Genomic DNA, 56819 nt, shown 5'->3' with positions numbered 1-56819 from the left:
CAGGTGGCCGGTCCGGAAGACCGGCGGCAGCGCAAGCTCTATCCGACGAAAACGGGGCGCGAGCTGGCGCTTGCCCTTGCGGAGCCGCAATCGCGCCGCATTGAACGGGCATTCGATGGTGCTTCTGCGGAGGCGCGAGAGGGCGTAAAGGCTTTCCTCAGAGGCATGCGGGACAGACAGAAGGCGGATTGAATGGCGGTCAAGACAGGTATTTCCGACGATGCGGCGCATCTGCTGGTGGTCGACGACGACTCCCGCATCCGCGCCCTGCTCAATCGTTATCTCGCCGAGAACGGCTTCCGCGTCACTGTCGCCGCCGATGGCGCCGAGGCGCAGCGCAAGCTTGCGGGCCTCGATTTCGACCTCATCATCATGGATGTGATGATGCCCGGCGAATCCGGCATCGAGGTCACGCGCGGGCTTCGCGCCATCAAGAACGTGCCGATCATCATGCTGACGGCGCTGGCGGAATCGGGCAACCGGATCGAGGGCCTCGAGGCGGGCGCCGACGACTACCTTTCCAAGCCCTTCGACCCGCGCGAGCTGGTGCTGCGCATCAACAACATTCTGCGCCGCAATGCCGGCGGCGAGGGGCCGAAGATCGAGCAGGTCATGTTCGGCCCCTACACCTTCTCGCTCACCCGCAAGGAGCTGAAGAGGGCGAGCGAGGTAATCCGGCTGACCGACCGCGAGCAGGAGATCATGCTGCTCTTTGCGCGCCGCGCCGGCGATACGATCCCCCGTCACGAGCTGATCGGCGACGACGCCGAGGTCGGCGAGCGGACGATCGACGTGCAGATCAACCGGCTGAGGCGCAAGATCGAAGACGATCCGGCCAATCCGGTCTGGCTGCAGACGGTGCGCGGCATCGGATACAGGCTGAGCATCGACTAGAGATATGGACGCGGCGTGACACAGAGAGATTGCGGCCAGGACCGGCGCTGATGGTGACAGTGGACAGCTTGCGGCGGGAAGACCGCGCTCCGGTGCCGGGCTGGCGCTCGATCGTCCGCTGGCTGCGCCGCCGGCTGCCGACCGGGCTTTATGCGCGCTCGCTGCTGATTATCATCATTCCGATGGTGCTCTTGCAATCCGTCGTCGCCGCCGTCTTCATGGAGCGCCATTGGCAGATGGTGACGGAGCGGCTGTCGCTTGCCGTGACCCGCGATATCGCCGCGATCATCGAGATCATCGAGACCTATCCGCAGAATTCGGACTATAGCGAGATCATCCGCATCGCCCGCGACCAACTCAACCTGCAGATCTCGATCGAGCCGGACGGCGACCTGCCGCCGCCGCGCGACAAGCCGTTCTTCTCGATCCTTGACGGCATCCTCAGCGACGAGATCACCGATGAGATCCGCCGGCCTTTCTGGATCGATACGGTCGGCAATTCGAACCTCGTCGAGATCCGCATCAAGCTCGAAAACAAGATCCTCAGGGTGCTGGCCAAGCGCAGCCAGACCTATGCCTCGAACACCCATATCTTCATCGTCTGGATGGTCGGCACCTCGCTGGTGCTGATCGGCATCTCCATCCTCTTCCTGCGCGGGCAGATCCGGCCGATCCTGATGCTGGCGCGGGCGGCCGAGAGCTTCGGCAAGGGGCAGAAGCCCGACAATTTCTATCCGCGCGGCGCCGACGAGGTCAGGCGCGCCGGCCTTGCCTTCATCCTGATGCGCGAGCGTATCGAGCGGCAGATCGAGCAGCGCACGGCGATGCTCTCAGGCGTCAGCCACGATCTGCGCACCATCCTCACCCGCTTCAAGCTGCAATTGGCGCTGGCCGGCGACAATCCCGACCTGCACGGCCTGAACGACGACGTCAACGACATGCAGACGATGTTGGAAGCCTACATGGCCTTCGCGCGCGGCGAGGTCGAAGAGGATGTCGGCGAGCTGAAACTGAGCGAGATCTTCGCCAAGCTGGAATCCGACTTCGCCCTGCACGGCAAGCGGTTCAACTATTCGATCGAAGGCGATGACGACATATCGGTCAGGCCGAACGCCTTCATGCGTCTCGTCACAAATCTTGCTTCGAACGCCCGGCGCTATGCCGACAGGCTGGATATCGAGGCCAAGCACAATGCCAAATGGCTGACCGTCATTTTCGACGATGACGGACCGGGCATTCCGGAAAAGAATCGTGAGGATGTGTTCAAGCCGTTCTTCCGGCTGGATACGGCGCGCAATCTCGATGCGTCGGGCACCGGGCTCGGCCTTGCGATCGCCCGCGACATCGCCCGCAGCCATGGCGGCAACGTCACGCTCAGTGACAGCCCGCTCGGAGGCTTGAGGGCGACGATCCGCATTCCGGCTTAAATTCGGGCGGCGAGCTTCACCGCTTTGCGCGCATCGAAATCATCCAGGCGCCCGACGATCCAGCGCCAGAGGGCTGCGACCTGCATGAGGAGGTCGTGGCCGAGCGGGGTCAATTCATATTCGACCCGCGGAGGCACTTCGGGATAGAGCGTGCGGATGATGAGGCCGTCGCTTTCCAGCGTGCGCAGCGTCTGCGTCAGCACTTTCTGGCTGATGCCTTCGACCCGTTCCAACAGGCGCGAGAAGCGCAAGGGGGCGCCGGCATCCAGCAGCACATGCAGGATGCGCAGCGGCCATTTCGCCGCCGCCCGTTCGATCAGGGCGCGGGCGCGGGCATCCTGTTCATCCGTCATATTGCTGCAGAAATCGAAAATGTCGCCGGCCACGTCAGTTACCTCAAGGTGGGTATGGATCATCCCGGTACCTTCTTTCGATTGGAAAGAATAGGACATACATGGTGTGGGAACCCATAAAGGAGAGGTTTCCAATGCAAAAGGTATGGTTGATCACAGGCAGCTCGCGCGGCATTGGCCGGGCGCTGGCGGAAGCGGTTCTGGCCTCCGGCGACAATCTGGTGGCGACGGCGCGCAATCCCGGCCAGCTTTCCGATCTTTCCGAGCGCTATGGCGGCCAGGTGCTGACGCTGGCGCTCGACGTGACCGACGAGACAGCGGCCGCAGCCGCGGTCGAGGCTGGCGTCAAGAGGTTCGGCCGTATCGACGTACTCGTCAACAATGCCGGCTACGGCAATGTCGGCTCGATCGAGGATACCAGCCTTGCCGACTTCCGCGCCCAGATCGAAACCAATCTGTTCGGCACCGTTATCATGAGCAAGGCGGTGATCGCCCTGATGCGCGGGCAGGGGGCAGGACATATCATTCAGTTCTCCTCCGTCGGCGGGCGGATCGGACCTGCCGGACGCGGCGCCTATTCGGCGGCGAAATTCGGCGTCGAAGGTTTTTCCGAGGTGCTGGCGAAAGAGGTCGCGCCCTTCGGCATCAAGGTGACGGTGATCGAGCCGGGCGGCTTCCGAACGGACTTCGCCGGCGCCTCGACGGTGCTTGCCGAGGGGCGGGCGGAATATGCGGAGACGGTCGGCGCTACCGTGCGCTTCCAGCGCGAGTATGACGGCCGTCAGCCCGGCGATCCTGCCAAAGCGGCTGCGGTCATCATCCATATCGCCGGTCTGGACGAACCGCCGTTGCGGCTGCTGCTCGGCAGCGATGCGGTGCGCAATGTCGAGAGGGCGGATGCGGCGCGCATTGTGGCCGACCGGGAATGGCGCACCGTCAGCGTCTCGACCGATTTCGAGCCGGATGCCGAGGTGGTACCGATGCCGTGGGAAAAGAAGGTCGGGTAAAGGGCCTCAAAAAGCAGAAGCGCCGCTGAGGAGCGGCGCTTCTTGTCAGGGATCGTCGAACGATCAGCCGGCGGTGCAGAAGTGGCTGCGGCCGTCATAGCCGATATAGGTGCCGCTGCGCGGATCGAAGGAGCGGTAGCGGTAGGAGCAGTAGCGCTCCCACTGCGGCGTCCAGGGCTCGACGGCCGTGCGAACGGGGGCGTAGTAGCGCGGCTCTTCGACATAGACGCGGCGTGCCGGTGCGCGGTAGACCGGAGCGGGCTCGTAATAATCCGGCTCGTAGGCGGGATCGATGTAGCGGCGCTCTTCGTAAACAGGACCGTTATTGGCATTGGCGATAGCAGACCCGACGATCAGGCCGGTGGCGAGGCCGACGGCGCCGCCGACGAGGGCGTCATTGTTGTTATGATGGCGCCAGTGGCGATCGCGGGCCGATGCCTCGCCGATAGCAGAAAGGGTAAGCGCGGCAGCCGTTGCCGTCAGCAGAAGAGTCTTGGCGAGCCTGTTCATAAGCATAAGATCCTAATCACGGGAACCGAAACGCCGGTCCCTTTCTCGATGGTGTCAGTGGTATAGATTGCCAGCTGAACGAAGGCTGAACGACAAAACCCGGCATTGCTGCCGGGCTTCAACTCGAATTCGACAGCCTTGTTAAGGGCTCAGCCGGCAATCTGCAGATTGACTGCCTTGGGGCCCTTGCCGCGGCGATCCGGCTCCGTGTCGAAGCTTACCTTCTGGTTTTCCGTCAGACCGGCCAGGCCGGAAGCCTGAACGGCAGAAATGTGAACGAAGATATCGGCGCCGCCCCGGTCCGGCTTGATGAAGCCGAAGCCTTTGTCGGTATTGAAGAATTTTACAGTGCCAGTCTCGGCCATGCGTCAGGTCCTTTTCTCTCTGCCCGCCATCCACACGGGCAGCATCATAGCATTGCCTCCTTGCGGGAGGTGTTGGCAGGCAATTCTTGAAATGTGAGAAAAAGGTCCCCTCTACCTCGGCCTGCCCCGGACAGGACTATCGCCCGCCTTTTTCGGAACCGGCTGACCGGAATATTAGCGTTTCCGGCGCGCAAATACTTAAGGACTTCCCATGCTCGCAAAATGCCCGAACGGGGCGAGAGTGCGGCGTTTCCGGGATTTTGGCAAGCAAAAGTTTTTTAACGTGTCGCTCAGAGCACACTCCCGCCAACGGCCAATTTGCGCAAAAACGCAAAATTTCCTTCGCGAAAAGGGAATGATTAACGTTTTATATCGTCTGCAATGTAAGTTCCGGGCAGATTTTGCCAAAAATGCAACGTAAGCGGGCTTTCCGGATCCATTAAAATTTTTTTCGAATTCGGCATCCACCCATATTTGGACGCGTGTTCAGGCGGCCGGCAGGCGGCGGCGGGTCAATCCCGGCACGAGCTCGACCACAAGCATAGCGGTAAACATTAGCGCACAACCTGTATATCCCGTCGCCGGCATCGACTCACCGAGCAGCAGGGCTGCGAGCGAAGCGCCGAAGAGCGCTTCGGACGAGAGGAAGATCGCCGCCTGGGAGGGCGTCGTGTAGCGCTGGGCGATCACCTGCAGCACGAAGGCCAGGCCTGACGAGAAGATGCCGACATAGAGGATCTCAGGTCCGGCAGCCCATATGGCCGAAAGGCTGATCGGTTCGATGGCTGCGGCAATGACGAACGCGCAGACCGCGGTGACGGCGAATTGCGTGGCCGACAGCGCGAGCGGCCTGCCGGTCTTGGAAACCGTCGTGCCGGCGAGGGTGATCTGGATAGACCAGAAGACGGCGCAGACGACGGTCAGCAGATCGCCCGTTGTCAGCGCCGAGAGATGGCCGCCGGACAGGAGATAGATGCCGGCGAGAGCCATCAGCGCGCCCGGCCAGATGATCCAATGCGGGGCACGGCGCAGGAAGAAGACGGCAATGAGCGGCACGAAGACGACATAGAGGCCGGTGATGAAGCTGGAATTCGTCACCGTCGTCGTCTGCAGCCCGACCTGCTGCGTGGCCGCGCCCAGGAAGAGGGCAAGGCCGGTGAGCACGTAGAGTTTCGCGTGGCGTGCGTTCGTCTTCACCGTCGCCTTGCGCGCTTCCAAGAGGACGAAGGGCAGCACCGCCAATGTGGCGACGGCGAAACGCAGGGCGATGAACCAGAAGGGGCCGATCGCCTTCATCGCCGTCGACTGGGCGACGAAGCCGCCGCCCCAGATGGCGGCTGCAAGCAACAGGAGGAGGTTCGCCTGAACGCGCGTCATATCGTCCTCGAAGGGGTAGGGGATGTGCCTCAGCGGTTAGCAGTTGCGTTTCCGTTCGGCAAGGGTGAAGACTTCAGCCCTGACGGCGGAGGTGAGGGCATGCCACGTAAAGAACGGCCAGCGAATGGTGCGGCGGGCTATTCCGGCACGCCGCTCGTCAGGAAGCTCGGCCTTGCGAACGGGCAGGCGGCCGTTCTTCTCGATGTTCCCGAGGCAATCGAAGACATCCATGGTTTCGATGGTTTCGCCTCGGTGGTCCGCACGCTTCCCGAAGTGCGTCGGCGGGCGTTCGACTATGTGCATCTGTTTGTGACCGAACGGGCGGCGCTCGAGGCTGCCGCGTCTGCGCTTTTCCATGTTCTGAGGCCGGACGGGATGATCTGGATCTCCTGGCCGAAGAAGAGTTCACGCGTGGCGACTGACATCACCGAGGATGTGCTGCGCGAGATCCTGCTTCCGACCGGCCTGGTCGACGTCAAGGTGTGCGCCGTCGATGAGATCTGGTCAGGGCTGAAATTCGTCATCCGCAAGGAGTTGCGCGGCTCGTTATGACATTCAACCGTTGTTGGCCTCGGCGCGCGAGACCCTGAGCAGCGCGCCGTCGTCCTCATCCGTCACCATCAACAATGCGCCGTCGGGCGCGACGACGACGTCGCGGATGCGGCCGTAGTCGCCTTCGAACAGGCGTTCCTCGGCAACGAATGCGCCGCTCTCATCCCGCTGCATTCTTGAAAGCAGCTGGAATTTCAAGGCCGCGACGAGGAAATCGCCGTCCCATTCCGGGAACATGACGCCGCGATAGACGGCGAGCGCGCCGGGCGCGATGGACGGATCCCAATAATGCAGCGGCTGTTCCAGCCCTTCCTTGGCCGCGCCTTCGCCGATCTCGGCGCCGGAATAGTCGCGGCCGTAGGTGATGATCGGCCAGCCGTAATTCTTGCCTGCTTCGGGCTGGTTGATCTCGTCGCCACCGCGCGCGCCGTGCTCGACCGTATAGAGCTTGCCGTCCTTGGCGTCGAAGGTGATTCCCTGCGGGTTGCGGTGGCCCTTCGACCAGATCTCCGCCAGCGCCTTGCCGCCGTCCTTGAAGGGATTGTCGGCGGGAATGCTGCCGTCGCCATTGATATGGATGATCGCGCCGGCATTGTCCTGCCAATCCTGGGAACGGTCGCGGTCGCCGCGGTCCCCGACGCTGATGAACAGTGTGCCATCACGGGCAATCGCGATCCGCGAGCCATAGTGCATATTGGTGGATGTGAAGCGCCGCATGCCGAACAGACGCGTTACAGCCTCGAGCTTCTTCTCGTCGGCAGAAAGCTTCGCGCTGAAGGCTTCGGTGCCGGAGCCCTGGTCGTTCGCCATGGCGGCGGTGAAATAGAGCTTTCTGCTCGTGGCAAAATCCGGGGCGAGCGCCAGGTCCAGAAGGCCGCCCTGGCCACGGGCACTGACCTTGGGCACGTTGCCGATCGGATCGGACAGTTTGCCGTCACGAATGATGCGCATGCGGCCCGGCCGCTCGGTAACGATATAGCCGCCGTCGGGCAGTGCCTCGACCGCCCAAGGATGGTCGAGGCCATCGGCGAGTTTTTCCACACGAACAGCGGGACCCTGTGTATTGATGGTATCGGCCGCCTCGGCCGATACGGCGCCCGCGAACACAAGCGCTGCAGCGAAATGGAAGGCGGATATTCTCTTCATCTTGCTCCCCGTCGTCTCTTCATGCTGAACGTGGAGCGGGCAGGGGACGGCTTCAACCCTCATTCGGCCTGCAATAACGGCTTTGTGTTTACCGGTTGAACGGAGCCGGTCGCCTCGCCGTCCACCAGTTCCGCTTCGATAATGTAGCGCAGCGACCCCGGTTCTGTCGCATCGAAGGGCCAGCAGGTCGTCAGCGCCAGGCGGCGGCCGTCGGAGGCGGGATCGATGCCGCTCGCGTCCCATGGGGCGATGCGGCCTTCGCCGGCCTTGAAGGTCAACAGCTTGCCGTCGCGGCGGGTGATCTCGATCGTGTCGCCCGGCCTTATATATTGCAGCCAGCGGAAATGCGTGTCGCGATGGGCGGCGATGACGGAGGTGCCTTGCTCGCCGGGCTGCGGCGTGTTTGCGAGCCAGGCGGGGCCGAAGGCGAGGGCCTCGCCGGAGGCGCCGGAGAGCACGATCGCCTCCTTGCCGAGGCGCGGTGCGCGCACCTTGGCTTCCGTGGTAAAATCGGCCCAGGGCCAGGGCTTCGTCTCTTCGCCGCGCAGTTCGGCGGCGAAAGCGCGTTTCAGCAGGACCTGCGAGAGCTCCGCCTTCCCCTTCAGCAGGACACCGTCGCCGATCAGCGCCAGGCCATAAAGGGCAAGCGCTGAAATGGCGAAAGCGATCGTCTTTTCGATCGGCGAAAGACGCCAGAGGAAGAAACCTTTCTTCCTCCGCGCCCTCGGCATGTCATGCGCCGTGGCGGCGGCCATGGCGAGTTCCAGATAGGTCGGAAGCGGCTCGAATTCGGCTGCTTCCTCATGGCTGCTAACGGCCATCGCGCATGGCTCCGATCGTGACGAGGCCCTTGATGCGGCGGCGCCAGATGGCAAGCCCGCTTGCCGCCGCCAGCGCCAGCAGCAGCATGGTGAGGCCGCGCATGATCTGCTCGTCGGCCCGCGTTGCCGTCTGCGGCAGGTTCACGGTCGCGTTCTTCTGGGCGATCAGCGTGGCGGCTTTCGCCGTCGGCGCCGCGGCCATCATGGTGGCGATCTCAGGCGAGGCGACGGCTGCGACTTGCTCCGGTGCCGCGTTTGCTGCCGGCTCCACCGAGGCCCGGCGTATCGCGCCGTCGGTTTCGCCGAAGACCTTTCCGAAGTCCCAGCCCTCGGGCAGGTTGAGCGGCAGCTTCGCCGAGCCGAGCGGCTCGTCGGCCGGCCGCGACGGGGTGACGTCGACGGCGACAAGGCTGGTGACGCGGGAGACGAGGTGGTGGGCGAGCGCCACCGTCTCGATATCCTTGTCGAGTGCTGCGGGATCCCGGCGCTCATAGGCGCGGGCTTCGAAATCGTCGATCTTGCGCCGCGCCCAGAGCTTGGAGATGCCGTTGCCGTCGGCGGCATTGGCGATATCCATCTCGACGCGCCAGGGCTGGTCGCCCGTCTTGCCGATGATCTGCAGCTTGCCGGCCGGCTTATCCTCCGGCAGTTCCGCCGTCAGCACGACCGGCTCGCCGCTATAGAGGTCGGGCATCGGGTTCGGCGTGATGTCCTCGGCCGCGATGCCTTCGAAATTCGCGGCGATATCGGTCATGGCGGGGTTCTGCAGCTTGGCGAAGAGCTCACCCATGCGGCTTGCCACCTGGTCGGCGGAGCCGATCTGGGTGAAGGTGCCGCGGCCGATTTCAGCGGCCTTGGTCATGAAATAGGTGTTGGGCGCCGAGCCGATGCCGACGGTGAAGACGCGGGCATCGCCGCGGTTTACGGTGATTTCCTGGAAGAGCTGCTGCTCGTTGCCGATCGCGCCGTCGGTCAGGAACACGATCTGGCGCAGCGCTCCGCTTGCGACCGGGCCCTGGTTGCGCAGCGCGGCCTCGAGGGCGGGCAGCATTTCGGTGCCGCCGTCGGCGGTCAGGCCTCTGACATAGGCGATGGCCTTTTCGCGATTGTCTGGCGTGGCGGCGACGAGGCCGTTGAAATAATCGGTCATCGTGTCGTCGAAGCGGATGACGTTGAAGCGGTCGTCCGGGTTCAGCTTGGAAATGGCGAGCGCCAGGCTCTGCCTTGCCTGCTCGATCGACTGGCCGGACATGGAGCCGGAATTGTCGATGACGAAGACCACCTCGCGCTTGGCCGGCGCTGCCGCATCCGGCGCCGTCGGCGGCGTGACGAAGGCGAGCAGATAGGTCTTGCCGTTCATGACCTCACGAAAGAGGCCGGCGCTCGGTGTCTTGCCGGGCGTGGCCTTCCAGGTGAGCTCGAAATCCTTGTCGGCGGGAACGGAATCCCCCTTGAGGCTGATCGCTCTCGCCTGGTCGCCATCCTGCCGGATATCGACCTCGTGGAAGGAGGATTTGACGTCGCCGAGCGGGAAGCCGGCCTTGAGGTCGACGGTCAGCGAGACCGGATTGATCCTGGCGTTTTCGCGCGGATCGAGCACGGGGGCTTCGATCCTGTCGCGGTTTTCCACCGGGTCGCTCGGCGTGGCGAAACCGGCGCCGTTGTTGAACTCGACGGTCTGGACGATTGGCGTCGGATTGTAGCGCGGCGCGACGACCATCGGGAAGCGCAGCGAGAACTCGCCGCCGGACTGGCGGACCGTCTGCTGGTATTCGATCTGCACGACGATTTCTTCGCCGGGGCCGATATTGGCGACCTGGTTGGTGAAGATGTTCGGCCGCTGCTGTTCGAGCAATGCCGTCTTCTTGCCCTCGGCCTTGGCCTGTTCATAGATCTCGCGGGCCTCCTGGCGGGGCTTGATCCGGCCTTCGATGAAGCGTTCGCCGATCTGCATCTTCAATGCGTCGACGGCGGAATTCTCCGGCAAGGGGAAGACGTAGGTGCCCTCGACCCAGCCCTGGCTCGGGTTCTGGAAGCGCTGCGTCACCTTCACCCTGGCGATCGGTCCGGAGACGTCGATTGCGACGTCGGTCTTCAGCCGCGGCGCTTCGACATAGAAGCCCGGCTCCTTCGACGGAAAGAGCAGCGAGCCGCTGTTGACGTCGTTCGGCCGGACAAGTGCCGCGAGTTGTCCGGATGCCTGCTGCGCCTCGGCGCGGGCGGCGGAGGCCAGCCCCAGCATGGCGGCGACGCAGGCGACAAAGGCGGTGGCGGCGACAAGAAATGAAATGGAAATCCGGCGCATGCGTATGCGCCCGATGGCGAGCTCGTCTTCCAGAAACATTGGCGTACCCTCAATAACCAATTTTGGATGACGCAATGATGCGGCTTCGATCTCGGCGCGCTCGCGACCGAATTGCGGCGGCGTGCGGCATTTGTTGCGGCTTATTCGTGGCGATGACGAAATCCGGCGATCTGTCTGATTTCAAAAGACATAGGTCAGGGGCGAGTAATCCTGTAGACCAGCAATTCGTCCGTATCCGTAAGCTTGGTTGCGGTCCTGTCCAGGTAGTCGACGACCCCGTCATGATGCTCGACGAACAGCCGGCGCTCGTTGTCGGCGGCGTTCTTGGCCACGCCGAACAGATCCGCGCCCTGCGCGCGCAGTTCCTCCAGCTGCGCGATCGCGGTGGCGTCATCGGCGACGAATTTCGACCATTCGGAATCGCCTCCGCCGGGCGGGAACACCCAGCCGCGCGCCCTGCTGTAGTACACCGCGACGGGATCGCCGACCTCGGGCGCGATGGCGACGACGAGGTCGCCCGGCTGCGCCAGTCGCGCCAGTTCCTCGCCAAGCAGCTTGCCGTTCATGGCGATCGGCTTCTTCATCGTCCTGACGAGCGGAAGGGTCGACCAGCCCACAGCGACGATCACGATACAGATCGCGCGGAGCACGACCGCCGGGGTTAGAAAGGTTTTCGATGAGAGCTTCGCCAGAAGAAGCGCGCCGTGGCCGCAGAATATCGCCGCCGGCACATGGAAGATGTGGAGGTTCCACACATTGCTGGTGATCTCGCCCGCCGCGGCGAGATAAAGGATCAAAGCCGCGGCCAGCCAGACATAGGGAATGGCCGAAAGGGTGCGTTGCTTTGGATCTTCGGCGCGGCTGGGCGGCATCCACAAGCCGACCGCGAACAAGACCATGAACGGGTAGCCATAGAACCACAAGACGGAGGTGTTCCATGCGGATTGGAAGTAGAACCTGTCCTTGACGTATGACCAGACGCCGTAATCCCAGATATAGCCGCCGCTGCCGGCGAAATGGAACGGCGGATAGCTGCGGGCGAGATAGATCGCCCAGCTGAAATAAGCACCGATGATGGCCAGGCTTAAAAGCCCGAACAGGAAGACCAAGCCCGCCTGCTTCCACTTCTTCTCCTGAATCCAGCAGACCATCAGGTAAAAGATGACGGCGCCGGCAGCGATGCCCGGGGGTTTCGACAGCGCGCCGAGCGAGAAGCTGACGGTGGCGAGCGGCAGGAGCCAGCCGCTGCCGCCCGCCCAGTATTTGGCGAACAGCCAGACGCCGAGCGTGACCAAGGCCAGCATGGCGGGATCGGGAAGAAACGAGCTGTCGATCTGGATTGCCGCCGGCATCAGCGCGTAGGCCAGTGCGGCCGCATGGGCGTGCATCTCGCCCCAGCACAGCGCCGTCAGCCTGTGCAGCGAAACCACCGTCACCAGACCGAAGAAGGCCGCAACCACGCGGCCGAACCAGTCGTGCCAGCCGAAGAGCTGGTAGAGCAGGGCGGTGAGATAGCTGACGATCTGGAACTCGCGGCCCTGATAGCTTGGCCCGGGCCCGGTCCAGCTGACCTCCGGGAAGAAGATGTTCCAGCTGCGATGCTGGAAATTATCGGCCATCATTGCGGTGCTTATTTCGCGCCAGCTGAAGCCGTCGACCAGCGGCAAGGTGATCTTGTGGAACCTGAAGACGATCGCAATGAAAAGAATGCCCAGCAGGATCGCCATATCGAGGTTTAGATAGTTACGGGCAGCCATGGCCCGGCCGGCCGTCTGCTGCTGGTATTGCCGATCTTCGGCCGGAGCCAATTGCAGATCGTCCGGCGCGATGCGCAGTGGCGTGGAAGGTTTTCGAGGCGGCTTTGTCATGCCGGCAGTTCATCAGCAAAGTCTTAAAAAGCAATTCACCCAGATTGAGTATTAACGTCATTTTTCGTGTAGAGATGGCAAGAAACTCGGCATTTCTCAAGAATTGATTGAAGTGTTGCATGGAATGCTTCAGCCGCGCGCCGCAAAGCTTGCCGACAAGGACGGCGGCCGGCTTGCCGGTGCGGCGAAATGATCAATAAGAATCATTGCCCCCATCACGCCTTTGCGCTTGAAATGCCGTCATACATTGGACATAGAGCTAACCGCAGAACTCCGGTCCCGGCTTTCTGCCCGTTTCAACCAATAGGACCGATATCATGGCCTTCCTTGCCGATGCTCTTTCCCGTGTGAAGCCTTCAGCCACCATCGCCGTCTCCCAGAAAGCGCGCGAGCTGAAAGCGAAAGGACGCGACGTCATTGGCCTCGGCGCAGGCGAGCCGGATTTCGATACGCCCGAGAATATCAAGAAGGCCGCCATCGACGCGATCAACCGCGGCGAGACGAAGTACACACCGGTTTCCGGCATTCCCGAACTGCGCAAGGCGATCGCCGCCAAGTTCAAGCGCGAGAATGGCCTGGAATATTCCTGGGAGCAGACGATCGTCGGCACCGGCGGCAAGCAGATCCTGTTCAACGCCTTCATGGCGACGTTGAACCCCGGCGACGAAGTCGTCGTCCCAGCGCCTTACTGGGTTTCCTATCCCGAGATGGTGGCGCTCTGCGGCGGCACGCCGGTTTTCGTTTCCGCGACCCAGGAGCATAATTTCAAGCTCCAGGCCGCCGATCTCGAAAAGGCGATCACGCCGAAGACCAAGTGGTTCATCTTCAACTCGCCGTCCAACCCGACGGGTGCGGCCTATACGCATGCCGAGCTGAAGGCGCTGACCGACGTGCTGATGAAGCATCCGCATGTCTGGGTGCTGACCGACGACATGTACGAGCACCTGACCTATGGCGACTTCAAGTTCGTGACGCCTGTCGAAGTCGAGCCCAAGCTCTACGACCGCACGCTGACGATGAACGGCGTCTCCAAGGCCTATGCGATGACCGGCTGGCGTATCGGTTACGCCGCAGGCCCGATCCAGCTCATCAAGGCGATGGACATGATCCAGGGCCAGCAGACTTCTGGCGCCACCTCGATCGCCCAGTGGGCGGCCGTCGAAGCGCTGAACGGCACGCAAGACTTCATTCCCGAAAACAAGAAGATCTTCGAAGGCCGCCGCGATCTCGTCGTGTCGATGCTGAACCAGGCCAAGGGCATCGTCTGCCCGGTTCCGGAAGGCGCCTTCTACGTCTACCCATCCTGCGCCGGCCTGATCGGCAAGACGGCGCCATCAGGCAAGGTCATCGAGACTGACGAGGATTTCGTGTCCGAGCTTCTGGAAGCGGAAGGCGTGGCCGTCGTTCACGGTTCCGCCTTCGGCCTCGGCCCGAACTTCCGCATCTCCTACGCAACCTCGGAAGATCTGCTCGAGGAAGCCTGCCGCCGCATCCAGCGCTTCTGCGCCGCCTGCAAGTAAGCGGACTGCGATACAACAGATCGAAGGCCTGCCGGTGACGGCGGGCCTTTTTGTTGCGGCGTTGACGATGTGGCTGCATGTAGCTACATTTGTGGCATGAAGACCGTTACGATCCGCGACGCAAAGAACCGCCTGACCGAGCTTGCCCGCGAGGTCGAGGAAGGCGAGACCATTGTCGTGACGCGCAATGGCCGGCCGGTCTTCGATCTCGTGCCGCATCAGAAGCGTGGCGGTTTGAATCTCGAGGCCGGCGAGGCCTATCTCCGTTCTAAGGGCATCACGAGGACGGAGATGTATATTGCCGACGACTTCGACGATCCTCTGCCGGAAGATTTCCTTTTGAAACCGCTGCCGTGACCATGCGGGTCCTGCTTGATACGCACATGGTGATCGCGATTGCGCAGAAGCAGCTGACGGAACGTTTTCCGCGCGTCAAGCAGCTGCTTTCGGACCATGCCGCCAGCGGCTTTGTCAGCGTTGCCAGTCTCTGGGAAATTGCCATCAAGACGAGGCTTGGGAAATTACAGCCGGGATTGCCACTGGAGACCATTCCCATCTATCTTCGGGAGACCGGGCTGAGGATCCTTCCCGTCGACGTCCCGCACGTCATCACTGCTGCCGATCCCGAGCCGGAGACGCGCGATCCCTTCGACCGCTTGCTGCTGGCACAATGCAAGGTCGAGGGCTTGCAGCTCGCGACGGTCGACCGTTTGCTCGTCGGCCATCCGCTGGCGCTGCGGCTGTAGGCTCACATCTCGATTCAAGGCCTTGCGGCATCGATTCCGCTTCGCCTCGCAAGTCGTTGAATTCCGATTCAAATCGTGACGGGGGCACCAGTGGTGCGGGTGATCTCAGGTTGCAGGCGGCCGCCAAACCAACTAGATATCCGGCATCAAGTTCAAGTTGCCGCTTTGGGAGGCCGGATTTTGCAGCTGAGTGCCGTCATCGTCTGTTCCGACGTCAACATGCTGCCGGCTGCCTGCTGCACGCTGCTTTCCGTCAAGCGCAATCTGGCGAGCGCCGGTGTGGAGTTCCTGCTTCTCGGCATCGACCTCAAGCCGAACGAGGTCGCCGAGGTCGAGAGTTTCGCGCGTCTGCATGGTATGACGATCAGGGTGCTGCCTTATGCGACGCCGGAGACGGGACTGCAGGCGCGTGGTCGCTGGTCGAGGGCTACGCTGGCGCGGCTCTATATGGATCTGCAAATCCCCGGGAATATCGAGCGCCTGCTCTACCTCGACGCCGACGTGCTGGCGGTCGCTCCCGTCGACGAACTCTTCACCAGGGACCTCCAGGGCAAGGCGCTTGCCGCCGTCGATGACTATGTCATGGCCTTTCCCGAGAAATCGGGCGCGCGGCAGCGCAAGATCGGCATGGGCGAGGGCGGACGCTACTTCAATGCCGGCGTCTTGCTGTTCGACTGGTCGGTCTGCCGGGAGAGGGGTCTTTTCGCCAGGACCCGGGAAATCTTCGAGGAGCGGTCGCATCTGTTCGAGAACAACGACCAGGATGCGCTGAACGTCACCTTCGACGGCAACTGGCTGGTGCTCGATCCGCGCTGGAACACACAGACGGGGCTTTTGCCTTTCGTCGAGCGGCCGGCCATCTTTCATTTCACCGGCCGCAAGAAACCGTGGCAGGCGAGCGTTCCCTGGGTGCATCGCCGGATGGCCAAGCGCTATGCCGAGGATCTCCGCAATACGCCCTGGGCGTCCTTCTGCAGGCAGCCGTCGGCGGCGGGCCGGGTTGCCGGTTTCTTCTCGCATGTGGGAAAGCAGATCGGCGGGCTGACGCGGCTTGCAAGGATGCGCGCCTATTTCAGCAACAGCTAGCGAGGCGGGCCGAGCGGATCGTCCAAGGAAAGTGCATGTGAGCCGATGGAATCAATGCCGAGCGATATCAGGACCGTGGCCGCCGGAGATGGCGGGGTGAATCTCTTGACACCGGAAGCGTGGAAAACGCTGCTGTCGCGCTATTCCCATGTCGTGCTGGTGGCAAACAGCGAAGCTGTCGATTTCGAACGGCTCAGAAGCGAGCTGCCGGAGACGGCGCTCTACGTGTTCTTCAACAATGTCTACAAGGTGCTCGACGAACCGTTTGCCGGTCATGCGGTGCTGGTCGCCCGTAGCGGTGTGATGGGCGCCAATATCGTCCACCGCCGTGAGGTTGGGGACGTTCTGCGCTTCTTTGCCGGCGACGACTTCCTGGGCGTCATCAATATTCGCGTCTCCCCGGAGGAAAACTTCAGCGAGGAGAGCCGCTTCAATGGCGCCAAAGCCCGCCACCTCGACCTGACGCAGATGCTCGCCGATCTCTACCCGCAGGGCAAGATCGCCACGAGCGGCTTTGCGATGGCGCTCTGGCTCGCCGACCTGAAGCTGCCGGGCAAGATCCTGCTGGCCGGCTTTTCGGCGAAGAGAAGCGAGAAGTGGAAGGTCTTCGACGTACATGACTGGACCTTCGAGCAGATCTTCCTGCGCCTCTTTGCCAGGATGGGCTCGATCTCGATGATGGGCGGCGTCGATGCCAGCCCCTATTCGGCGCTCGCCAAGCGCTTTCCCGACGTGCCGCCGATCGAGATCGCCATGACGGCGGCCGAAGTCCTGTCCGAGCGGCTTCACAATGCCAACAGCCAGATCGACCGGCTGATGTCCGTCACCAAATCCATCCGCGCCATCGAAAATTTCTTCCGGCGCTTCAAGCCGAAAACCCGCAAAGAGCGTTTCCTCGAAAAGTCCAAGGGATGAGTTTCGCCGCGGTGCTCTGACTTCAAAGGCTGAGCGCCGTCAGCATGATGAAGGTGGCGAAGAGGATGAAATGCGTCATGCCCTCGATGGCGTTGGTCTCGCCGTCGTTGAGGTTGATCGCCGCGGCAATCAGCGTGATCGTCACCATCACCGTCTGCACCGGCGTCATCGCCATGATGAAGGGCTGGCCGGTGTAGAGCGCGATCGCCTCCATCACAGGTACGGTGAGGATCACCGTCGACAACGAGGCGCCCATGGCGATGTTGACCGTCGCCTGCATGCGATTCCTGAGGGCTGCCCGCAAAGCCGTAAGGATCTCGGGGGCGGCCGATATTGCCGCGACGACGACGGCGGTGATGGCGATCGGCGCGCCGCTGTCGCGCAGACCTTCGCTCATGAAGGCCGACATGAACTCCGCCAGCAGGCCGATAATGACGACTCCGACGAGAATAGTGGCGATCGAGACCGCGGCCGACTCCTCGGAGCCGTCTTCGCCGTGACCTTCCTTCTTCCGCTCGGAGCGCGGATAGCTGTAGCTGAAGAAATAGCTGTGCTGGCCGACCTGCATGCGCAGGAAGAGGCCGTAGAGAGCGATCATCGCGACGATGGTGAAGGCGGAGTAATAATGCCATTTATCCCTCGGCACGAATTCCGGCACGATCATCGAGATGCCCATGGCGGTGAGGATCATCACGCCATAGGTCTTGCCGGAATTGTCGTTGTAGGGCTGCTCGCCGTGCTTGAGGCCGCCGAGCAGGGCGGCAAGGCCGAGAATGCCGTTGATATCGAGCATCAGGGCCGAATAGATCGTATCGCGCACGAGCGTCGGAGAGCTTTCGCCGGTCATCATGATGGCGAGAATGATGACTTCGACGGCGACAGCCGAAAGCGTCAGGATCATCGTGCCGTAGGGATCGCCGACCTTGACGGCGAGCAGTTCGGCATGATGGGCGACACGGATCGAAGCGAGCACGATGGTGGCGACCAGTGCCGCGGCGGCGATGAGCGCCAGGCCGCGCCCCATCTCCATGACCGTATGCTCCAGAAGATAGGCGGTCACCGCGGCGGCGAGCGCAATGACCAGAAACCTTTCCTCTTTCAGGCGCGACGCGATCTCCAAATCCCGGCTCCCGTTCCGTTTCATGCCTTTTAACTAAGTCACTGATTTCGGATGGGAAGCGTGCTCCGGGACTCTGCTATTTGCAGTCTTCGGCGTTTAATGGAATACTGAACGCCATCGGGGCCGGAAAGCAGATCGCGGCGTCCTCGAATTCTCGTCACGCGGCCGCGATGATCCGGACCCTGTCCGGAAGCATGCGCATGCGCAACAGGAAGATGAGGAGACGGATGCATGATCAAGGTGGTCTATGAAGTCGTGCCGCATGACGGCGGCTGGGCCTACAGGCTGGGAGGCGTCTATTCCGAGGCATTCCCGAGCCATGCCGAGGCGCTCGAGGCTGCGCGCATCGTCGCGGCCGAACAGCAGGTCGGCGGCGATTCCGCCGAGATCAGCTGGCAGGACGAAAACGGCAAATGGCATGAGGAATATGCCGAGGGCGGCGACCGGCCGGAAACAGAGGTGGTCGACGGCTTCTGGCAGGAACGCACGACTGGCGCCTCGCAGAGCGCCGGACGCTAATCGTCGCCTCTCAAAGCTCGCGTGACGATCGTATCGACGAATTCGCGTTTCTCCGCGGTGTAGCGATCGCCATCCATCCTGAATTCGGCTGCCAGCCTCAATTTGAGCGCGGCATAATCGGCCGCCGCCTCGGGATGCGCGATGAGATAATCCCGGAAAGCCAGCCTGTTTTTATGCGTGCGGTTGCCGACCGGACAAAGGTAGACGCGCTCCGCCGGCGCCAAACCTGTCGATAGAAATGCCCACATCTCGTCGTCATGACGGTTGCCGCGCGGCTCGTAATTTTCCGAGAGAAGCGCGCGGGTCGCATCCTCGATATGTTCGAGACCGGGAAGAACGATGTCGATATCGATGAGCGGTTTGGCGGCCATGTCGGGGATGGCGGTGCTGCCGACGTGATCGATGGCGAGCGCCTGCGGCAGCAGGGCCAGGAGCTTGCCCCGGATGCGCTGGAAGGCCTCCGGCCATTGCTTGTCATAGCTTACCAGTTCGACCGGCTTGTGCATCTTCATCTCCCGCGATTGCCCGGAGATTTACCCATGATTCTTGCCCGAAATCGATTGCGATTTGGGTTCACTCGCTGGTGGAATAGCGATGGTAGTCCTGGAGACCCTTGACCAGCGCGTCGAAAGTGGCGCGGCAGCGCGGCGAGGTTTTCAGGCTCTCATGCATGACCACCCAGGTGCCGAGCGGTATGCCGAAAGCATCGGGCAGGACATGAACGAGATCGGGGTTCTCGCGGGCCAGTCCGATCTGGCAGATGCCGATGCCGACGCCGGCGCGGATCGCGGACAGCTGGGCGAGATTGCTGTCGGTCCGGTAGGAGAATTTGATGCCTTCCGGCGCCGGATAGCGTTTCATCACCAGACGGACATAGGCCGTCTGCCGGTCGAAGCCGATGAGCCGGTGGTTGGCGAGATCCGCCATGGTTTCGGGGATGCCGTGCCGCTCGAGATAGCGGCGATGGGCGTGGAAGCCGAGCGGAATATCGCCGATGCGGCGCACGATGAGCGCATCCTGCTGCGGCTCGGCCATGCGCACGGCGATATCGGCTTCGCGGTTCACCAGATCCTCGATCACATCGGATGCCGAGAGCTCGATCTGGAGTTCCGGATAGGTCTCCTGCAGGTTCCCAAGTATTTTCGGCAGCACCTCGACGGCGACGACCTCGCTGGCGCTGACTCTCACCGTTCCGGCAACGCGCTCACGCTCGCCGGAGGCGGTGCGCAGGAGCGCGGCTGTGGTTGCGGCCAGCGTCTCCGCATAGGGTTTCAACGCCTGTGCGGCGTCGGTCGGCAGCAGGCCGTTCGGCGAGCGGATGAAAAGCTCGGCGCCGATCGCTTTTTCCAGCGCATCGACATGGCGGCCGATCGTCGGCTGGGTCAGCCCGAGTTCACGCGCGGCGGCCGAAAGCGAGCCCTGCTGAAGCACGGTCAGGAAACTGCGGTAGAAATCCCAGCTCGGTTCGATATCCATATATTTTCGTATATCAGATGCACTTATTTCGTCAATTTTGTTTATCGTTTTCCAGGCGCATACTCCCTCTCATGCAGTCGAAGGAGATGATTGTCATGAGTGGAGATATGAAGACGGCCCTCGTGCTCGGCGCGACCGGCGGTATCGGCGGCGCGGTGGCGCGCAAGCTCTCGGCGCGTGGCTGGCGCATCCGGGCGCTCAACCGCGATGCGGCCAGGGCAGCGAAGAAGGAGCCGGTATTCGAGTGGGTGCAGGGCGATGCGATGAAGGCCGGCGACGTGCTGAGGGCGGCCGAAGGCGTTCGCCTGATCGTCCATGCCGTCAATCCGCCGGGCTATCGCGACTGGGAAAGCCTGGTGCTGCCGATGCTCGACAACAGCATCGCCGCTGCCTCAGCCGTCGGCGCCCGCATCGTGCTGCCGGGCAACGTCTATAATTTCGGCCCCGATGCCCTGCCGGCGCCGACGGAAGAAAGCCCGCAGCATCCGCTGACGACGAAAGGGGCGATCCGCGTCAAGATGGAGAAGCGGCTGGAGGCGGCGTCGCAATCCGGCGCCGGCGCCATCATCGTCAGGGCGGGAGATTTCTTCGGCCCGGGCACGACCGCAAACAGCTGGTTCTCATCGGGTCTGGTGACGCCGGGCAAGCCGGTCGGCAAGATCAGGAATCCCGGGCGGCGCGGCGTCGGCCATCAATGGGCCTATCTGCCCGACATGGCCGAAACCGTCGTCCAGCTTGTCGAGCGGGCCGACCGACTGCCGCCTTTCGCCGCCTATCAGATGGAGGGTTTCTGGGACGCGGACGGCCTGCAGATGGCGGAAGCGATCAAGCGCGTTGCCGGCGGCAGAGCGAGGATCGGACGGTTTCCCTGGTGGATCGTGCCGCTCGCCGCGCCCTTCGTTCCGATCATGCGCGAGATCAAGGAGATGCGTTATCTCTGGAAGGTGCCGCTCAGGATGAGCAACGCCAAGCTTGTCGCCGAACTCGGCAAGGAGCCGCAGACGCCGATCGACGAGGCGGTGCGGGCGTCGCTCGTGGCGCTTGGCTGCCTCCCCGAACCGCATCATGACGCGGCGACGGCCTTCATCGGCCATTCGCTGCAGAAGGCGCGCTAAGCCGCAAGTTCTGAAAGCGCGATGCGGGCGACGGTCAAGGCTGTCTCGGCCTGTTCAACGTTCGGATCGCCGAGGAACCAGGCGGCGGAAAGGCCGGAATAGGCGGCGATCCATTGCAGCAGCCGTTTCGGTTCCAGCCGGGCCTCCGCGGAGACGACGGCGAGCTGGCGGCGGAAACGGGCTGGATCGGTAATGGTTGGCAGTTCTTCATTGGCGAAGATATTGGCGAAATCGAAGCCGCGCTCGCCATGGAGCCGCTTGGGATCGATCGCCAGCCAGCCGCGCGCCCCGAAATCGAGAATGTTCTGGTGATGGATATCGCCGTGGAGGACAGCGGGTTCGCGCGGATCGGCAAGGAGGGCATTGGCGATTGCCGAACAGTCGGCAAGCGTGCCGCCATGTTTGCCGGCGGCCGGTTCGAGATCGCGGAACCAGCGGGTGAGGGGAATGGGATCGGGAAGCGGCTTTTCGCGCGGTGCATGCAGCCGCGCGGCGGTCCGGCAGAGGATGCGGCTCGCTTCGTCGTCCTCGCCATCCATCGCCATGGAAAGCAGCGAGCGTTTTCCCATTGCCCTTTCCAGGAGCACGGCATCGTCCTCATGGGCATAGACGTGAGCCGCGCCGTCGCCGTCCCACCATTGCATCAGCCGTGCGCCGTATCGTTCGTCGATATCGGTTGCCACTTTCAGCATGGCGGGCCTGTCCCGCCAGAGGACCGGCAGCAGGCGGCTCGAATGGGTGATGATGGGCTCGCCGTCTGAGATCAGCGACCAGCGTTCGAGATAGGAAGCGAACATGGCGACACCCTACAAAGATGCGTTGCAAATGAAAATCCCGCCTTTCGGCGGGATTTCGCAGTTCGCATCCTGAAGGCTCAGGCGACCTTTTCGAGCGTGGGATAGTCGACATAGCCCTTGGCAGTGCCGCCGTAGAAGGTCGACTGGTCGGGTGTGTTGAGCGGCAGCTTCTTTGCCAGCCGTTCGACCAGATCGGGATTGGCGATGAAGGGCTTGCCGAAGGCGACGAGATCGGCGCGGCCGCTTTCGGCGGCGTCGATCGCCAGGTCGCGGTCATAGCCGTTGTTGACCATCCAGCTCGCCTTGCCGCCGGCCTTTTCATAAGCCTGGCGCAGCGCCTTGTAATCGAAGGAAGGGTTGTCGCCCTGACGATAGTCGCGATCGCCGCCGGTCTGGCCTTCGATGACATGGATATAGGCAAGGCCGTATCTCGCCAGGCCCTCGACGACATGGGTGAAGGTCGCCTGCGGATTGGAATCGTAGCTTTCGCCCGATGGCGTCACCGGCGAGATGCGGATTGCGGTGCGGCCTGCGCCGATTTCCTTGACGATCGCGTCGACGACCTCGAAAGCCAGGCGGGTGCGGTTTTCGATCGGGCCGCCAAACTGGTCGGTGCGGTCGTTGACGCCGTCGCGGATGAATTGATCGAGCAGGTAGCCATTGGCGCCATGGATTTCGACACCGTCGAAGCCGGCGTCGACGGCGGCACGGGCGGCCTTGCGGTAATCCTCGATGATCCCGGGGATTTCGGAGGTTTCCAGCGCGCGCGGCTCGGAGGTATCGGCGAAGCTGCCGCCGCCGTCGGCATTGACCAGATAGGTTTTAGCCTTAGCGACGCGATTGGTCGAGGAGACCGGCTTGCCGCCGTTCGGCTGCAGCGTCGTGTGCGAGATGCGGCCGACATGCCACATCTGGACGACGATCTTGCCGCCGGCTGCGTGGACGGCGTCGGTCACACGCTTCCAGCCATCGAGCGCTTCCTTGCTGTAGAGGCCGGGCACGTCGGCATAACCTTGGCCCTGATGGGTGATCGCCGTCGCTTCGGTGATGATCAGGCCGGCCGTGGCGCGCTGGCGGTAATATTCGACGTTGAGGTCGTTGGGGATCGCGCCCGGGGAGCGGTTGCGGGTGAGCGGCGCCATGACGATGCGGTTCTTGACGGAGATGTCGCCGACCTTGGCGGGTTCGAAAAGCTTGGCCATGATGGTCCTTTCTTTTGCGGGGGAGGATCACTTCGCAGGGATGAGGGCGGTCCGGCCCCTGGCGGAGGGATTGGTGAGAGCCGGCGGTCCGAGGCCTATGAGGATCAGCTAAAGATCTTCCGTCAGCTGCTTGAGGAATGCCGCGATCGTTTCTTCGTCGCGCTTGTAGAAGATCCACTGGCCGACGCGCTTGGTGGTGACGAGGCCGGCGCGATGCAGCGTGCCGAGATGGGCAGAGACCGTGGACTGCGACAGACCGCAGCGCTCGAACTGGCTGGCGCAGACGCCCATTTCGAAAGGATGCTCCTGCGAGGGGAAATGTTCCCCCGGGTTTTTCAGCCAGCTCAGAATGTCCATCCGGGTGGGATGGGCAAGCGCCTTCATGATCTCGTCTTTATCCATCGTCGTTTGCCGAACTATAAATCGTGTTTGATCGATATATTGATCGGCTCAAGGCGATATGCAAATCACAGAGGCGTGAGAGCGCAGCTTTTGGCGATTGAGCAAATTTTGGGCAAAAAAAAGAGGGCCACCGGAAAACCAGGGCCCTTTGAATTGTGAAGGTCAATAACCTCCAGAGGGGAACAGCTAATGCGGTGGTACTGGGAGAGAAACCACGAAATGCATCAGCTGAGAGGGATATGGTGCTTCCTTAGGCAGGTTTCAATGCTTTTTTGTGCATGCCTGCTATGCGCCGCACAAATTTTTTGCGGTGCGGCATTTCCCAGTGAGCAAAGGCAAAAAAAAGAGGGCCGCTGGAAAACCAGGGCCCTTATAAGTGTGAAGGTCAAAAACCTCCAGAGGGGAACAGCTAATGCGGTGGAACTGGGAGGAAAAGCCACCATGTGCATCAGCTATGTGCGATATGGTGGTTTAATGGGCAAACGGCAACCCACATTTGTGCATGCCAGTCATGCGCTCTTTGCATAGTATGGAAAACATTCCATAAATCTGGCTTAAAAGTTCCAGTTTCTAGCCTTGCTGACGATAAAATCGCGGAAAGCCTTCAGCTTGGCGGCATTCTTGATCTCGTCAGGGTAGCAGAAATAGGTGTCGAAAGACGGCACGTCGGCATTGATCGCCAGCTGAATCAGGCCGGGATCGCGGCCGACGATGTAATCGGGCAGGCAGGCGACGCCGATTCCGAGCAGGCAGGCGCGTTTGATCGAGGTCTGGCTGTTGATCTGCAGATGCGGAATGCGCTTGTTGTCGGAGGAGCGTCCGGCAACCTCGAGCCAGTTGACGTCGAGCAGGTAGCTCGGCGCCGGCTCGCCGAAGGTGATGATGCGGTGATTGTCGAGATCCTCGATCTTCTGCGGCTCGCCGTGTCGATTGATGTAGGAGGGGGCCGCATAGACGTGCATGTGCACGGTGAAGAGCTTGCGCTGGATGAGGTCGGATTGCTGCGGCTGGCGCAGGCGGATGGCGCAATCGGCATGGCGCATGTTCACATCCACTTCCTCGTTGTCGAGGATGAGCTGGATCTGCACATCGGGATAAAGCTGCAGGAATTCCTGGATCTTGTCGGTCAGCCAGCCCTGGCCGAGACCGACCGTGGTCGTGACACGCAGCTTGCCGGACGGCGTCTCGGTCGTCTCGGTGAGCTGCATCTTGACGGTTTCGAGCTTCAGCAGCACGTCATGGGCGGTGCGGTAAAGCAGCTCGCCCTGTTCCGTCAGGATCAGGCCGCGCGCATGGCGGTGAAACAGCTTGGTGCCGACATCCTGCTCCAGCGCGCTCACCTGGCGGCTGATGGCCGATTGGGACAGATGCAGCTTATCCGCCGCATGCGTGAACGAACCCGCTTCGGCAGCTGCGTGAAAAATACGCAGCTTGTCCCAATCCAGTGGCATTCCCCCGCCTCTCATGCCGATCTTACTCCGCGGCCACGGCGACAGGCATGTGGCCTGTCAGATATCGCTCGGCTTCAAGTGCTGCCATGCAGCCCATGCCGGCGGCGGTGATTGCCTGGCGGAACGTATCGTCCGTCACGTCGCCGGCGGCATAGACGCCCTCGAGGCTGGTCGCGGTCGAATCCGGCGCGGTCCAGAGATAGCCGTTGTCCTTCAGCTTCAGCTTGCCCTTGAAAAGCTCGGTCGCGGGCGCGTGGCCGATGGCGACGAAGACGCCGTCGACCGGCATTTCCGTGATCGCGCCGGTTCTGACGTCGCGCAGGCGCGCGCCGGACACGGACTGCGGCATCGGGGGCTTGGCCGGCGTGCCGGTGATCTCGGCCACTTCCGAGTTCCAGAGCACCTTGACGTTTTCCTTGGCGAACAGTCGTTCCTGCAGGATCTTCTCGGCGCGGAACGAGTCGCGGCGGTGCACGACCGTTACCGACTTGGCGATATTGGAGAGATAGAGCGCCTCTTCGACGGCGCTGTTGCCGCCGCCGACGACGATCACGTCCTTGTTGCGATAGAAGAAGCCGTCGCAGGTGGCGCAGGCCGAAACGCCGAAGCCCTGGAAATGCTGCTCGCTCTGGATGCCGAGCCACTTGGCCTTGGCGCCGGTGGCGATGATCAGCGTATCGGCGGTCCAGACCTGGCCGCTGTCGGTGCGGGCGACGAAGGGACGCTGGTTCGTGTCGACTTCGGTCACGAGGTCGTTGACGATCTCGGCGCCGACATGTTTTGCCTGCTGCAGCATCTGCTCCATCAGCCAGGGGCCCTGGATCGGATCGGCAAAGCCCGGATAGTTCTCGACATCGGTGGTGATCATCAGCTGGCCGCCCTGTTCGAGGCCGGCGATCAGGACCGGCTTCAGCATGGCGCGCGCGGCATAGACCGCGGCAGTATAGCCGGCGGGTCCGGAACCGATGATGAGCACCTTTGTGTGGCGGGCGGGCATGTCATTTCCTTTCGACTGGCAGGAGGGCGGCGGCTAAATAGCGATTACGGCCGTTTCGCGGTCCATGCGCCATTTATGAACGTCCAATGCTATTATTCAAGGGCAGCCTTGCATTACCAACAAGGCAAATCGCCTTGATGTGCAAGAATCCGTCATCGGCTTGAAACTTTCTTGCGTATTCCGCGGCTTTATATAGAAGCTCGCCGCGAAGAATTAAAGAAAGGCCGCGATGTGGGTCGCACGGAACTCGACGTCATCGACATAAAGATCCTCCGGGAGCTGCAGGCCGACGGCCGCATGACCAATGTGGAGCTCGCCGACCGCGTCGGCATCTCGGCGCCGCCCTGCCTGCGCCGGGTGCGCAAGCTCGAGGAAGCGGGCATCATCGAGGGCTATCACGCCATGCTGAACAGCCCGAAGCTCGGCTTCGATCTGGTCGCTTTCTGCATGGTCGGCCTCAAGCACCAGTCGGAAGGCAATCTCAAGGCCTTTGCCGCCGCCACCACCGAATGGCCGCTGGTGCGCCAGGCCTGGATGGTCTCGGGCGACAGCGATTTCCTGCTGCACTGCGTGGCGGAAAACCTCACCCACTTCCAGGACTTCGTCATCGAAGTGCTGACGGCGAACGAACATGTCGATACCGTGCGCACCATGCTGACGATCCGCCAGGTGAAGAAGCTCGGGCTGGTGGAAGTCTAAGGCAGCCTATTTGCGCGAGGCATAGCCGCCGCGGTTGATGCCGTGGCGCTGCAGTTTGTCGTAAAACGTCTTTCTCGGAATGCCGAGCGCCTCGATGGTGCGCCGCACGTCGCCGTCATTGGCGCTAAGGGCATCGCGGATGATCTCCGCCTCGTAGCGTTCCAGCCGTTCCGGCAGCGTGCCGCCCGCCGGCTGCGGGGGAAGGGGTGCTGCTGCGCCGCCTTCGACGCCCAGCACCACGCGTTCGGCATAATGGGAGAGTTCGCGGACATTGCCCGGCCATGCGTGGGTGGCGAGGTGATGGCGCACATTTTCTGAAAGTTCCGGCACGTCGCGGCGGAAGCGCTCGGCGGCGCGCGCGGCGAAATGGGAAAACAGCAGCGGAATATCCTCGCGGCGTTCTCTCAGCGGCGGAATGGAGATCGTCACGACATTCAGCCTGTAATAGAGGTCCTCGCGAAAATCGCCGCGCACCTCGGGATCTCCGAGGTCGATCTTGGCGGCCGCGACGACGCGCAGATCGACCGGGCGTACCTCATTGGTGCCGAGCGGGGTGATTTCGCGCATCTCCAGCACGCGCAGCATCTTGACCTGCGTGGCGAGAGGCATGCTCTCGATTTCGTCGAGGAAGAGCGTGCCGCCGCTTGCATGTTCGATGCGGCCCATGCGGCGCTTCTGAGCGCCGGTAAAAGCGCCGGCCTCATGGCCGAACAACTCGCTTTCGATGACGGTTTCGGGCAGCGCCCCGCAGTTCAGCGCCACGAAATTGCCCTTCCGGCGGTGGCTCCACTGATGCAGGATCTGGGCGACCACCTCCTTGCCGCTGCCGGTTTCGCCGGCGACGAGCACGTCGACATCGGTATCGGCGATGTGGCGCAGAATTTTCCTCAGATTTTCCATGGCAGGCGTCTGGCCGATCAGCGGCAAAGTCTCCTGCGCATCTTCGGCGGCCCGGCGCAGCATGCGGTTTTCCAGAACCAGCTGCCGCTTCTCGCCGGCGCGGCGCACGCTCTGGACGAGGCGGTCGGCTGCGAAGGGTTTGGCGATGAAATCATAGGCGCCGTCCTGGATGGCCTGAACGGCCATCGGAATATCGCCGTGGCCGGTCATCAATATAACAGGCAGGTCTGCGTCCATGCCCTTCAGCGTGGCGAACAGCTGCAGCCCGTCGATCTCGGGCATGCGGATATCGGTGACGACAGGGCCGGCAAAATTGGCCGTCAGCTCCGCCAGCGCGGCTTTCGCGCCGTCATAGGCCGAGACGGAAAAGCCGGCGAGTTCCAGCGTCTGGGCCGTGGCGCGGCGCAGATCCCTGTCGTCGTCGATCAGCGCAACGGGCATCGGTGTGGCCATGGTCAAGCCTTCCTCAGATGAACGATGAACCTTGTCCCGCTGCTGTCGCTCTCCACCTCCATCCGGCCGCCGTAATCGCCGACGATATCCTTGGAGATAACCAACCCCAGGCCGAGACCGCTTTCCTTCGAGGTGTTGAAGGGCGTGAACAGCCCCTTGCGGATCTCGGGCGAGATGCCGGGGCCGTTGTCGGCAACCGTCAGCATCACCATCTCCTGGTCACTCGATGTCCTGACCTCGACGCGCGCCTCGTCGGCCTTCGGGGCGACGGCCTCGAGCGCGTTCTGGAGCAGGTTGATCAGCACCTGTTCGAGGCGGATCCTGCTGCCCATGACCTGCAGGTCGGCAGGCGGCAGCTCGATGTCGAGCGTATCCATGCGGCCGGCAAAGCGGCTGCGCAGCAGCATCACCGCGCCCTCGATCACATCCTTCAACCCGGTCGGTTCGGCGCTGCCGCGGCCCTTGCGGGCGAAACTCTTCAGCTCCTCGGTGATCGAGCCGATGCGCTCGGTCAGCGCGGCGATGTTCTCCAGGTTCTCGCCGGCCGGCGCGGTCTGGCCGCGGTCGAGGAAGGTGCGGGCATTATCGGCATAGGCGCGGATGGTTGCGACCGGCTGGTTGATCTCGTGGGCGACGCCGGCGGCGACCTGGCCGAGGATCGCCAGCCTGTTGGCCTGAACCAGATCCTGCTGCACCGCCTGCAGTTTCTGCTCCGTGCTCCTGTGGCCGACGATCTCGGCCTGCAACCGGTCGCGCGCCTGGCTGAGATCGAGCGTCCGCTCGGCGACGCGCCGTTCCAGCTCCTCGCGCGCCTGCTGCTCCCTGAAAATCCTGAGAGTGACCGCCTGGCGGCGGCGCAACAGGAAGGCGCCTGCGGCAAGCAGCGGCAAGAGTGTCAACAGCGTCAGCATGCGGGCTTCGCGAATTCCCGCATCGACGGCCGCTCCCAGCGCCACGAGATGCCGCAGCTGCCACGCCGTTGCCGGAACCGGTATTCCGACATCGAGAAACCTGGTTTTCCCGGCGCCGCCCGGCATGACGATTTCGACGACGTCGAGCCCGTCGCCAAGGCTTCGCACGCTATCGAGCGGCAGCGGCTGAAGCGGCGCATCGCCGAATTGGAGGCTTTCGCGGATCGCCGCCAGACGATCCCCGGGGATCCGGCCGATCGTCATGAACCGCCAGGAGGGAATGCTGGTGATGAGGACGATGCCGCGATCGTCGATGACATAGGACGGTGCGTCCGTGGCGCTCCAGTCCGCCTCGATGTCATCGAATTCCACCTTGACGACGACGACACCGAGGAGCCCGTCCGGGCCGGATATGCGCTCGGAAATATAGAGGCCGGGTTCCTTGCTGACGGTGCCGAGCGCGAAGTGCTCGGCCTGTCCCTTCGCCACAGCACCCTGGAAATATTCGCGGAAACGATAGTCGTTGCCGACGAAGCTCGTCGGTTCGCGCCAGTTGCTGGCCGAAACCGCCATGCCGTTCTTGTCGATGACATAGATAACGGCAGCCTTGGTGCCCGCCGCCAGCATTTCCAGCTTCCGGCTCAGCTGCTCGAACGTGCCGGCCTCGTTTCCCGCCAGCGCCGCGGCGAGCGCGGTGTCCTGCGACAGCACGAAGGGAAGCGCCCGGTATTTCTCTAGAACCGTGCGCAGCAATGCCGCATTCAGCCGCGCATCGGTGCGGGCCTGTTCCTCCAGCGCGGTCTCGGCCTGGTAGCGGCCGACCTCGCCGCTTGCCCAGAGGCTCATGATGACGGCGAGAAGCGCGATCGCCGCATAGGCCCACCACATCCGGCGGATGCGATGATGCAGCGGCAGGGTGGGCCACAGCTTTTGCGAGACGGACAAGGACATGGCGGATTTGTGCATGTTTCGGCACTGGATGCAAATGACTTTGTGCGGATTTCCGCATTTCTTAACGTACTGCAGATGGTCTCCCAATTTTTTAAGTGACGAAAATCAATTGCTTAGATCTGCAATTCGAAACTGGCACGGCGATTGCGAAGGAGGGGACAACAACGGCTGAGCTGTTGAATTGAAGCGAACGGCTCGGGAGGCCGGAGTTCGTTCCGGGCGAGCCTTTAGGAGGACATCATGATCGCAGCACCATTGGATGCAGTCGCAGACAGCAAGGGCAAGAAGCCCTTTTATTCTCATCTTTACGTTCAGGTTCTCGCCGCCATCGCCGCGGGTATCCTTCTCGGCCATTTCTATCCCGAGCTCGGCACGCAGCTGAAGCCGCTCGGCGACGCCTTCATCAAGCTGGTGAAGATGGTCATCGCCCCGGTCATCTTCCTAACGGTCGCGACCGGCATCGCCGGCATGAGCGACCTGAAGAAGGTCGGCCGCGTCGCCGGCAAGGCGATGCTGTACTTCCTGACCTTCTCGACGCTGGCGCTCGTCATCGGCATGATCGTCGCCAATGTCGTCCAGCCCGGCGCCAGCATGAACATCGATCCGGCTTCGCTCGACCCGAAGGCCGTCGCTACCTTCGCCGAAAAGGCGCACGAGCAGAGCATCGTCGGCTTCCTCACCAACATCATCCCGTCGACGATCGTCGGCGCGTTTGCCGATGGCGACATCCTGCAGGTGCTGTTCTTCTCGGTGCTCTTCGGCGTCGCGCTCGCCATGGTCGGCGAAAAGGGCGAGCAGGTCGTGACCTTCCTCAACGCCCTGACGGCTCCGATCTTCAAGCTCGTCGGCATCCTCATGAAGGCCGCCCCGATCGGCGCCTTCGGCGCCATGGCGTTTACCATCGGCAAGTACGGCATCGGTTCGATCGCCAACCTCGCAATGCTGATCGGCACCTTCTACATCACCTCGCTGCTCTTCGTTCTCGTCGTTCTCGGCGCCGTTGCCCGCTACAACGGCTTCTCGATCCTGGCGCTGCTGCGCTACATCAAGGAAGAGCTGCTGCTGGTTCTCGGCACCTCGTCTTCCGAGGCAGCACTTCCGGGACTGATGAACAAGATGGAAAAGGCCGGCTGCAAGCGCTCGGTCGTCGGCCTCGTCATTCCCACAGGCTATTCCTTCAATCTCGACGGCACCAATATCTACATGACGCTGGCAGCCCTCTTCATTGCACAGGCAACCGGTATCCAGCTCTCCTGGGGCGACCAGATCCTGCTGCTCCTGGTGGCGATGCTGAGCTCGAAGGGCGCCGCCGGCATCACCGGCGCCGGTTTCATCACGCTTGCCGCGACGCTCTCCGTCGTGCCCTCCGTGCCGGTCGCCGGCATGGCGCTCATCCTCGGCATCGACCGCTTCATGTCGGAATGCCGGGCGCTGACCAACCTGGTCGGCAATGCCGTGGCGACGATCGTCGTGGCACGCTGGGAAAAGGAACTGGATACCGCGCAGCTCGCAGCGGCGCTCGGCGGCCAGACCGAGGAAGCTGCTCCGGCCGCCGGGCTTCAGCCGGCGGAATAACAAGGCCTGATTTTTGGCAACCTTTGCAGCGGCCCGTTTTACAGCGGGCCGTTTGCTTATTGATAATTTCGTTCTCTACGCAGATGTTCAACGTCACGCGCCATTCCGACCCGAGGAGATCGGCGAGACCGCTTACCCCTCCCCAACCCCTCCCCACAAGGGGGAGGGACTAACCCGGAGCGCCCACTTCGTTCCTTCTCGAAACGTCGCAGATAATGGAGAACGGGCGCGGTAAGTTAAGCCCCTCCCCCTTGTGGGGAGGGGTTTGGGGCGGGTCTTTTATGGATCCTTGTACCGACGTAGTCTTCTTTTTCGCTCAACCGCGATTGTCACCGAGAAGGCTGTTGTAAACAGCGCCGATCGCGTTTGCTTCCTTCTCCAGCGCGAAATTCGCCCTGACGTGGCGCAGCGCATTCTCGCCATGGGCGATCGCCAGCGCGGGATCTGCGATATAGGGGGCGATGGCCCGTGTCAGGGCCTCGCCATCGCCCGCAGCCACCACCGCGCCGGTCTCGCCATCGGCGATGAGTTCGGCATAGGCGCCGGCGTCCGATGCTACGACGGCGGTGCGCGAGGCCATGGCTTCGAGCGGCGTCAGGCCGAAACCCTCGTTGCGGGAAGGGGCGACGTAAAGCGTCAGGCGGCGATACCAGATTTTGATATCGGGCACTTCGCCGAGGAAGAGGATGCGATCGGCAAGGCCTGCGGCGGCGACATCGGCCTTGAGCTTGTCGCCGAAGGCCACGTGCTCCGCCGTCACCCGGCCGGAGACGACGGCCGTCCATTCCGGGTGCTGCGGCAAGAGTTCGATCATCGACTTGACGAAGAGGTCGGTGCCTTTCTGATGGCGCACGCGGCCGAAGCAGCCGACGAGATAGCGGCCGGGCAGGCCGGTGGCGGCAATGCCGTCTTCCGCCGTTTCCGGCGGGTGGAAGAGGGAGAGATCGACGCCGTGCTGGATGACGGTATGGGGCACTTCGAGGAAGGAGCCGGAGCGGTCGCTGGTTGCAATCACCGCGTCCATGCGGCGGATCAGCCATTTCGTATAGGCGGTGTGGCGGCGCTGCGCGGCCGAGGTGAAGAGCAGCTTGAGCGGCATGCGAAGGACATGGCGAAGCAGGATGCCGACGGCCATCTCATTGTTGCGGCGGGCGTGCCAGACGCGGTGGCGCCGGCGCGCCGGCGGGCGCCAGAGACCAAGGAGCTGCGGCCATTTCAGTTTCGCCAGGCCTTCCGGCAGGCCGGGACCGAGGGTTGCGATCCTGATGCCGAGCCGGATCTGGCACGGGATGAGCTGGACGATGGTCGACGTGACGCCGGAGAGCCGGCGCTTGAAATTAGGCGCGATGATCTCGACGTCACGCATATCAGGCAAGGAATGGGTCTCGTGCGTGGCGGGCGATCAGCCCCAGGAAACCTGAAGGATTTCGTAGGCCTTGGAGCCGCCCGGGGCGTTGACCTCGATGGAATCGCCGACTTCCTTGCCGATCAGCGCACGGGCGATCGGGGAGGAGATGGAGATGCGGCCGGCCTTGACGTCGGCTTCCTGGTCGCCAACGATCTGGTAGGTCTTTTCTTCCTCGGTGTCCTCGTCGACGAGCTTCACCTTGGCGCCGAACTTGATCTTGTGGCCGGACATCTTGGTGAGGTCGATGACCTCGGCGCGCGCCGTCAGATCTTCGAGCTCGGTGATGCGGCCCTCGTTGTGGCTCTGGGCTTCCTTGGCGGCGTGATATTCGGCATTTTCGGAAAGGTCGCCATGGGCACGGGCTTCGGCGATCGCCTCGATGATTCGGGGACGCTCCTCCTGCTGGCGCCAGCGCAGTTCTTCCTGCAGCTTGACGAAACCACCCTGTGTCATCGGTACCTTTTCAACCATTTTTCCGTCCTTCACTCCTTGCGTCTGCTAGTCCCTGCCTTCGAGCAGTCAGGCACACACAAAAGAAAACAGGTCCCGAAGGGGAACTTCGGAACCGTGCCACAATCCTATTCGCGTGCTTATAGCAGATCGGCACAGCGAATTTCCAGAAAATTCGCATAAGGGAAACCCAACCCACTGCGACATCGGGCGATGTGCCCCAAAAAAGGGCGGCGGGCAAATCGATTTGGTTGACTTCGTATATTAGAACATATAGTGAACATTGGCATGAAGAAGTCGCTTGCCGAACGCCTCGCCATTCTTTCCGACGCCGCCAAATATGACGCGTCCTGCGCTTCCAGCGGCACGGCGAAACGTGATTCAAGCGCGAGCGGCGGGCTCGGCTCGACGGAGGGATCCGGCATCTGCCATGCCTATGCGCCGGACGGGCGGTGCATTTCGCTTCTGAAGATCCTGCTGACCAATTTCTGCATCTACGACTGCGCCTATTGCGTCAATCGCTCCTCCAGCAATGTCGAGCGGGCGCGCTTCACGGCGGAGGAGGTCGTCTGGCTGACGTTGGAATTCTACCGCCGCAATTATATCGAGGGCCTCTTTCTGTCCTCCGGCATCATCCGCTCCTCCGATTACACGATGGAAGAGATGGTCCGCATCGTCCGCGAACTGCGGGTGACGCATAATTTTCGCGGCTACATCCATCTGAAGGCCATCCCGGAGGCATCGCCGCATCTGATCGAGGAGGCGGGGCTTCATGCCGACAGGCTGTCGCTCAACATCGAGCTGCCGACGGACAAGGGCATTTCCCGCTTCGCGCCGGAAAAGAAGCCAGCCAATATCCGGCGATCGATGGGCGATCTCCGGCTGAAGATCGAGGCGGCGGGCGAACCAACGCTCAAGACGAAGAAGCGGCAGCGTTTCGTCCCGGCCGGCCAGAGCACGCAAATGATCGTCGGCGCGGATGGCGCGAACGATGCGACGATCCTGGCAAGCAGCGGCCGGCTCTACAGCAGCTACGGGCTGAAGCGCGTCTATTACTCCGCTTTCAGCCCGATCCCCGACGCTTCCAAAAACCTGCCGCTCATCAAGCCGCCGCTGATGCGCGAACATCGGCTCTACCAGGCCGACTGGCTTTACCGGTTCTACGGTTTCGGCATCGACGAGATTACCGCGAACCAGGCGGACGGCATGCTCGATCTGAACCTCGATCCGAAGCTTGCCTGGGCGCTTGCCAATCGAGGCGAATTCCCCGTCGATATCAACAAAGCCGAGCGTGAACGGCTGCTGCGCGTGCCTGGTCTTGGTACCAAGACCGTCAAGGCGATCGTTTCGGCGCGCCGCTTTCGCCGGCTGCGGCTTGACGATCTCTCGCGGCTCGGCGTTTCGATCAAGAAGGTCCAGTCCTTCATCTCGGCGGAAGGCTGGTCGCCGCGCCGGCTGATCGACCGGCCGGATCTTCGCGCCATGTTCGAGCCGCAGCCCGAACAATTGTCGTTGCTGTGATGCGCCGGGTCGTGCTTTCCGGACGCGGCGATCTTGGCGAATGGCGCGATGCCGCCCGCGCCTTCGCGGCCGCCGGCATATTGCCGGAGGAGATCGACTGGCGCGAGAAAAGCGCGGAGGCCGATCTTTCCTTTCAGCGGGACGCCATGCCGCCCGTACCTGCAACATCCCGTAAGCCGATGACGGTGCCGCCCGCCTTCATCGAGCTTGCGGAGACGGTGCTTTGCCATTGCGATCCGGCGCGGTTTTGCCTGCTTTACCGCCTGCTCTGGCGGCTGCAGATGGACAAGCGGCTGCTCGAGGTGGCGTCCGACGAGGATGTCGCGCGCGCCCGGCTGATGGCGAAGAACGTGCGCCGCGACGCCCACAAGATGACGGCCTTCGTCCGTTTCAAGGAGGTCGGCGCGGTATCGGCAGGCCGCCGGAAATTCCTCGCCTGGTTCGAGCCGGACCACCATATCGTCAGGCGCACGGCGCCCTTCTTCCAGCGGCGCTTCAACGACATGGACTGGCTGATCGCAACGCCGAAGGGATCGGCCGCCTGGGACGGCGAGCGGCTGACGATGACAGACGAGCCTTGCGAAAAACCCGATCTCAGCGATGCCACGGACGAACTCTGGCGCACCTACTACGCCAATATCTTCAATCCGGCCAGGTTGAAGGTGAAGGCGATGCAGGCGGAGATGCCGAAGAAATACTGGAAAAACCTGCCGGAGGCCGATCTCATTCCTGGCTTGATCGCATCGGCCGAAAGCAAGGTGCGGGAGATGGCGGCAAGGGAGGCGACGCAATCGCTGCCCTTTCACGACCGGCTGCAGCAGGCTGCGCGCAATCTTCCCGCCGAGCCCGAGCTTCCGGCGGGCACGCTGGAAGCACTGCGTGCGGAGGCTGCCGTCTGCACGCGCTGTCCGCTTCACGCCCATGCGACGCAGACGGTCTTCGGGGAGGGGCCGCGCGATGCCGAGGTCATGTTCGTCGGCGAGCAGCCGGGCGATCAGGAGGACATCGCAGGGCGCCCCTTCGTCGGTCCTGCGGGCAGGCTTTTCGATCAGGTGATTGCGGAGGCGGGCATCGACCGGTCGACGCTTTACGTCACCAACTCAGTCAAGCATTTCAAATACGAGCCACGCGGTAAGCGCCGTATTCACCAGAAACCCAATATGGGCGAGGTGAAGCATTGTCGCTGGTGGCTCGATCTGGAATTGGCGCTCGTCAAGCCGAAACTGATCGTCGCGATGGGGGCGACGGCGCTTGCGGCGCTGACTGATATAAAAGGGCGCCTGCAGGACGTCAGAGGAAAGGCGATGGCGATCGAAGGAGGGCGCACGCTCTTCGTGACCGTGCATCCGTCCTATCTGCTGCGCATTCCAGACGAGCGGCTGAAGGCGGAGGAGATGGCGCGGTTTCGCGATGATATGCTGAAAATTCAGCGGCTTATAAAAGCGGCCGCATAAATTGATTCTGCTTGAGTTCGCGCCACCACCCATCGGGCGGTGGCGCTGTCATCTCAAGCAAAGTAGCTCTGCAGCGGCCGGACTTCGAGGTTGCCGGCCTTGAGTGCCTTGATCGCCTGGGCGGCGGCTTCGGCGCCTGCCATCGTCGTGTAATAGGGCACCTTCTGCATCAGCGTCGCGCGGCGCAGCGACTTGGAGTCCGAGATCGCCTTGTTGCCGTCAGTGGTGTTGATGACGAGCTGGACCTGGCGGTTGCGGATCGCGTCCTCGATATGCGGACGGCCTTCGAGCACCTTGTTGATCTTGGTGGCGGTGATGCCGTTTTCGCCGAGGAAGCGGGCGGTGCCACCGGTCGCCAGCACCTTGAAGCCCTCTTCGACGAGGATGCGGATTGCCGGCAGCACACGCGGCTTGTCCTCATCGCGCACCGAGACGAAGACCGTTCCGTCACGCGGCAGCTCGACGCCGGCACCGAGCTGCGACTTGGCGAAGGCCAGCGCAAAATCGGTATCGAGGCCGATGACTTCGCCGGTCGAGCGCATTTCCGGGCCGAGCAGCGTATCGACGCCGGGGAAGCGGGCGAAGGGGAAGACGGCTTCCTTGACGGCGATGTGGGTGAGCTTGCGGGGATCGGGCTTCGTGCCGTAGGCGGCAAAGGTCGCGTCGAGTTTCTCGCCGGCCATGACGCGGGCGGCGATCTTGGCGATCGGCGCACCGATGGTCTTGGCGACAAAAGGCACGGTGCGCGAGGCGCGCGGGTTGACTTCGAGCACGTAGACAGTGCCGTCCTTGATGGCGAACTGGACGTTCATCAGGCCGCCGACATTGAGCGCCTTGGCCATGGCTTTCGCCTGGCGTTCCAGCTCGTCAAGCAGTTCGACCGGCAGCGAGCGCGGCGGCAGCGAACAGGCGCTGTCGCCCGAATGGATGCCGGCTTCCTCGATATGCTCCATGATGCCGGCCACGTAGACGTCGGTGCCATCAGAGAGGCAGTCGACGTCGACTTCGATGGCGTGGGTGAGGTAGCTGTCGAAGAGCAGCGGGTTCTTGCCGAGCAGGGTGTTGATCTGGCCGGTCTTGTCGTTGGGATAACGCTGCTTGATGTCTTCGGGCACCAGTTCCGGCACCGTGTCGAGCAGATAGGTCTGCAGCTGGCCTTCCGAATGCAGGATCTGCATGGCGCGGCCGCCGAGAACGTAAGACGGGCGCACGACCAGCGGGAAGCCGATTTCGGCGGCGACCAGGCGGGCCTGCTCGACCGAATAGGCAATGCCGTTGTTCGGCTGGTTGAGATCGAGCTTCATCAGAAGCTTCTGGAAGCGGTCGCGGTCCTCGGCAAGGTCGATCATGTCGGGCGCGGTGCCGAGGATCGGGATGCCGTTCTTTTCGAGCGCTTCTGCGAGCTTCAGCGGCGTCTGGCCGCCGAACTGGACGATGACGCCGACGACTTCGCCCTTTTCCTGCTCGGCGCGCAGGATCTCGATCACATCCTCTGCCGTCAGCGGTTCGAAATAGAGGCGGTCCGACGTGTCGTAGTCGGTCGAGACGGTTTCCGGGTTGCAGTTGATCATGATCGCTTCATAGCCCGCATCCTTCAGAGCGAAGGCGGCGTGGCAGCAGCAATAGTCGAACTCGATGCCCTGGCCGATGCGGTTCGGGCCGCCGCCGAGGATGACGACCTTCTTGCGGTCGGAGACCTGAGCCTCCGAGCGCGCGGCGCCGACGAAAGGCGTCTCGTAGGTCGAATACATATAGGCGGTCGGCGAGGCGAATTCGGCCGCACAGGTATCGATGCGCTTGAAAACCGGGCGGACGTTCAGGCCGTTGCGCAGTTCTGCGACTTCCTTCGGGCGCTTGCCGGTCAGCGTCGCCAGACGTGCGTCGGAGAAGCCCATCGCCTTCAGCATGCGCAGGTTGTCGGCATCGCCGGGCAGGCCATGCTCGCGGATGCGCGCTTCCATGTCGACGATGTTCTTCAGCTGGGCGATGAACCACGGGTCGATCTTGCAGCCCTCGTGGACTTCCGCCTCGCTCATGCCCTGGCGCAGAGCCTGGGCGACCATGCGCAGGCGGTCCGGGGTCGGCGTGCCGATAGCGGCGCGGATGGCGTTCTGGCTGGATTCGCCTTCTTCGAAATCAGGGATCTCGATTTCGTCGAGGCCGGTCAGACCGGTTTCGAGGCCGCGCAGCGCCTTCTGCAGCGATTCGGCGAAGGTGCGGCCGATCGCCATGACTTCGCCGACCGACTTCATCGCGGTCGTCAGAACCGGCGAGGCGCCGGGGAATTTCTCGAAGGCGAAGCGCGGGATCTTGGTGACGACATAGTCGATCGACGGTTCGAAGGAGGCGGGTGTCGCGCCGCCGGTGATGTCGTTTTCCAGTTCGTCGAGCGTATAGCCTATGGCGAGCTTGGCGGCGACCTTGGCGATCGGGAAGCCGGTGGCCTTGGAGGCGAGCGCCGAGGAACGCGAGACGCGCGGGTTCATTTCGATGACGACGAGGCGGCCGTCCTTCGGGTTGACGGCGAATTGCACGTTCGAGCCGCCGGTCTCGACGCCGATCTCGCGCAGCACCGCGATCGAGGCGTTGCGCATGATCTGGTATTCCTTGTCCGTCAGCGTCAGCGCCGGGGCGACGGTGATCGAATCGCCGGTATGGACGCCCATCGGGTCGATGTTCTCGATCGAGCAGATGATGATGCAGTTGTCCGCCTTGTCGCGGACGACCTCCATCTCATATTCCTTCCAGCCGAGCACTGATTCTTCGATCAGCACTTCGGTCGTCGGCGAGGCGTCGAGGCCGCCGCCGACGATCTCGAAGAACTCCGAGCGGTTGTAGGCAATGCCGCCGCCGGTGCCGCCGAGGGTGAAGGAGGGGCGGATGATGGCGGGCAGGCCGACATGGTCGAGCGCCTGGGCGGCGATCGCCATGGCGTGGTTCAAATAACGCTGCTTGCGGTCGCTCTCGCCGAGGTTCCATTGGTTTTCCAGCTCGTCCAGCGCCTTGTCGAGGTCGGAGCCGGAAAGGCTTTCGCGCAGCTTGCTGCGCTCGGCCTCGTGCGTCTTGCGGTCGAGATCCTTGATGTCGGTGGCGTTCGCGAGCATCGAGCGCGGCGTTTCCAGGCCGATGCGGGCCATCGCCTCGCGAAACAGCGCGCGGTCCTCGGCCATGTCGATGGCGGCGGGCTTGGCGCCGATCATCTCGACATTGTAGCGGTCGAGCACGCCCATGCGCTTCAGCGACAGCGCGGTATTCAAAGCCGTCTGGCCGCCCATGGTCGGCAGCAGCGCATCCGGGCGTTCCTTGGCGATGATCTTGGCGACGACCTCAGGGGTGATGGGCTCGACATAGGTCGCGTCGGCAAGACCCGGATCGGTCATGATCGTTGCCGGGTTCGAGTTGACGAGGATGACGCGGTAACCTTCCTCCTTCAGCGCCTTGCAGGCCTGGGTTCCGGAATAGTCGAACTCGCAAGCCTGGCCAATGACGATCGGTCCCGCGCCGATGATGAGGATCGATTTGATGTCTTGGCGCTTCGGCATGGGCGATATCCATTGTCTGGCTGCGCAAAAAGCCGGCCAGGGTGGGAGATCACCAGGTCGGGTCGCGCATTGAGGTCTTTTCAGGCTAGAAGCGGCTTATAGGCAAATGTATTTGCAAACGGAACCCCATAAATCGCGGAATCGACAGGAATCCGGAGATAGCGCGAAAGCCTATTTCCCATCCGGCACGACAAGCACCCGGATTTCGCCGCCGTGCGCCGGATTGGCGATCGCTTCGGGGGCCTCGGCGAGGCCGATCCGGCGGGAGATCAAAGGCTCGACCTTGATCCGGCTGGAGGCGATGAGATCGGCGGCGCGGCCGTGGGTGAAGGGGTTGACGAAGGAGCTTATCAGCGCGACTTCGCGAAACAGCAGGTCGAAGGGCTCGATCTCGATCTTTGCGCCCTGGGCCATGACGCCCAAAATGACGGCCGTGCCGCCGCGCCGGGCAAGCCGGGGCGCCTGCTGCATGGTTTCGGCCACGCCGGCGCATTCGAAGACGACATCGGCGCCGCCGGGCAGCAGTCCGCCTTCGGCGAGGATGCGGGCAAAGACATCGCCGTCACCGGGGTCGAGCGTGGCGGTGGCGCCGAGGCTTTCGGCCAGCCGGCGTTTTTCGGCGCTCCGCGTTACCAGCACGACCCGGGTCGCGCCGGCAAGCCTTGCCAGTTGAACGGTGAGAAGGCCGATGACGCCGCCGCCGAGCACGATGGCCGAAAAGCCGGCCCGCAGCCCGGCGAGATCGACGCCGTGAATGCAGCAGGCGAGCGGTTCGCAGAAGGCGCCGTGCAGCGGATCGAGGTCAGCCGGCAGCGCGAAGGCCTGGCTTTCCGGCATGCAGACATAGTCTGCGAAACCGCCGTCGCGATGGATGCCGATCGCCTGCAGGTTCCGGCAGAGATTGACGCGGCCGCGCCGGCATTCCTCGCAGCCGCCGCAGGAGATATTCGGATCGCCGGTCACACGCATGCCCGGGCGAAAGCCGGTGACGCCGGCTCCAACCGCTTCGACGATCCCTGCGAACTCGTGGCCGAGCGTTACCGGCGCCTTTGCGGGAAATTCCCCGTGATAGATATGGCGGTCGGTGCCGCAGATGCCGCAGGCCTCGACGCGGACCAGCAGTTCGCCGGGGCCGGGCGCCGGCTTTTCAGCCTCGCGCAGCTGCAGTTTTCCGGTTGCTTCCAGGCGTACGGCCTTCATCGCTCTTCCTCCTGCTTTCTCCTCCTGGTTCAGGAAGAGCGAAAGCGGGAGTCCAGTCAAGCGCTTAGCGCGCCTTCTTTACCTGAAACGGCGGCGCGTGCATTTGAGGGAACAATATCCCGCTTCCAAGGTTTCCGGCCGAGACGCTGGAGCCGTGATGGCAGATCCGCCGACTGTTTCGAGGCGGATGAAGCCGCTGGAATTCTCCCCGCCGACGGATATATAAATTCTTTGAGTGCAAGCACGGGCATTGCCGGGGAGAGAGAAGATGGAATGGAGAGGCCGGCGTCAGTCCGATAATGTCGAGGATCGCCGTGGTTCGGGCGGCAGCCCCTTCGGCCGCGGCGGCGGGTTCAATTTCCCCTCCGGCGGCGGTGTTCGCCGCGCCGGCGGCGGTTTGAGCATCGGCACGATCATCTTCCTCGTCGTCATTTATTTCATCTTCAAGGCGATGGGCATAGATCTGATGCAGGTGCTCTATGGCGGCGGCATGTCGAGCGGCCCGGGCTACGAGCAGAGCCAGTCCGAGGGAACGCGCACCCCCGCCAATGACGAGATGACCGCCTTTGTGCGCACCGTCCTTGCAGAGACCGAGGACACCTGGAACGGCATCTTCCAGGCGCAGGGCCAGAATTACGAAGAGCCGCGCCTCGTTCTCTTCTCGGGACAGACACAATCGGCCTGCGGCTTTGCCTCTGCCGCGACCGGCCCGTTCTATTGCCCGGGAGATCACAAGGTCTATCTCGATACGACGTTCTTCCAGGAACTGTCCGACCGCTTCGGCGCATCGGGCGATTTCGCCGAGGCCTATGTCGTCGCCCACGAGGTCGGCCATCACGTGCAGAACCTGCTCGGCATCCTGCCGAAGTTCAACCAGGCCCGCCAGCGCATGAGCGAGGAAGAGGCCAACAAGATGTCGGTGCGCGTCGAGCTGCAGGCCGATTGCTTCGCCGGCATCTGGGGCAAATATACCGAGCAGAAGGGCATTCTGGAGGCCGGCGACCTGGAGGAGGCGCTGAACGCCGCCCAGCAGATCGGCGACGATACGCTGCAGAAGCGCTCGCAGGGCTACGTCGTGCCCGAGAGCTTCAACCACGGCACCTCGGCACAGCGCGCCCGGTGGTTCAAGCGCGGTTTCGACAGCGGCCAGCTGTCTGCCTGCGATACGTTCTCGGGGCCGGTTTGAGGTTGGTTGGTTAGGGTTTGTGGGTGTCGCCCCCTCATCCGCCTGCCGGCACCTTCTCCCCGCTGGGGAGAAGAGACCAAGCCGTTAGCCTCATTCCTGCTATGAACGCTTCTATGGGAATGCAACGCCGCCACAAATCTCTTCTCCCCCTCGGGGAGAAGGTGCCGGCAGGCGGATGAGGGGGCCTCACGGCAGGGCCTTCAATATGCTTCAACATCTGTTCGGGATAACGCCCGCCGGCCGCCGCATGCTTCGGTACAGCCCGTTCGAGAGCTTTGAAATCGTCCGCCGACAGCATACCGCATACCGCGCGTGAGCCGAGGGCCTCGGTCAGCCGGTCGCGGCGAAAGGAGCGCGCGCGGCCTGCGGTTGAGGCGTCTCATAAAGTTCCCGCAGAGCAGTATCAAAAACTTTGAATGTTCACGGATTGTTTCACTTTCCTTTCTGAGCTATGTCATTTTTGCGGGGACGAGATCGTCTTTCCAGAAACAACGGCTGTAGAGATGCATCATGCTTGACCCGAAATTCGTTCGCCGCGGCCTTTTCCTGGTCTTCATCATCCTCTTCCTCGACATTATCGGCATCGCCATCATCATGCCGGTGCTGCCGGCCTATCTGGAGCAGCTGACCGGCGACAGCGTCAGTGATGCGGCGGTCGACGGCGGCTGGCTGATGCTCGTCTATGCCGCCATGCAATTCCTGTTCGCGCCGCTGCTCGGAAACCTGTCGGATCGTTTCGGCCGCCGGCCGATCCTTCTGCTTTCGGTGCTGACCTTCGCGATCGACAATTTTATCTGCGGCATCGCCACCAGCTTCTGGATGCTGTTCGTTGGCCGCGTTCTTGCCGGCATCAGCGGCGGCAGCTTCGCCACCTGCTCGGCCTATATCGCCGACATCAGCACGGAGGAGAACCGGGCGAAGAATTTCGGGCTGATCGGCATCGCTTTCGGCGTCGGCTTTACGATCGGCCCCGTCATCGGCGGCTTCCTCGGCGAATTCGGCCCGCGCGTGCCCTTTCTCGGCGCAGCTGCGCTGTCGCTCCTCAATTTCATCGCCGCCTGCTTCTTGCTGCCGGAAACGCTGGAGGCGAAGAACCGCCGCCGCTTCGAGTGGAAGCGCGCCAATCCGCTCGGCGCGCTGCGTCAGATGCGCCACTATCCCGGCATCGGCTGGGTCAGCCTCGTCATGTTCCTGTTCTTCCTGGCGCATGCCGTCTATCCCTCGGTCTGGTCCTTCGTCTCGACCTATCGCTATGGCTGGAGCGAGGGGCAGATCGGCCTGTCGCTCGGCATTTACGGCATCGGCGCAGCACTCGTCATGGGGCTGGTCCTGCCGCGCGTCGTGCCGCTGCTCGGCGAATGGAAGACGGCGCTGCTCGGCCTCTGTTTTTCGGCCGCAGGCCTGACCGGCTATGCCTTTGCCTGGGACGGCTGGGTGGTCTACGTCGTCATCGTCGCGACGGTGATGGAAAACGTTGCCGATCCGCCGCTGCGCAGCATCGCCGCCGGCAAGGTGCCGCCTTCGGCGCAGGGCGAGCTGCAGGGCGCTTTGACCAGCCTCAGCAGCATCACCACCATCGTCGGGCCGCTGATCTTCACGCAGATGTTCGGCTATTTCACGCGGCCGGAGGCGCCGGTCACCTTTGCCGGCGCGCCCTATCTGACGGCCGCCCTGTTCATCCTGCTCGCCGCCGGCGTGTTCCTCACCCGCGTGCGGGTTCGCCGGCCGGCCGAGGCGCTGGAAGCGGCGGGTTGATCGATCAGAAATGGTGATGTGATGATGAATTTTTCATCATTTGCCTGTTTTAGGGTAGTTCTTTGCGGGTCTTTCCTCTAAGCCCGAATGATATTTTCGCCGCAGATTGCGCGGCGACGTAGATTCCAACCACAGGACTGGTGTCATGGACACGCCGATCGACGCGCGCAGGCTTGCGCCGACAACCGATAATCGCTGGAGCGCACATTTCCGTGCCACGCTGGCGCTCGGCATTCCGCTGATCGGCGCGCAGCTTGCCCAACTCGGCATACACACCACCGACGTGATGATCGTCGGCCGTCTCGGCGCCGAGCAGTTGGCGGCCATGGTGCTGTCGGCTCAATTCCTGTTCACGATCCTGATCTTCGGTTCGGGCTTTGCCATCGCCGTCATTCCGATGGTGGCGCAGGCCTATGGCCGCGGCGACGTCGTCTCGGTGCGCCGGTCGCTGCGCATGGGTCTGTGGGTGGTGATCGGGTTCTGGATCATCGTGCAGCCGGCCTTTTTCAATGCGGAACAGATCTTACTGTTTGCGCAGCAGAAGCCGGAGGTGGCCAGGCTCGCCCACGGCTATATCATGATCGGTCAGTTCGGCGTGCTGCCGGCCCTGCTTTTCAACGTCATGCGGGCGCTGGTCAGCGCCATCGGCAAGGCGGGCATCATCCTCAACGTCACCATCGTGACGCTGGTGATGAACGCGATCTTTGCCTACGCCCTGGTGCTCGGCCATTTCGGCTTTCCGGCGATGGGACTGGAGGGCGCGGCCATCGTGTCGGTCGTGGTGCAGGCGGCCGGTTTCCTCTTCATTCTCGCTTTCGTCCAGAAGCGGGAGGAGACGCGCCGTTACGAGATTTTCGTGCGGTTTTGGAAGCCCGACTGGCATGCGCTGCTCGAGGTCATCCGGCTCGGTTTCCCGATCAGCGTCACCGTGCTTGCCGAGGTCAGTCTGTTCACGGTGGCCTCGCTCTTGATGGGCTATATCGGCACCATCGAGCTCGCTGCCCACGGCATCGCCCTGCAATGGGCCTCGATCGCCTTCATGATTCCGCTCGGTCTCAGCCAGGCGGCGACGGTGCGCGTCGGCGTCGCGCATGGGCAGGGCGATCATGTTGGGCTGGTGCGGGCTTCGATCATGGTGGTCATCCTCGCCTGCGTCATCTCGGCGGTTGGCTCTGTGCTGTTCGCGACCATGCCGCAATTTCTCGGCAGCTGGTTCTTCGATGTCAATTCGCCCGAGGCCTCTGAGGTGCTTGCCTATGCCGGGCCGCTGATCGTGGTTGCCGGGCTTTTCCAGCTCGTCGACGGGCTGCAGGTGATCGCCAACGGTTTGCTGCGCGGCCTGAAAGATGCGCGCGTGCCGATGATCATGGCGCTGATCGCCTATTGGCCGATCGGCTTCTTCCTCGCCTGGGCCTTTGCCTTCCCGCTCGGCTTCGGCGGCATCGGCATCTGGTTCGGCTTCCTCGTCGGGCTAGCGGCGGCTGCGGTCATGCTCTGCGCACGCTTCTACCTTCTGCTTCGCCGGGAAGGCGCCATGGCCGGCTCCTGAGCCGGCCTTCCGGCCTTAGGCGGCGACAGGCTTGTAGCTGGCGATATCGGCGCGAATGCCGAGACGGGCAAACATCTCCTGGGGATCGAAATTGGCGGCCTTGTGGGCGGCCGCGACGGCTGCCCGCGCGCGCTCGACGACCTCGGTGTTTTCCCATTCGGCGATGGTGACGAAATTGAATTCGCCAGGACCGGCGACCTGCTCTAGCACCCTGTGATCGATGAACCCGTCCTGCGCCTCCAGCAGCTTGTGGGTCATCATCACCTTGACGAGAAATTCCTCCCGCGCCGCCGCCGGCACGACGAACTTGTCGACACGATAGAAAGCTCCGCTCATCCATTCTCTCCTGCATCATCTGTCTGCGGGGCGTTTGTAATTCCTCAAGTATGGTTGAGGTCAATATGGAAGTATCAGTGCCGGGAATCGGATGCTGCCTCTTACCACTTGTTGACTCACCCGCGGTTGAACAATAACTTGCTAATTTGGTCGTTGGGCTTGTCCTCACATGACGGATCAATCTCTTCAGCGTCGCCTTGCCGCCATCGTCGTTGCCGATGTGGTGGGATATTCACGCCTGATGGAGGCAGATGAAGTCGCGACGCTGGCGAACCTAAGGGAACTTCGTTCTGGCGTTATCGAGCCGGCTGTGATGCGTCACAACGGTCGCATCTTCAAGGTCGTGGGCGACGGCTTCCTGATCGAATTCGCTAGCGCGGTGGACGCGGTCGCAGCAGCGTTGGAAATGCAACGGGGCACCACTGCTGTCGAGGCCTCCGGAGACCGGCGCCTGCTTTTGCGTGTCGGCGTCAACCTGGGAGATGTCATTGACGACGGTTCAGACGTCCTCGGTGACGGGGTCAATGTCGCGGCGCGCTTGGAGACACAGGCCGCGCCGGGAGGTATCTGCATTTCAGCCAGCGTTCACGGCGAGATCGTCGGCAAGATCGACGACCGGTTCTTTGACGCAGGCGAACGCTACCTGAAGAACCTGACGCGCCCAGTCCACGTGTGGCATTGGCCGGATGCGCTGCAGAGCATATTGCCGCTGCCCGAATGTCCCTCGATCGCTGTATTGCCGTTCACGAATATGAGTGGGGATGAAGCGGATGCGCCTTTCGTCGACGGCCTGACTGAAGACCTGATCACCGACCTTTCCCGTACGGCTGGCCTGTTCGTCATCGCGCGCAATTCCGTGTACTGCTACAAGGGCAAGCCGGTCGACGTGCGGCTGGTCGCCCAGGAACTCGGCGTTCGCTACGTCCTCGAGGGGAGCGCCAGGCGCGCAATGGGCCGTGTCCGCATCAATGCCCAATTGGTCGATGCGCTTGGAGGCCAGCACGTGTGGGCCGAGAGGTTTGACAGGACGGTGGAAGATGTTTTCGAATTACAAGATGAAGTTAACGCCAAGATTGTTGAAGCCCTCGTCGGCCGGCTGACCATCCCGACGCCGCGCAATCGGCCGACGAATTTTGAGGCGTACGACCTGTGTGTGCGCGCCCGTCTCCTGACGGAAGAGTCGCCGCAAACCGAGCGTGAGGCCTATGTGCTGCTCCAGCGCGCGGTTAAGCTCGAGCCATCATATGCCGAGGCGCTCGGTCTGCTCGCCTATAACCGTTGGCTTGCCTGGACTCATTTCGGCGAGCCCGAAGATCCGAACCGTCGGATGGCGGTGACATCAGCGCAGAAGGCGGTCGACCTCGATCCCAACGATGCCGGCTGCCGTTACGTTCTGGGAACCATTTTGGCTTATGAGCGGCGATGGGAGGAATCGGAGGCCGCCTTCGCCAAGGCCCTGGAGCTGGACCCCAACCACGCCGACACCTGGGCCGCCATGTCGGACGTGTCCGTGCTGGACGGCAGGATTGCCGACGGACTGGCACAGATCGAAAAAGCCCTGCGGCTCAATCCCCATCCACCCTGCTGGTATCTTTGTCATCTTGGGCAGGCGCAATATGCCGCGCGCGACTATGAGGCGGCGAAAGCCACCCTTCGCAGGGAAGACACCTATCGTACCAACTCGCGCAAATTCCTGGCTGCTACGCTTGCGCAGTTGGGCCACCGCGAGGAGGCGCGGCGAGAAGCAGAATTGTTTCTGATCGCCCACCCTCATTTCACCATCGGCCATTGGCTCAGCTCCCAGCCGCTGCGCGATGCAGCTGTACGAGACCACTTTGTCGACGGCTTCCGAAAGGCCGGCCTGCCGGAGTTGTGACAGCGGATGAGGCCAATCCCGACACGTTCACGGACTTGATCAACGGACATGCGCTGCGCGAGAACGGCGGTCTGGATCTCAGTGCCGATCTTCTTCAGACGCGCCACAAAACGCGTTGACCAGCTCGAGTCTCGCATGACTTTTCCGCTAACGAAAAAAGACCGCTTCGGCAGATAGCGGTCCTTCCTCTCATTGCTGCCTTCAAGATTCAAGAGATTCCGCATCACGTTGGTGGCTGGCGGTTCAGCAGGCCTTTGCGAAATCGGCAGTTCTTCAAATCAGCGTTCGGCGAGCGCCGGTTCGCCCTTCTTCTCGCGCACCATGTTGATGAAGCGGCGGAAGAGATAGTGGCTGTCCTGCGGGCCGGGGGAGGCTTCCGGATGGTGCTGGACGGAGAAGACCTGCTTGCCGAGGACGCGCAGGCCGCAATTGGTGCCGTCGAAAAGCGAAATGTGAGTCTCTTCAACGCCGTCGGGCAGCGACTTCGAGTCGACCGCGAAGCCGTGGTTCATCGAGACGATCTCGACCTTGCCGGTCGTGTGATCCTTGACCGGATGGTTGGCGCCGTGATGACCCTGATGCATCTTCTCGGTCTTCGCGCCGAGGGCCAGCCCCAGCATCTGATGGCCGAGGCAGATGCCGAAGACCGGGATATCGGTCTTGATCAGCGTCTTGATGACGGGCACGGCATATTCGCCGGTTGCGGCCGGATCGCCCGGGCCGTTCGACAGGAAGATGCCGTCCGGCTTCATGGCGAGCACGTCTTCGGCGCTTGTCGAGGCAGGCACCACGGTCACCTTGCAGTCAAGGCCGGCAAACAGGCGCAGGATGTTGCGCTTGACGCCGTAATCGAGGCAGACGACGTGGTATTTCGCATCCGCCGCGCCGAGTTCGCCATAACCTTCGTTCCAGATCCACGGCGTCTGGGTCCATTGCGAGGACTGGCCCGAGGTCGCGATCTTGGCGAGGTCGAGACCTTCGAGGCCGCTCCAGGCCTTGGCTTCGGCCTTCAGCGCCTCGATGTCGAAAACGCCGTTCGGATCGTGGGCGATCACTGCGTTCGGAGCGCCGTTCTCGCGGATCCAGGCGGTCAGCGCGCGGGTGTCGATGCCGCAGAGGCCGATGATGCCGCGCGCCTTCAGCCATTGGTCGAGATGCTTGGCGGCGCGGTAGTTCGAGGGGTCGGTGATATCGGCCTTGAAGATGACGCCGACGGCGCCGTGGCGGGCGGCGGGCGTCAGGTCCTCGACATCTTCGTCATTGGTGCCGATGTTGCCGATATGCGGAAAGGTGAAGGTGACGATCTGGCCGAGATAGGAGGGGTCGGTCAGGATTTCCTCGTAGCCGGTCAGCGCCGTGTTGAAGACCACTTCGGCCTGGACCTTGCCGGTGGCGCCGATGCCCTTGCCTTCGATCACCGTGCCGTCGGCGAGGACGAGCAGGGCGGTCGGCTTTTCGATTGTCCAGGGTGCAGTCGCGGTCATCTTCATCCCGTTTCCGGCGGCCGATGCGCGTTGCCGCGCTCGCTGCCATTTGATCTCGCAGGCGTATGGACACGGCAATGCCGCGCGCTTCAGGCCTGATCACGAATTTTGGTGCAGGTGGCGGTAGATAGCCATGCAATTGCCTACGGTCAATCTTTGTAGCCGAGATTATGGCCGTTTTCCTGCGCTTTATCGCGCCGATCGCGCAATTTATTTGATCCGCCGCATCAGCGTGGTTTATGAAGCGGCATCAAAAAAGGAGAAAAGATCATGCTGCGCGATCAACTCGCCACCCAGCTGAAAGAGGCGATGAAGGCCAAGGATTCCGAGCGGCTTTCCACCGTCCGGCTGATTCAGGCCGCGATCAAGGACCGCGATATCGCCAATCGCGGCACCGGCAAGGAGCAGGCGAGCGAGGACGAGATTCTGCAGATCCTCGCCAAGATGGTGAAGCAGCGCGACGAATCGGCCAAGATCTACGACGAGAACTCGCGCCCCGAGCTTGCCGCCAAGGAGCGCGCCGAAATCACCGTCATCCAGGATTTCATGCCGAAGCAGCTTTCCGACAGCGAAGTGCGCGCCAATATCTCGGCTGTTATCGCCGAGACGGGCTCTTCCGGCGTCAAGGACATGGGCAAGGTGATGGCGGCGCTCAAGGAGCGTTATGCCGGCCAGATGGATTTCGCCAAGGCATCGGCGACCGTCAAGGAACTGTTGAACTGATTTAGACCACGCGTCTTGCCTGCGGTTCGATCAGGACCGCAGGCCCGAGCACCGCTTCGGCGGCGGCATCGATGATGGCGAATTTCGCCGCCTGATAATTCCAATATTCCAGGATGAAGGGGCCGGACAGCCAGAAGTCGCCCTTGCGGGAGGGCTCGGTCCAGCCGACGCTTCCCATGTTCGATGCCTGCGTCAGAAGCCGCTTCAGGTGGGTGTTCGATATCATGAACTGCTCGCGCAGCTCCCGGAGCGACAGCGGGCCGACCACGACGCGATCGGCTGCCCTGGGGAATTCCGGAAGACGCGAGATCAGGTAATCCATCACCAGCCCGCCGGAATTCGCCCAATTGAAGAGGTTGAAGGTCGGGCCTGGGCTGCGCACCGCCTGGCTGCCGATGATCGCTTTTGCGATCCGCGGCTGGATCGCCGCCATCATCGCCGATGGATCGGCGATGACCTTCCCGGCGCGTTCGCCGCCGTCGAGGCTGTCGAGGATCATCATGTGAGCGACGAGCCATCGGGTGAAATGCTCTTCGGCGGTCTCCGTGGGCTCCAGGTAGCGCGTGCGCTTGTCGGGGCCGGGGACCGGGCGCAGGAAACGGTAGGCCAGCATTTCCTGCATGAAGGCTGCTGCCGTGTTGCGGCTGGCAATGTCGTTTCTGACCGAAAAATCGATGAAGCGGCCGGAATAAAGGCCGTTCTTGCCATCGCCGGGATAGCCGTAATGAAGGGCAAAGCCCGCATGGGCCATCAGCCAGCGTTGCTGCGCGGCGAAAATCGAGGCGATGCGCGGGCTCTCGCGATAGATCGAGAGCATCTGATTGGCGCAATGCAGGATCGCGGCGAGAAAGCGATCGTCTGCTGCGAGATTTTCCGCAGTGAAGGCCATTTGGAGGGGTCCAGGATGTCGGCGCATACATCTTTCATGCCGACGCCGCCTGTCAACGGTTTTGTCAATAATCGGTTAATTTCAAAGGGAAATTGTATCAGGGGAAGCCAGAATTTAAGAAGGCAGGAGCTGGGGGCGCTCCTGCCTTCTTGCTCTTTGCTTCCGCCGGCAACGCAGGGCCGAGGCCCAAGCCGGAGGGTATTTGCAAAGGCACCCTTGCGAAGCGGCGCCGGGGGTAGGGATGGTGCTTCGCTCGGGGATCGCTTTGTTGAGATGAACCTATTGCGGGGAGGCGGCTTGTTCAAATTACAAAAAAATAATGATTGCCAAAAACGGCGGTTCGGGAGGCGTCGAGATGAGCGATCCGCGGCTGACCGGAAGAGAATGCCGGCGAATTGGCGAAATTGATAAGCCGCTGTTTTAAAACGTTTTAATTCTGCCTTTCGGGAGCTCGTGCCTCTCGATGGAATATGCGCCGCAACCGAAATTCCGGTCTCCGAGGACAATAATGTCGCACCCATGTCGCAGGGGCGATAACGCGTTGTTGATCGGAAAACCGACGCTGCCGGGCATCGGTGCACTTGCCTGTGAATAGCGGGTTTTCCTCACAAGTTTCGTGGCATGGCGCGTCAAAGCAGCTTATATGGAGCTTGGCCAAGAGGTACTGATGCGCTTTTCCAACACCTTTCTCGATGAGATTCGCGACCGCGTTCCGATTTCGAACGTGATTGCGCGCCGCGTCAGCTGGGACAAGCGCAAAACCAACGTCTCGCGCGGCGATTATTGGGCCTGCTGCCCGTTCCACGGCGAGAAATCGCCGAGCTTTCATTGCGAGGACCGCAAGGGCCGCTATCACTGCTTCGGCTGCGGCGTCACCGGCGATCATTTCCGTTTCCTGACCGAACTGGAAGGCCTGAGCTTTCCTGAAGCCGTGCAGCAGATCGCCGACATGGCCGGCGTGCCGATGCCGCTTGCCGATCCTGTCATGGAAAGGCGCGAGAAGGAGCGCGGCTCGCTGATCGACGTCATGGAAATGGCGACGGCCTTCTTCCAAGACCAGCTGCAGACGGCCAATGGCGCCAAGGCGCGCGCCTATCTGCGCGATCGCGGGCTGACGGGGCGCACCATCGAGACCTTCCGCCTCGGCTATGCGCCCGACAGCCGCAACGCGCTCAAGGAATTCCTCGCCGGCAAGGGCGTCACCAAGGAGCAGATCGAAGCCTGCGGGCTGGTCGTTCATGAAAACGTACCCGTCTCCTACGACCGCTTCCGCGACCGCATCATGTTCCCGATCCTCTCGTCGCGGGAAAAGGTGATCGCCTTCGGCGGCCGCGCCATGTCATCGGATGCGCCGGCGAAATATCTGAACTCCAACGAGACCGAGCTCTTCCACAAGGGCAATGTTCTTTACAATTTCGCCCGCGCCCGACGCGCCATCCAGGGACCGGGCCGCGGCGATCCCCAGGACGACAATGCGTCCGGTACCATCATTGCCGTCGAAGGTTATATGGACGTGATCGCGCTCCATCAGGCGGGCGTCGAGAACGCCGTTGCGCCGCTCGGCACGGCGCTTACCGAAAACCAGCTCGAGCTGCTCTGGAAGATGGTGCCGCAGCCGGTGCTCTGCTTCGATGGCGACGGCGCCGGTATCCGCGCCGCCAATCGCGCCGCCGAACTGGCGCTGCCGCATCTGAAGCCCGGCCGCTCCGTCCGCTTCGCGCTTCTGCCCGACGGCAAGGACCCGGATGATCTGGTGCGCGATGAGGGCCGAGCGCCCTTCGACAAGGTGATGAGCCAGGCAAAGCCGCTTTCGGAGATGCTGTGGAGCCGGGAGATCAACACCGGCAAGTTCGACACCCCGGAGGCACGCGCCGAGCTCGAGGCGCGGCTGAAGCAGCTTGTGGCCGTCATCGCCGACGAGAATGTGCGCCGTCATTACCAGCAGGATATCCGCGACCGGCTGAACGCCTTCTTCCAGCCGCAGTTCCAGAACCGCAACAATGGCGAGCGGCGCGGTTTCAGCGGCAATTCCCGGGCGGGCCGCGACAATGCCGGCAAGGCAGGGCCGAAAAGCCCGAGCCTGATTTCCGACCGGCTGGCCCGCTCAGGCCCCGTGCGTGGCCATCGGGACAATACGGCGCTGCGCGAAAGCGTGCTGGCGCTCACCATCGTCAATCATCCCTCGCTGATGATCGACGATTATGACGAGATCGCCGCCATCGAATATGACAGCCGCGAGCTGCAACGGTTGTGGTCGGCGGTGCTTGGGGCAGCGGCTGCCGTTGCCGGGCCGCATCTGACGCGCGACTATCTGACCGAACGGCTGGAATTCGAAGGCTTCGGTCCGCTGATCAAGAGTCTCGACCAGCAGGTGCGCAATGCGAGGCTCTGGACGGCGACCGAGGAGGCGGCGATGGAGGATGCGCGTGAGGGCTATCGTCAGGCGCTCGCCTTCCACAAACGGGCAAAGGCGCTGCGCCGGCAGAAGATGGAACTCGAACGCGAGATTGCGCTGGCGACCGAAGCCGGCGACGGCGAGGCGATCGTTCAGCTGATACGGGCACAGCAGGAAGTGCATCTGGAAGGCGTGCGCCTTGAGAACCAGGAGGCGATCATCGACGGCTTCGGCGTGCTTTCCGGCCGCGTCAAAGGGGCGGCGAACCACTGATGCCGCTCAGCGAACGCAATGATGCGGGCTTTTCCGCTTCCGACGCGCTGTTTTCGGCCGGCCGCGCGCCGCTCGATGTCTTAAAGCAGGTCTACGGCTATTCCTCCTTCCGCGGCAAGCAGCAGCAGGTGGTCGAGCATGTCGTTGCCGGCGGCGATGCGGTGGTGCTCTTTCCCACAGGTGCCGGCAAATCGCTCTGCTTCCAGATCCCGGCGCTCTGCCGCGACGGCGTCGGCATCGTGGTTTCGCCGTTGATTGCGCTGATGCGCGATCAGGTGGAGGCGATGAAGCAGCTCGGCATCCGCGCCGCCGCGCTCAATTCGTCGCTGTCGCGCGAGGAGTTCGTCGAGGTCCGCCGCGCGCTTTCGGCGGGCAAGCTCGATCTTCTCTATGTCACGCCCGAGCGCATCCTGACCGATGGTTTCCGCGAGCTGATCGCCAATGAGAAGATCGCGCTGTTCGCGATCGACGAGGCCCATTGCGTCTCGCAATGGGGCCATGATTTCCGGCCGGAATATCGCGAGCTCGGCCGGCTCGGCGAGCAATATCCCGGCGTGCCCAGAATAGCGCTGACGGCGACGGCCGATCCGCATACGCGCGACGACATCATCGAACGGCTGGGGCTCGACGATGCCGAGATCTTCACCACCAGCTTTGACCGGCCGAACATCGCCTATGAGATCGTCGAGCGCGACCAGCCGCGCCAGCAGCTTCTGCGCTTCCTCTCCGGCCACAAGGGCAATAGCGGCATCGTCTATTGCCTGTCGCGCGCCAAGGTCGAGGATACGGCCGACTGGCTGAACGGGCAGGGGGTTCGTGCTCTGCCCTATCATGCCGGCATGGACCGGGCGCTTCGCGATGCCAATCAGGATGCCTTCCTGAAGGAGGAAAACCTCTGCCTGGTCGCTACCGTCGCCTTCGGCATGGGCATCGACAAGCCGAACGTGCGTTATGTCGCCCATCTCGACCTGCCGGGCTCGGTGGAAGCCTATTATCAGGAGACCGGACGCGCCGGCCGCGACGGCCTGCCGTCGGAGGTCTGGATGGCCTATGGCATGGCCGACGTCATCCAGCGCCGCCGGATGATCGACGAGGGCAACGCCGCTGACGAGATCAAGCTGGTCGAGCGCGCCAAGCTCAACGCCTTGCTGGCGATTTGCGAGACCGCCTCCTGCCGCAGGCAGGCGATCCTTGCCCATTTCGGCGAGGCGCATGCCGGCCAATGCGGCAATTGCGACACCTGCCTGAAACCGGTCGAGACCTGGGAGGGAACGGAAGCGGCGATCAAGGCGCTGGCCGCCGTCTACCGCACCGGCGAACGCTTCGGCGCCGGCCATGTCATCGACGTGCTCGTCGGCAACGTCAACGAGAAGACCGAGCGTTTCGGCCATGTCGACATGCCTGTCTTCGGTGCGGGCAAGGATATTCCGGCGCGAACATGGCAATCGGTCTATCGCCAGCTGCTCGCCATGGGGCTGATCCGCATCGATCACGAAGCCTACGGTGCGCTGAAGCTGGAGCCGGAGGCGCGCGCCGTCTTCAAGCATGAGCGGCAGGTGTTCTTCCGCAAGGACCGTCCGGCCTCGGAGCGGCGGACGAAGAAGGCGGAGCGCAGCGAACGCAAATCCGGCCTCTCTGGCGCAGATAACACTCTCTTCGAGGCGCTGCGGGCCGAGCGCATGGCGATCGCGAAATCGCTCGGCGTACCGCCCTATGTCGTCTTCCCCGATACGACGCTCATCGCCTTTGCGACGGAGCGGCCGCGCAGCCGCAAGGAGCTGCTCGCCATCTCAGGCGTCGGCCAGGCGAAGCTCGAGCGTTACGGCGATGCCTTTCTGGAGATCATCCTGGCACAAGACGGTTGAGCGCGTCGGCCGCCCTCCGTCGAGCGCTGAAAGAAGACAAGCCTGCGGCGATATGCTAACCCGGACGCTATAAAAAACATCAGGAAGGGCCGCCCATGACCTCGCCATTTCTCTCCCATCTCCGCGCCGAGATTTCGGCGCTGAAGGATGCCGGCCTCTATAAGTCCGAACGGGTCATCAGCTCCAAGCAGGCGGGTGAAATCGCGATTTCGAGCGGCGAGCGGGTGCTGAATTTCTGCGCCAACAACTATCTCGGCCTCGCCGACAACGAGGAATTGGCCGAGGCCGGCAAGAAGGCGCTCGACCGCTACGGCTACGGCATGGCTTCGGTGCGCTTCATCTGCGGCACGCAGGAAGAGCACAAGCAGCTCGAAGCGCGTATTTCCTCCTTCCTCGGCATGGAGGACACGATCCTCTATTCCTCCTGCTTCGACGCCAATGGCGGCCTTTTCGAAACGCTGCTCTCGGAGGAGGACGCGATCATCTCGGATGCGCTGAACCACGCATCGATCATCGACGGCGTCAGGCTTTCGAAGGCCAAGCGCTTCCGCTACGCCAACAATGACATGGCCGCCCTCGAAGAGGAGCTGAAGAAGGCCGAAGGCAGCCGTTTCAAGCTGATCGCCACCGACGGCGTCTTCTCGATGGACGGCATCATCGCCAATCTGCAGGGCGTGTGCGATCTCGCCGAGAAATACGGCGCCATGGTGATGGTCGACGACAGCCATGCGGTCGGCTTCGTGGGCAGGAACGGCCGCGGTTCGCCGGAATATTGCGGCGTCGAAGGCCGGATCGACATCATTACCGGCACGCTCGGCAAGGCGCTCGGCGGCGCTGCGGGCGGTTATACCTCGGCGAAAGCCGAGATCGTCGAATGGCTGCGGCAGCGCTCGCGGCCTTATCTCTTCTCGAACACGCTGGCGCCCGTCATTGCCGCCGCCTCTCTCAAAGTGTTCGATCTGATCGAGAACGGCGACGCCTTGCGCAAGCGCCTTTCCGACAATGCCGATCTCTTCCGCCGCGAGATGACCAGGCTCGGCTTCACGCTCGCCGGCGAAGGCCATCCGATCATCCCTGTTATGCTCGGCGACGCCAAGCTGGCCCAGGACATGGCGGGGCTGATGCTGAAGAAGGGCATCTATGTGATCGGCTTCTCCTTCCCCGTCGTGCCGAAGGGGCAGGCCCGTATCCGCACGCAGATGTCGGCGGCGCATTCCGGTGCGGATGTGGAGCGGGCGATTGCGGCCTTTGCGGAGGCTGGGCGGGAGCTGGGTGTGATTTGATCGCAGCTTGCTCCCTCTTCTCCCCAGCGGGGAGAAGGTGGCCCGAAGGGTCGGATGAGGGGGCGGAGCGAAGCGACGTTTCGTGCGTTGAGCGAGAAACAATATCGGATTTGATGACCTGCCGTGCCGCCCCCTCATCCGCCCTAACGGGCACCTTCTCCCCGCTGGGG

Annotated in this window: 49 protein-coding genes and 1 pseudogene (1 of these 50 running past the window's edge); 24 read left to right on the top strand and 26 right to left on the bottom strand. The window is 62.6% G+C overall.

Going from position 1 to position 56819, the window contains the following annotated elements; genetic code table 11:
• The 3 genes in view from CO670_RS13895 to CO670_RS13885 are tightly spaced (at most 50 nt apart) and all read left to right on the top strand, a layout consistent with a single transcriptional unit that may run on beyond the window.
• Positions 1-192, top strand: the 3' end of a protein-coding gene (locus CO670_RS13895) for a MarR family transcriptional regulator (RefSeq protein ID WP_097590767.1). It extends 300 nt beyond the left edge of the window; the window shows 192 of its 492 coding nt (coding positions 301-492); its start codon lies off the left edge, out of view; its stop codon occupies positions 190-192.
• Positions 193-894: a response regulator transcription factor gene (locus tag CO670_RS13890; protein ID WP_097590766.1), complete on the top strand. Its 702-nt coding sequence runs from the start codon at positions 193-195 to the stop codon at positions 892-894. It abuts the gene before it with no gap.
• 50 nt (positions 895-944) lie between these two features.
• A complete protein-coding gene (locus CO670_RS13885; RefSeq protein WP_097590765.1) occupies positions 945-2321 on the top strand; it encodes an ATP-binding protein in 1377 nt (458 codons plus the stop codon).
• Here the strand turns inward: CO670_RS13885 and CO670_RS13880 are convergent.
• Positions 2318-2773: a helix-turn-helix domain-containing protein gene (locus CO670_RS13880; protein WP_097590764.1), complete on the bottom strand. Its 456-nt coding sequence runs from the start codon at positions 2771-2773 to the stop codon at positions 2318-2320. The two genes, CO670_RS13885 and CO670_RS13880, sit on opposite strands and share 4 nt — an antisense overlap.
• Positions 2774-2808: 35 nt before the next feature.
• On the opposite strand from CO670_RS13880, the gene CO670_RS13875 reads away from it, so the two are divergent.
• Positions 2809-3681 (top strand): oxidoreductase, encoded by an 873-nt coding sequence (locus CO670_RS13875; RefSeq protein WP_097590763.1) that lies wholly within the window; start codon positions 2809-2811, stop codon positions 3679-3681.
• Positions 3682-3744: 63 nt separating this feature from the next.
• Here the strand turns inward: CO670_RS13875 and CO670_RS13870 are convergent, their stop codons facing one another.
• From CO670_RS13870 to CO670_RS13860, 3 genes are all read right to left on the bottom strand, one after another.
• Entirely contained in the window at positions 3745-4197 is a 453-nt protein-coding gene (locus CO670_RS13870; protein ID WP_176538934.1) for a BA14K family protein, read from the bottom strand.
• 143 nt (positions 4198-4340) lie between these two features.
• Positions 4341-4556, bottom strand: coding sequence for a cold-shock protein (locus CO670_RS13865; RefSeq protein ID WP_003561293.1), 216 nt, complete (start codon positions 4554-4556; stop codon positions 4341-4343).
• Positions 4557-5042: 486 nt separating this feature from the next.
• Positions 5043-5933: a DMT family transporter gene (locus CO670_RS13860; protein WP_097590761.1), complete on the bottom strand. Its 891-nt coding sequence runs from the start codon at positions 5931-5933 to the stop codon at positions 5043-5045.
• A gap of 99 nt (positions 5934-6032) precedes the next feature.
• On the opposite strand from CO670_RS13860, the gene CO670_RS13855 reads away from it, so the two are divergent.
• Entirely contained in the window at positions 6033-6485 is a 453-nt protein-coding gene (locus CO670_RS13855; protein ID WP_097590760.1) for a DUF3052 domain-containing protein, read from the top strand.
• Positions 6486-6488: 3 nt separating this feature from the next.
• Here CO670_RS13855 and CO670_RS13850 read toward each other — a convergent pair whose 3' ends face one another.
• The 4 genes from CO670_RS13850 to CO670_RS13835 all read right to left on the bottom strand — a co-directional run bounded on the left by CO670_RS13850 (position 6489) and on the right by CO670_RS13835 (position 12625).
• Positions 6489-7631: a PQQ-dependent sugar dehydrogenase gene (locus CO670_RS13850; RefSeq protein WP_097590759.1), complete on the bottom strand. Its 1143-nt coding sequence runs from the start codon at positions 7629-7631 to the stop codon at positions 6489-6491.
• 59 nt (positions 7632-7690) lie between these two features.
• Positions 7691-8452: a class GN sortase gene (locus CO670_RS13845; protein WP_097590758.1), complete on the bottom strand. Its 762-nt coding sequence runs from the start codon at positions 8450-8452 to the stop codon at positions 7691-7693.
• Positions 8442-10796 carry a marine proteobacterial sortase target protein gene (locus CO670_RS13840; RefSeq protein WP_097590757.1) on the bottom strand — a complete coding sequence of 785 codons (2355 nt, stop codon included), beginning with the start codon at positions 10794-10796 and terminating at the stop codon, positions 8442-8444. Before CO670_RS13840 ends, CO670_RS13845 begins: the two co-directional genes overlap by 11 nt.
• Positions 10797-10951: 155 nt before the next feature.
• Positions 10952-12625 (bottom strand): glycosyltransferase family 39 protein, encoded by a 1674-nt coding sequence (locus tag CO670_RS13835; RefSeq protein ID WP_097590756.1) that lies wholly within the window; start codon positions 12623-12625, stop codon positions 10952-10954.
• Between the two features lie 317 nt (positions 12626-12942).
• Between CO670_RS13835 and CO670_RS13830 the strand changes: the two genes are divergently transcribed.
• The 5 genes from CO670_RS13830 to CO670_RS13810 all read left to right on the top strand — a co-directional run bounded on the left by CO670_RS13830 (position 12943) and on the right by CO670_RS13810 (position 16892).
• Positions 12943-14145: a pyridoxal phosphate-dependent aminotransferase gene (locus CO670_RS13830; RefSeq protein ID WP_097590755.1), complete on the top strand. Its 1203-nt coding sequence runs from the start codon at positions 12943-12945 to the stop codon at positions 14143-14145.
• Between the two features lie 96 nt (positions 14146-14241).
• On the top strand, positions 14242-14502 hold the full coding sequence (locus CO670_RS13825) for a type II toxin-antitoxin system prevent-host-death family antitoxin (protein ID WP_097590754.1): 261 nt from the start codon (positions 14242-14244) through the stop codon (positions 14500-14502).
• A 2-nt stretch (positions 14503-14504) separates the two neighbouring features.
• Complete coding sequence (locus CO670_RS13820) at positions 14505-14891, top strand: type II toxin-antitoxin system VapC family toxin (protein WP_097590753.1); 387 nt, start codon at positions 14505-14507, stop codon at positions 14889-14891.
• Positions 14892-15071: 180 nt separating this feature from the next.
• Positions 15072-15977: a glycosyltransferase family 8 protein gene (locus CO670_RS13815; protein ID WP_097590752.1), complete on the top strand. Its 906-nt coding sequence runs from the start codon at positions 15072-15074 to the stop codon at positions 15975-15977.
• 45 nt (positions 15978-16022) lie between these two features.
• Positions 16023-16892, top strand: coding sequence for a 3-deoxy-manno-octulosonate cytidylyltransferase (locus CO670_RS13810; RefSeq protein ID WP_097590751.1), 870 nt, complete (start codon positions 16023-16025; stop codon positions 16890-16892).
• Positions 16893-16914: 22 nt separating this feature from the next.
• Here CO670_RS13810 and CO670_RS13805 read toward each other — a convergent pair whose 3' ends face one another.
• Positions 16915-18012 carry a calcium:proton antiporter gene (locus CO670_RS13805; protein WP_097590750.1) on the bottom strand — a complete coding sequence of 366 codons (1098 nt, stop codon included), beginning with the start codon at positions 18010-18012 and terminating at the stop codon, positions 16915-16917.
• A 231-nt stretch (positions 18013-18243) separates the two neighbouring features.
• Here CO670_RS13805 and CO670_RS13800 point away from each other — a divergent pair, with 231 nt between their 5' ends.
• On the top strand, positions 18244-18531 hold the full coding sequence (locus tag CO670_RS13800) for a DUF2188 domain-containing protein (RefSeq protein ID WP_097590749.1): 288 nt from the start codon (positions 18244-18246) through the stop codon (positions 18529-18531).
• On the opposite strand, the gene CO670_RS13795 is transcribed toward CO670_RS13800, so the two are convergent.
• Both CO670_RS13795 and CO670_RS13790 read right to left on the bottom strand, forming a co-directional pair.
• A complete protein-coding gene (locus tag CO670_RS13795; RefSeq protein ID WP_097590748.1) occupies positions 18528-19043 on the bottom strand; it encodes a GrpB family protein in 516 nt (171 codons plus the stop codon). The genes CO670_RS13800 and CO670_RS13795 overlap by 4 nt on opposite strands.
• 61 nt (positions 19044-19104) lie before the next feature.
• Positions 19105-20007 (bottom strand): LysR family transcriptional regulator, encoded by a 903-nt coding sequence (locus CO670_RS13790; RefSeq protein ID WP_097590747.1) that lies wholly within the window; start codon positions 20005-20007, stop codon positions 19105-19107.
• A gap of 95 nt (positions 20008-20102) precedes the next feature.
• Here CO670_RS13790 and CO670_RS13785 point away from each other — a divergent pair, with 95 nt between their 5' ends.
• Positions 20103-21122: an NAD(P)H-binding protein gene (locus CO670_RS13785; RefSeq protein WP_097590842.1), complete on the top strand. Its 1020-nt coding sequence runs from the start codon at positions 20103-20105 to the stop codon at positions 21120-21122.
• On the opposite strand, the gene CO670_RS13780 is transcribed toward CO670_RS13785, so the two are convergent.
• The 5 genes from CO670_RS13780 to trxB all read right to left on the bottom strand — a co-directional run bounded on the left by CO670_RS13780 (position 21119) and on the right by trxB (position 25971).
• Positions 21119-21919 (bottom strand): aminoglycoside phosphotransferase family protein, encoded by an 801-nt coding sequence (locus CO670_RS13780; RefSeq protein WP_097590746.1) that lies wholly within the window; start codon positions 21917-21919, stop codon positions 21119-21121. The two genes, CO670_RS13785 and CO670_RS13780, sit on opposite strands and share 4 nt — an antisense overlap.
• Before the next feature lie 77 nt (positions 21920-21996).
• Complete coding sequence (locus tag CO670_RS13775) at positions 21997-23121, bottom strand: alkene reductase (protein ID WP_097590745.1); 1125 nt, start codon at positions 23119-23121, stop codon at positions 21997-21999.
• Between the two features lie 108 nt (positions 23122-23229).
• The gene (locus tag CO670_RS13770; RefSeq protein WP_097590744.1) at positions 23230-23523 is read right to left on the bottom strand and encodes a metalloregulator ArsR/SmtB family transcription factor; all 294 of its coding nucleotides are present in this window, start codon (positions 23521-23523) and stop codon (positions 23230-23232) included.
• 554 nt (positions 23524-24077) lie between these two features.
• Positions 24078-24974, bottom strand: coding sequence for a LysR family transcriptional regulator VtlR (locus CO670_RS13765; protein WP_004671024.1), 897 nt, complete (start codon positions 24972-24974; stop codon positions 24078-24080).
• A gap of 22 nt (positions 24975-24996) precedes the next feature.
• Complete coding sequence (gene trxB / locus CO670_RS13760) at positions 24997-25971, bottom strand: thioredoxin-disulfide reductase (protein ID WP_097590743.1); 975 nt, start codon at positions 25969-25971, stop codon at positions 24997-24999.
• Positions 25972-26202: 231 nt separating this feature from the next.
• Between trxB and CO670_RS13755 the strand changes: the two genes are divergently transcribed.
• On the top strand, positions 26203-26670 hold the full coding sequence (locus CO670_RS13755; RefSeq protein ID WP_009992419.1) for an Lrp/AsnC family transcriptional regulator: 468 nt from the start codon (positions 26203-26205) through the stop codon (positions 26668-26670).
• Positions 26671-26676: 6 nt separating this feature from the next.
• Here the strand turns inward: CO670_RS13755 and CO670_RS13750 are convergent, their stop codons facing one another.
• Both CO670_RS13750 and CO670_RS13745 read right to left on the bottom strand, forming a co-directional pair.
• Positions 26677-28023 (bottom strand): sigma-54 dependent transcriptional regulator, encoded by a 1347-nt coding sequence (locus tag CO670_RS13750; protein WP_097590742.1) that lies wholly within the window; start codon positions 28021-28023, stop codon positions 26677-26679.
• A gap of 2 nt (positions 28024-28025) precedes the next feature.
• The gene (locus CO670_RS13745) at positions 28026-29900 is read right to left on the bottom strand and encodes an ATP-binding protein (RefSeq protein ID WP_097590741.1); all 1875 of its coding nucleotides are present in this window, start codon (positions 29898-29900) and stop codon (positions 28026-28028) included.
• Positions 29901-30125: 225 nt separating this feature from the next.
• Here CO670_RS13745 and CO670_RS13740 point away from each other — a divergent pair, with 225 nt between their 5' ends.
• Positions 30126-31460, top strand: coding sequence for a dicarboxylate/amino acid:cation symporter (locus tag CO670_RS13740; RefSeq protein WP_097590740.1), 1335 nt, complete (start codon positions 30126-30128; stop codon positions 31458-31460).
• Positions 31461-31776: 316 nt separating this feature from the next.
• On the opposite strand, the gene CO670_RS13735 is transcribed toward CO670_RS13740, so the two are convergent.
• Together CO670_RS13735 and greA are read right to left on the bottom strand one after the other, a co-directional pair.
• A complete protein-coding gene (locus CO670_RS13735; RefSeq protein WP_097590739.1) occupies positions 31777-32835 on the bottom strand; it encodes a glycosyltransferase family 4 protein in 1059 nt (352 codons plus the stop codon).
• Between the two features lie 27 nt (positions 32836-32862).
• On the bottom strand, positions 32863-33339 hold the full coding sequence (gene greA / locus CO670_RS13730) for a transcription elongation factor GreA (protein WP_097590738.1): 477 nt from the start codon (positions 33337-33339) through the stop codon (positions 32863-32865).
• 267 nt (positions 33340-33606) lie between these two features.
• Between greA and CO670_RS13725 the strand changes: the two genes are divergently transcribed.
• Positions 33607-34839, top strand: coding sequence for a putative DNA modification/repair radical SAM protein (locus CO670_RS13725; protein WP_097590737.1), 1233 nt, complete (start codon positions 33607-33609; stop codon positions 34837-34839).
• Positions 34839-36293, top strand: coding sequence for a UdgX family uracil-DNA binding protein (locus CO670_RS13720; RefSeq protein ID WP_097590736.1), 1455 nt, complete (start codon positions 34839-34841; stop codon positions 36291-36293). The genes CO670_RS13725 and CO670_RS13720 overlap by 1 nt, the downstream gene beginning before the upstream one ends.
• A 53-nt stretch (positions 36294-36346) precedes the next feature.
• Here the strand turns inward: CO670_RS13720 and carB are convergent, their stop codons facing one another.
• Together carB and CO670_RS13710 are read right to left on the bottom strand one after the other, a co-directional pair.
• Positions 36347-39835 carry a carbamoyl-phosphate synthase large subunit gene (gene carB / locus CO670_RS13715; protein WP_097590735.1) on the bottom strand — a complete coding sequence of 1163 codons (3489 nt, stop codon included), beginning with the start codon at positions 39833-39835 and terminating at the stop codon, positions 36347-36349.
• Positions 39836-40006: 171 nt separating this feature from the next.
• Positions 40007-41035 carry a zinc-dependent alcohol dehydrogenase family protein gene (locus tag CO670_RS13710; protein WP_097590734.1) on the bottom strand — a complete coding sequence of 343 codons (1029 nt, stop codon included), beginning with the start codon at positions 41033-41035 and terminating at the stop codon, positions 40007-40009.
• Between the two features lie 268 nt (positions 41036-41303).
• Between CO670_RS13710 and CO670_RS13705 the strand changes: the two genes are divergently transcribed.
• Positions 41304-42221 (top strand): neutral zinc metallopeptidase, encoded by a 918-nt coding sequence (locus CO670_RS13705; protein ID WP_097590733.1) that lies wholly within the window; start codon positions 41304-41306, stop codon positions 42219-42221.
• Between the two features lie 199 nt (positions 42222-42420).
• Here CO670_RS13705 and CO670_RS13700 read toward each other — a convergent pair.
• A pseudogene (locus CO670_RS13700) lies at positions 42421-42567 on the bottom strand (aldo/keto reductase); the annotation flags it as partial.
• 164 nt (positions 42568-42731) lie between these two features.
• Here CO670_RS13700 and CO670_RS13695 point away from each other — a divergent pair.
• Together CO670_RS13695 and CO670_RS13690 are read left to right on the top strand one after the other, a co-directional pair.
• Positions 42732-43976 (top strand): TCR/Tet family MFS transporter, encoded by a 1245-nt coding sequence (locus CO670_RS13695; RefSeq protein WP_097590732.1) that lies wholly within the window; start codon positions 42732-42734, stop codon positions 43974-43976.
• Between the two features lie 145 nt (positions 43977-44121).
• Complete coding sequence (locus CO670_RS13690) at positions 44122-45525, top strand: MATE family efflux transporter (RefSeq protein ID WP_097590731.1); 1404 nt, start codon at positions 44122-44124, stop codon at positions 45523-45525.
• 15 nt (positions 45526-45540) lie between these two features.
• Here the strand turns inward: CO670_RS13690 and CO670_RS13685 are convergent, their stop codons facing one another.
• A complete protein-coding gene (locus CO670_RS13685) occupies positions 45541-45861 on the bottom strand; it encodes an antibiotic biosynthesis monooxygenase (protein WP_097590730.1) in 321 nt (106 codons plus the stop codon).
• A 169-nt stretch (positions 45862-46030) separates the two neighbouring features.
• Here CO670_RS13685 and CO670_RS13680 point away from each other — a divergent pair, with 169 nt between their 5' ends.
• Positions 46031-47737: an adenylate/guanylate cyclase domain-containing protein gene (locus CO670_RS13680; protein WP_097590729.1), complete on the top strand. Its 1707-nt coding sequence runs from the start codon at positions 46031-46033 to the stop codon at positions 47735-47737.
• A 278-nt stretch (positions 47738-48015) separates the two neighbouring features.
• Here CO670_RS13680 and carA read toward each other — a convergent pair whose 3' ends face one another.
• Positions 48016-49221 (bottom strand): glutamine-hydrolyzing carbamoyl-phosphate synthase small subunit, encoded by a 1206-nt coding sequence (gene carA, locus CO670_RS13675; protein ID WP_088673730.1) that lies wholly within the window; start codon positions 49219-49221, stop codon positions 48016-48018.
• Between the two features lie 270 nt (positions 49222-49491).
• Here carA and CO670_RS13670 point away from each other — a divergent pair, with 270 nt between their 5' ends.
• A complete protein-coding gene (locus tag CO670_RS13670; RefSeq protein ID WP_097590728.1) occupies positions 49492-49944 on the top strand; it encodes a GatB/YqeY domain-containing protein in 453 nt (150 codons plus the stop codon).
• Position 49945: 1 nt separating this feature from the next.
• Here the strand turns inward: CO670_RS13670 and CO670_RS13665 are convergent, their stop codons facing one another.
• On the bottom strand, positions 49946-50833 hold the full coding sequence (locus CO670_RS13665) for a hypothetical protein (protein WP_097590727.1): 888 nt from the start codon (positions 50831-50833) through the stop codon (positions 49946-49948).
• Positions 50834-51500: 667 nt separating this feature from the next.
• Here CO670_RS13665 and dnaG point away from each other — a divergent pair.
• The 3 genes from dnaG to CO670_RS13645 all read left to right on the top strand — a co-directional run bounded on the left by dnaG (position 51501) and on the right by CO670_RS13645 (position 56649).
• On the top strand, positions 51501-53501 hold the full coding sequence (dnaG, locus tag CO670_RS13655) for a DNA primase (RefSeq protein ID WP_097590726.1): 2001 nt from the start codon (positions 51501-51503) through the stop codon (positions 53499-53501).
• Complete coding sequence (recQ, locus tag CO670_RS13650; protein WP_097590725.1) at positions 53501-55366, top strand: DNA helicase RecQ; 1866 nt, start codon at positions 53501-53503, stop codon at positions 55364-55366. Before dnaG ends, recQ begins: the two co-directional genes overlap by 1 nt.
• Positions 55367-55461: 95 nt before the next feature.
• Positions 55462-56649, top strand: coding sequence for a glycine C-acetyltransferase (locus CO670_RS13645; protein WP_097590724.1), 1188 nt, complete (start codon positions 55462-55464; stop codon positions 56647-56649).
• Positions 56650-56819 lie beyond the last annotated feature (170 nt).

Source organism: Rhizobium sp. J15, assembly GCF_002531825.1.
Classification (GTDB): Bacteria; Pseudomonadota; Alphaproteobacteria; order Rhizobiales; family Rhizobiaceae; genus Rhizobium.
This window is presented reverse-complemented; position numbering and strand designations above follow the sequence as displayed.

What these genes read in the sequence shown, in the direction of transcription:
- CO670_RS13890 (WP_097590766.1), top strand. Translation starts at nt 193, where the DNA reads ATGGCGGTCAAGACAGGTATTTCCGACGATGCGGCGCATCTGCTGGTG.
- CO670_RS13885 (WP_097590765.1), top strand. Translation starts at nt 945, where the DNA reads ATGGTGACAGTGGACAGCTTGCGGCGGGAAGACCGCGCTCCGGTGCCG.
- CO670_RS13880 (WP_097590764.1), bottom strand. Translation starts at nt 2,773, where the DNA reads ATGTCCTATTCTTTCCAATCGAAAGAAGGTACCGGGATGATCCATACC.
- CO670_RS13875 (WP_097590763.1), top strand. Translation starts at nt 2,809, where the DNA reads ATGCAAAAGGTATGGTTGATCACAGGCAGCTCGCGCGGCATTGGCCGG.
- CO670_RS13870 (WP_176538934.1), bottom strand. Translation starts at nt 4,197, where the DNA reads ATGCTTATGAACAGGCTCGCCAAGACTCTTCTGCTGACGGCAACGGCT.
- CO670_RS13865 (WP_003561293.1), bottom strand. Translation starts at nt 4,556, where the DNA reads ATGGCCGAGACTGGCACTGTAAAATTCTTCAATACCGACAAAGGCTTC.
- CO670_RS13860 (WP_097590761.1), bottom strand. Translation starts at nt 5,933, where the DNA reads ATGACGCGCGTTCAGGCGAACCTCCTCCTGTTGCTTGCAGCCGCCATC.
- CO670_RS13855 (WP_097590760.1), top strand. Translation starts at nt 6,033, where the DNA reads ATGCCACGTAAAGAACGGCCAGCGAATGGTGCGGCGGGCTATTCCGGC.
- CO670_RS13850 (WP_097590759.1), bottom strand. Translation starts at nt 7,631, where the DNA reads ATGAAGAGAATATCCGCCTTCCATTTCGCTGCAGCGCTTGTGTTCGCG.
- CO670_RS13845 (WP_097590758.1), bottom strand. Translation starts at nt 8,452, where the DNA reads ATGGCCGTTAGCAGCCATGAGGAAGCAGCCGAATTCGAGCCGCTTCCG.
- CO670_RS13840 (WP_097590757.1), bottom strand. Translation starts at nt 10,796, where the DNA reads ATGTTTCTGGAAGACGAGCTCGCCATCGGGCGCATACGCATGCGCCGG.
- CO670_RS13835 (WP_097590756.1), bottom strand. Translation starts at nt 12,625, where the DNA reads ATGACAAAGCCGCCTCGAAAACCTTCCACGCCACTGCGCATCGCGCCG.
- CO670_RS13830 (WP_097590755.1), top strand. Translation starts at nt 12,943, where the DNA reads ATGGCCTTCCTTGCCGATGCTCTTTCCCGTGTGAAGCCTTCAGCCACC.
- CO670_RS13825 (WP_097590754.1), top strand. Translation starts at nt 14,242, where the DNA reads ATGAAGACCGTTACGATCCGCGACGCAAAGAACCGCCTGACCGAGCTT.
- CO670_RS13820 (WP_097590753.1), top strand. Translation starts at nt 14,505, where the DNA reads ATGCGGGTCCTGCTTGATACGCACATGGTGATCGCGATTGCGCAGAAG.
- CO670_RS13810 (WP_097590751.1), top strand. Translation starts at nt 16,023, where the DNA reads ATGGAATCAATGCCGAGCGATATCAGGACCGTGGCCGCCGGAGATGGC.
- CO670_RS13800 (WP_097590749.1), top strand. Translation starts at nt 18,244, where the DNA reads ATGATCAAGGTGGTCTATGAAGTCGTGCCGCATGACGGCGGCTGGGCC.
- CO670_RS13795 (WP_097590748.1), bottom strand. Translation starts at nt 19,043, where the DNA reads ATGAAGATGCACAAGCCGGTCGAACTGGTAAGCTATGACAAGCAATGG.
- CO670_RS13790 (WP_097590747.1), bottom strand. Translation starts at nt 20,007, where the DNA reads ATGGATATCGAACCGAGCTGGGATTTCTACCGCAGTTTCCTGACCGTG.
- CO670_RS13785 (WP_097590842.1), top strand. Translation starts at nt 20,103, where the DNA reads ATGAGTGGAGATATGAAGACGGCCCTCGTGCTCGGCGCGACCGGCGGT.
- CO670_RS13780 (WP_097590746.1), bottom strand. Translation starts at nt 21,919, where the DNA reads ATGTTCGCTTCCTATCTCGAACGCTGGTCGCTGATCTCAGACGGCGAG.
- CO670_RS13775 (WP_097590745.1), bottom strand. Translation starts at nt 23,121, where the DNA reads ATGGCCAAGCTTTTCGAACCCGCCAAGGTCGGCGACATCTCCGTCAAG.
- CO670_RS13770 (WP_097590744.1), bottom strand. Translation starts at nt 23,523, where the DNA reads ATGGATAAAGACGAGATCATGAAGGCGCTTGCCCATCCCACCCGGATG.
- CO670_RS13765 (WP_004671024.1), bottom strand. Translation starts at nt 24,974, where the DNA reads ATGCCACTGGATTGGGACAAGCTGCGTATTTTTCACGCAGCTGCCGAA.
- trxB (WP_097590743.1), bottom strand. Translation starts at nt 25,971, where the DNA reads ATGCCCGCCCGCCACACAAAGGTGCTCATCATCGGTTCCGGACCCGCC.
- CO670_RS13750 (WP_097590742.1), bottom strand. Translation starts at nt 28,023, where the DNA reads ATGGCCACACCGATGCCCGTTGCGCTGATCGACGACGACAGGGATCTG.
- CO670_RS13745 (WP_097590741.1), bottom strand. Translation starts at nt 29,900, where the DNA reads ATGCACAAATCCGCCATGTCCTTGTCCGTCTCGCAAAAGCTGTGGCCC.
- CO670_RS13740 (WP_097590740.1), top strand. Translation starts at nt 30,126, where the DNA reads ATGATCGCAGCACCATTGGATGCAGTCGCAGACAGCAAGGGCAAGAAG.
- greA (WP_097590738.1), bottom strand. Translation starts at nt 33,339, where the DNA reads ATGGTTGAAAAGGTACCGATGACACAGGGTGGTTTCGTCAAGCTGCAG.
- CO670_RS13725 (WP_097590737.1), top strand. Translation starts at nt 33,607, where the DNA reads ATGAAGAAGTCGCTTGCCGAACGCCTCGCCATTCTTTCCGACGCCGCC.
- CO670_RS13720 (WP_097590736.1), top strand. Translation starts at nt 34,839, where the DNA reads ATGCGCCGGGTCGTGCTTTCCGGACGCGGCGATCTTGGCGAATGGCGC.
- carB (WP_097590735.1), bottom strand. Translation starts at nt 39,835, where the DNA reads ATGCCGAAGCGCCAAGACATCAAATCGATCCTCATCATCGGCGCGGGA.
- CO670_RS13710 (WP_097590734.1), bottom strand. Translation starts at nt 41,035, where the DNA reads ATGAAGGCCGTACGCCTGGAAGCAACCGGAAAACTGCAGCTGCGCGAG.
- CO670_RS13705 (WP_097590733.1), top strand. Translation starts at nt 41,304, where the DNA reads ATGGAATGGAGAGGCCGGCGTCAGTCCGATAATGTCGAGGATCGCCGT.
- CO670_RS13695 (WP_097590732.1), top strand. Translation starts at nt 42,732, where the DNA reads ATGCTTGACCCGAAATTCGTTCGCCGCGGCCTTTTCCTGGTCTTCATC.
- CO670_RS13690 (WP_097590731.1), top strand. Translation starts at nt 44,122, where the DNA reads ATGGACACGCCGATCGACGCGCGCAGGCTTGCGCCGACAACCGATAAT.
- CO670_RS13685 (WP_097590730.1), bottom strand. Translation starts at nt 45,861, where the DNA reads ATGAGCGGAGCTTTCTATCGTGTCGACAAGTTCGTCGTGCCGGCGGCG.
- CO670_RS13680 (WP_097590729.1), top strand. Translation starts at nt 46,031, where the DNA reads ATGACGGATCAATCTCTTCAGCGTCGCCTTGCCGCCATCGTCGTTGCC.
- carA (WP_088673730.1), bottom strand. Translation starts at nt 49,221, where the DNA reads ATGACCGCGACTGCACCCTGGACAATCGAAAAGCCGACCGCCCTGCTC.
- CO670_RS13670 (WP_097590728.1), top strand. Translation starts at nt 49,492, where the DNA reads ATGCTGCGCGATCAACTCGCCACCCAGCTGAAAGAGGCGATGAAGGCC.
- CO670_RS13665 (WP_097590727.1), bottom strand. Translation starts at nt 50,833, where the DNA reads ATGGCCTTCACTGCGGAAAATCTCGCAGCAGACGATCGCTTTCTCGCC.
- dnaG (WP_097590726.1), top strand. Translation starts at nt 51,501, where the DNA reads ATGCGCTTTTCCAACACCTTTCTCGATGAGATTCGCGACCGCGTTCCG.
- recQ (WP_097590725.1), top strand. Translation starts at nt 53,501, where the DNA reads ATGCCGCTCAGCGAACGCAATGATGCGGGCTTTTCCGCTTCCGACGCG.
- CO670_RS13645 (WP_097590724.1), top strand. Translation starts at nt 55,462, where the DNA reads ATGACCTCGCCATTTCTCTCCCATCTCCGCGCCGAGATTTCGGCGCTG.